We start from the raw sequence: 57671 nt of genomic DNA on the forward strand, positions 1-57671 counted from the left end.
GACATCCAGGTAAGTGTCTTTTAAACCAGTAATTGCTGGTGCGGCGTAGGGGTCGATGATTTCTAAGTCTTGAATTGTCGGCTCTGCGTTGTAGAGCATGGCATTCAGGAAGCTAATCAAAACTTCTTTGTGCTGGGGCGATGCAAAGATTTTTTTGAAGCCAAAATCTGTTTTGGGATTGATGAAGTTCATAATTGGTAACGGGTAATTGGGAATTTGTAAACGGTGCTTAATTGTGGAATATTCATTATAATATTCCTTCCATTTCTAAGTCTTCAATAATCTGCAAACCTCGCGGATCGCCGACTCGCAACAGCGAAGATTTAGCATCGTCGCGCACGCCCATGTCTTCATCTTCTTCTAATGATTCAATTAAAGCGTCGATCGCCCCAGCGTACACTACATTATTCGGTAACTCGCGCGCCAGTTGCCCGATCGCCCAAGCGGAATTACTGCGAACGGCAGATACAGAGTCTCTTCGCAATGCTTGAATCAACGGTGGAATCCCCGCAATCACCACATAGTAACCAACTTTTGCCATTTGACCCAGAGAACTCGCCGCCCACAAACGTACCGCCGAAATATCAGTTCTCAGAGCATCAATTAAGGGCGATAAAGCGCGGTGATCTCTGCAATTTCCCAAGGCCCAAACTACCCCTTTGCGAACGTAACCGTTCCAATCGCGGTTGAGTTGCTCGATCAGCGGTTCCACAGCATCGGGACTTGGATTTCGCCCCAAAGCATAGGCCGCACTCACCCGCACCAAGGGACAACCGTCTCTTAACAAATTAATTAAATGCGAAATCGCGCGATCGTCCTGGAGTTCGCAAAAAGCCCGCGCCGCCATCATCCGGTGCTGAGGTTCCGGCGATTCCAGCAAAGGCAGCATTTCCTCTGGATCTGGTAGCGGGGGTTCGGATTCATCAAAATGATCCAAAGGGCTTTCCAGTTCCGTATCAAGATCGAGGGCGTTGGTGTAGTCGTTATTGTTCATAAAAAAACTTTACCGCAGAGAGGATGCTACGGGCGCAACTGATTCAGCGGTCAATATAAATTAGCATTTCCGGCAATAAAAGCATTCCGATTCAACTCTCAAGTCCTCCTATTGTTCGCAGTCAGGAAGAAGAGCTGGTGCATCTGGTTTTTGAAGAGGGCGAAGCATGACCGCATATAAGTTATTAGTTATAATTTTATATTGACTGCGGTCATGCTTCGCCCCTACAAACATATTTGCCTTGCACAAGCCGCTGCACCCCTGACTGCAAACAAATACCTCTGGTTTTTCAAAGAGATTTGATCATCCAGACAGAATGACTCTCATAGCCTAATTTTTGATAGAGATTCATCGCAGGCTGATTGCTCAGAAAAACTTGCAAACCAATTTGCCGATCGCCTCTTGAACGCGCCCAATTTTCTGCCTGAATAACTAAAGCTGCACCTAGTCCCTGACGGCGGTGTTCCGGTGCTATGTAGAGCAGAAAAATGTGACCGTGGCGTTCTCCAGTGGTTTGGTCGATCGCATTTCCCAACCACAAACATCCGACAACTGATGTGGGATTTGCCGGCTGCGAGGGGATCCCGGAAAAACTTTCTCCCTCGAACGGGCTGTTTTTCAGGCACTCTACCCACCAAAGCGGCGTCTGTTTAGAAAAATACTGCTCGACAGTTTGAGCCAAATGTCCCAATTCGCGATCGGGGTAAAGCTCTCGGTAAGTATGGTGCAGGAACTTTAGCAGTTTTGCGCGATCGAGTCCAGAACCCGATCGCAGCCTGTAGCCCGGTATCAACTGAGCAGACATCAGCGAATTTGGACAGGGAGAGAGGAATAATTGAGCCCCAAGAAAATAGGATTCAGAGATACCGCTTGATGGAGCGGGATCGGTTCCTCAATCGGTGCCGGGGCAGCCATGTCAGCCGGCAAAAAGATGCGAGCGCTGACTGCTACCAGAGCCACGAAAAATACTAATATTGCGATCAATGGAGCAATGTATTGACGAATGATAGTCATAACCGCAAAAAATGATTCTTGAGTAGATATTATCAAGTGTACCATACAAATCTTGTCAGTTATAATGGCTGACAGTGGAAAATTAGCTCAAAACCAGAGCGATCGCAAATACCAACAAACACCAAATAAAATATTATGAGTGCCTCGCCTGCTGTTTATGAAGCTCTGGCTAAGTCAATTGTTTTTTTGAATCAAAAGCCGAACGCGCAAAATCAAGTTTCGCGCTTCCTGGACACTAACGGCTACTATATCGATCGCATATTGGACGACAAAGAAACCGGATTTTACGCGATCGGCTTCGGTTCCTCCGACCCCACCAAACCGCCAGTCCTCGTATTTCGAGGTACCGACTTCATCGACGGCGACGCTATGTTTTCTGCCTCCCGCGACATAGGCTTACCCGAATTTGAAAAAAACAAAGATAGTATCAAAAACTGGCTCGCAGAAATCGGTCAAGATACTGCCAAAAACCCCAGCAAATTATTGCCCGATGTCGTCGGGCACAGTTGGGGCGGAGCGATCGCTCAAATTGTAGCCAGCGAATACACATCTCTGAGCGGCGATATCTTGACTTTCAACTCTCCCGGAGTCTCAGCGAGTATCGCCAGCAATTTTCGGAAAAATCTCAGTAGGGCAGGCAACAAAAATGTCAGTCACTACATTGTCAGCGGAGATATTGTCAGTTTGTTTGGCGAAGCATTTATCCAGGGAAAAATATTTCTCCAAACTTTCACAGACCCGACTATTAATCCCTTAAGTGTTTTAGCCAAACATCGCAGAGAAAATTTGTTAACTGCTCCACCCGCAGATTTTTTCCAGAGGCAATTTTCCCTCGAAAACTTAAACAGTCCCGAATTTACTTATAGTAACAACGACTCAGATTTTAACGAGTTTATTGCTGCACTAAATTTTCCCCTAGCAAATGTGTCAGTGGCAATCAGAAACCGAGCCGGTGCAGAGAGTTTGAGAACAGCCTCAGAATTTTCGTTTGTGGACTTAATCAGACAAATGCAATTCGGTTTAGCTCCCCTGCAAGCAAATTATTTATTAGGCGACGCTCGCAACAATACTGCTAGCGGTGGCCCTGGAGAGGATACAATTATCGGCAACGCCGGTAACGACACTCTCAGAGGCAATCGAGATAATGACAGCCTCAGTGGCGACAGTGGTGACGACTTCTTGTACGGTGGCAGAAACAACGATTTTTTGGATGGTGGCGACGGAAACGACCTCATTTCCGGCGAATTTGGCAACGATTTTTTAATTGGCGGTGCAGGGCGCGATCGCTTTGTATTAGAATCAGGTGGCGGAGCAGATGTGATTGTCGATTTTAAAAAGGGTGAAGATTTAATTGGCCTATCACGGGGTCTAACTTACCCTCAAATTATTGTTACCCCAAGTGCTGACGGAGCTGTAATTACTATCCCGATTACTGGGGAAATTATTGCTACCGTCAGAGGCGTGTCCGCTAACGACCTCACGCGACCGGATTTCGTGCAGATTTAATGGATAAAAATAGTAGTTTGGGTAGCGCAACAACTGCAAGTTATTGCGCGTAAATCTTTTTTTGTGTGTTTTTTGCTATTGCGAAATCCGCTGCCACAAGCCGACTATTGGGTGATTTAGGAACGCGCAATAGGAGAAACAAATATTGTTTATTAACCTAATTTACTGTAAAATGAGTTGACTAGCTTAAAAAGCCAATCCCAATCAAACGACAGGAAATAACAAAAATATGCCATCCTCCCCCGCCGCTTACGAAACTATAGCCAAGCAGCTTGTTTACATAGATAACAACCCCCAGTTACAAACTGTAGTTCAAGCTGGTTTGACGGCTGTCGGCTACCGAATCGATCGCACTTTTGACGATCCCCTAACGGGATTTCACGCGATCGGCTTAATCTCCACCACCCCAGACAAACCGCCAGTTCTAGTATTTCGCGGCACCGACTCCCTCGTAGACGATCTTGCCAACGCAGACAAGCGAAGCGTCGGCTTCAACCAATTTGAAGCCAACAAACAAGCCTTAGGAACTTGGCTGACACAAATCGGTCAAGACACAACAAAAAACCCCCGCCGCTTGCCACCAGACCTTCTCGGGCACAGCTTGGGCGGCGCCATAACGCAACTAGCCGCCACAGAATTCACATCTGCGATCGGAGATATTGTTACCTTTAATTCTCCCGGAATTGCTCAAAGTATAGTCAATACATTTAAGCAGAAAGCGAGTGCAGGCAAAAATGTAACTCACTATATAGTTAGTGGCGATTTTGTTAGTTTGGGAGGAGAAGCTTTTCTTCCCGGAAAAGTAGTTCTTGAAACATTTACTAACCCGATTATTAACCCGCTACTTGTCTTGGACAAGCACACCCAAAGTGGTTTGTTAAGCTCTCCTCCTCCCGGTTTGACCAAGACAGAGATATCTGTAGACCAGTTGAACCGCCCGGATTTCAATTTTACAGATTCAGATTATTTAGAGCTGTTAGCAGGCTTAAACTTTGCGCTGCCACCCTTAGGAAAAGCCCTGGCTTCCCGCAGCAGTTTAGAGCAATTGAGAACCACTCCGGGAACCTCTTTTCTCGGAAACGTTCTTGCAATGAAAACTGCTCTCGACCTCTCCCAAATTAATAATTTAGTAGGCGACGATGCCAACAATACAACCTCAGGTTTGGCCGGGGACGATATTATAACTGGTAATGGGGGAAACGATACTCTCAGCGGCAATAAAGGTAACGATATTATCAGCGGTGGCCTCGGCAATGACCAACTATTCGGGGGCAAAGGAGATGACAATTTGAGCGGGGGAGACGGGGACGATACCCTCGTTGGCGGAGTGGGTGCGGATCTGTTAATTAGTGGTGCTGGACGGGACGTATTTGTGTTAGGAGCAGGGGCCGGTACAGATACACTTCTAGACTTTCAACAGGGTCAAGATTCAATTGGTTTGACCAGAGGTTTGAGCTTCAACCAACTGAGAATTACTCAAGCCGATATTTCAACAACCATCGAAATTGCCAGCAGTGGTGAAGTTCTTGCCAGTTTCTTCGGCGTACTAAGCAGTCCGCTAACAGCCAGGGATTTTATTTCGATTTAGTTGGCGACTATAGCAATCCTAAAGGTACGTAGTTGCGCTTCAGCGCTCTTAGCTTATATTCTGAAGAGCGCACTTTGCCCAACTAAGTACCTAATTTTAGGATTGCTATATGGGGTAGGGATACAACATTGTTGTGTCCTATATTTTGTGGAGTAAATTATAGTATTCCTAAAATATTCATGAAGATTTGTAGGGGTAGTGCCCCGTGCCTACCCCTTATCTATCGGGGCAATCCAGGGTGGAGCAATTGTCAGGATAGGAGATATAAAACTATCAAAAGTATCGATCAAAGGTTGCGTTGCCTCCCTCTAAGGTACGTAGTTGCGCTTCAGCGCTCTTAGCTTATATTCACCAAGAGCGCGCTTTCATCGCAACTACGTACCTAATTACAGATACAATTTAATTAATCTGGATCGTCCAGTCCAGGCCGGGGCATAGATTCTAATTTTTTCTCATCTTCTAGTGGCAAAAAGAAAATCGTCAGCATACCGGGAATCACAGCCAGTGAACTAAACAAGAAATAATTTTGATAGCCCAATGCAGTCTGTAAATAACCGCTAAAAACGCCCGGAATCAGCACTCCTGCGGCCATGAAAGCCGTGGTAATCGCGTAGTGGGATGCTTCGTAATCAGGGCGGACAGTCCGCATTAAGAACACTGTATAGGCAGCTACACCAAGTCCGTAAGTAAATTGCTCGATCGAATTTACAGCATAGGCCCACTCAATCCCCGGTTGATTGATTGCCAACATCCAATACAACACGTTAGTTGAATTTTGCATAATCGCCGTCGGCCACATCCATTTTTTCAGTCCTTGTTTCGCAATCAAATAACCGCCCAGCAACCCTCCGATTAACAGAAAAATTATCCCGACAGTACCTGATAGCAAACCCATATCTGACGTAGAAACTGCTAATCCTCCCTTCTCAACTTTATCCATTAAAAATGGAGGAGCCATTTTAAAAGTCAGGGCATCTCCCAATCTAAAAATCAAGACATAAGTCACAATCCAACCAATTTTATCTTGCTGGAAATAGGTTTTAAATGACTCAAAAAAGCTAATTTTTTGTTGGGGTGCGCCTGTTTCCGCAGCAGAATTTCTAGGATAGGGAAGATACCACCGCTGAAACAGATAAATCAGCACAAAAATCAGCGCGCAAATGCCAAAGGCTGTCGCCCATCCGTAGTTAATCGGAGACACATTATAAGACGAACCGAAAAGTGACAGCGGAATCTCCTGATATGTTTTAGTATCGCCTGCATTTACCGGGATTAAATGCTGTTCTGCTAGTTTACCGGCCAAGAAAACCAAGACACCGCTACCGACAATCACGGCACCTCTATAAGCCGTGTTGCGAACACCGACAAATAGTGCTTGTTTGTCTTTAGTGAGAGTGTTTAAATAAAATCCGTCAATGGCGATGTCGTGAGTAGCTGAAACAAAGGCGATCGCTGTAAACACAACCAGCGATATAATAATAGCCATAGGCGTCAACACACCAAAAGCTAGGAAAGCAAACAGAAAAGCACAAATGATTTCCGTTCTTAAAATCCACTTGCGTTTAGTGGAATACATATCAACAACGGGCCCCCACAAACCTTTTAATACCCAAGGAAAAGATAACAGACTTGTCAATCCGATTAGTTCGTTGCTGGTTCCCATCCCTTTCAAAAAAATCACCGACATTAAATTAACGACGGTGTACGGGAGACCCTGAGCGAAGTATAATACTGATACCCACAATCCATCGATCGGTTTTTTTTCCATTGCAGACATATTTTGCCTAACTACTGATTTGGTTTACTGAGTGCGATCGACAATTTCCGGTCAATTCAACCGCTGGCATCACAGTATATGTTGTGCTGATGCCAGCACCAGCCATACAAACAGCGTATTTTAGCATCATTCTGGCTCACAAATATTTTCATCTTTTGAATAAGCCTGCAACAGATGTTGTCCGTTAAAATGAACGAAGTCAGCGCGGACATTCTGATCCCAGTCGGAAGTGCCGTAAGTTCGCAAAAGTATGTTGACTTTTCATATAGTTCTCTCAAGAGGTAGATAACGATGACAAAAACTCAAACAAAGCATTTTCCGCGTAGCCTTGACTTGTTTTGCGGCATTGGAGGGTTAACTCTGGGTTTTAAACGTGCTGGAATTCAAGCAATCGGCGGCATAGATTACTGTCAAAACGCCAAACAAACTTTTGAACGAAACCTATCTCCACTTCCCTGTTTGCTATCTGACTTAACACAGACAACCGTTTCCGAGATAGAGGAGTTCTTTAAAATTTCGGTAGCAGAAATCGACATCATTACTGGGGGAGTACCGTGCCAAGGATTTAGCACCGTTGGCAAGCGAGAGATTACAGATCCTCGCAATTCTTTATGGTGCAATTTTCGCGACTTGGTGGCTGAAATTCGTCCGGCTTATGTGATTATCGAGAATGTTGAAGGAATGTTGGTAATGCAGGGAGGCAAAGTGCGCGATTCAGTCATCGCTAGCTTTGCTGATATCGGCTATCACATGAAATGTCGCCTTTTAAAAGCGGCTGACTACGGCGTACCACAACTGCGAAAGCGTGCTTTTTTTATAGGTTGGCTTGATGGATTGCTGCCGCCTGAGTTTCCACTGCCAAGTTCTCACTATTATGTCAATGTAGCTGATGCAATTTCAGATTTACCGCCATTAAATGCTGGAGAGATTTGTAAATTTTACCAGATTATGCCGCAAACTGAGTATCAAATAGCTAGGCGGAAAACCGCCAATATATTGCTACATCACGAGGCAGCCAATCATTCACAAAAGTTAATTGAAATTCTGAAGTATATCCCAGATGGTGGCAACAGAAAGTCAATTCCCGAGATCCTTCAACCAGCCAGCGGTTTTCACAATAGCTATGCTCGGCTAGCTAGTGATAAACCAGCTATTGCTGTAACATCTAACATGAGAAAACCTTCGTCTGCACGAGCGACTCATCCAAGTCAGCATCGGGGATTGACTGTCCGCGAAGGATTGAGGCTGCAATCTTTTGACGATGATTTTGAGGTGATTGGTTCGAGAACATCACAGTACCTTCAAGTCGGAAATGCCGTACCGCCACTACTCGGATTTGCGGTAGGAAAGGAAGTTATCAAGGCTTATCAAAGCCATTCAGATGATGAAATTGTTATAGCCCGATCGCAAAAAGTAAAGTCACTCAATTCAGAGTTGAATTTTCCGATTCAGCTTGCTCTTGAAATCACAGTTTAACTTTGATAATAAGTAAGAGAGTTGTGTTGGGGATCTCGATCGCGAATAAATGCCAGCAGTCTGCCAACAGCACTAGGATTCTGTTCAACATGAGCAAGATAGTGAAGCATCTCATGCACGGCTGCATCCTGCTTTTGCCAATCCCAGATCCTCACGGATCTAATTAACTCATCTTGTGCGAAGGAAATGATGCCACTGTCGCTAAGTATAGAACTCGCTTCGCCGTCTATGGAGAGTATAAAAGCCACACCAAGGATTTGATTACCTGTTACTTGTTTCTGGAAACTTCCCAATTGTTGCTTGACGTTTTTCATGGAAATGTGGCAGTCTTTTACTTCTATTGATATTTCTAGATCCAAGCCGTAATAACAATCAATATCTCCAAAACGCCGCTGTCTTGACGAACCTGTGCGTACCTTATCAACTACAAAGCTAAGATGAGGTCGATCTGCTTTGAAATAACCGCAAGCAATGGCTTGAAAAACTAAACCTCCATTTTCATCTGGATCGCTGCGCGGGTAATTGCTTACTATCTCGGCAAATAAGCGAATTCGCAAAGATTCTCTCGTAACAAATATGTTCTTTAGCAATCGTTCGAGACCAAAATCAATAAGTTGTTGACATAGTTGAAATCGTCCAGACTCGGATAGACTAAAACAGAGAATCAGTAGGTCTTGAAATTTTTGCCATTGACCTGTATTGTAAACATAAGCACTGGGATATTTAGAACGATTGAGACTGTGAAAAAATTGAACAATAGACTCTTCTATACGTCGGATACCTACTTGAGTTGATTGACCAAATTTTAAAGTTAGTGTATTTGCCTGTTGTTCTCCCCGTTCAGTGACAACTTGATAACGTTGAAATAATTGTTCAATTGTCAGATTTTCTCTTAATCTTTTGGCAGAGTCATCAACATTAGATAGACGCTGTGCGACGATCGCAAAATCAAGGGCAAGACCCAGGATATATTTCATCCGGGTAAATCGGCTACCTACATACTTCAATACCTGTTCGATGATTGTCTGTTCGCTATTTGTCAGTTCGTCAGGCTCAAAACCAGTTCCAAAGTGTGGCGAGAGTAGTTCTTGAATTGCTTCAATCTCACTATCAGTGCGTTCGTACATTGAAAAAATAAAGCGATTGTATAGAAAATACCAGAATCCAGTATAAGCGATCGCTATTCCAGAACACAGTTTCACGCTATCAGTTTTTTAACTCAAAGATGTGCCAAAATGTCAAGCGGACGCTCACACCAAAAGTCCGTAAAGGACAGTTAAACGCTCTCTCACACATTCCTCATGCGAAATACTAAAACACTCTTTTTGTCAAGCCTGTTCGCGATCGGCTTAACAATCAGTTTTCTGCTGACTCCCGGTTGGTTATCCAACTTGTTCCCGAATCGCGCAATCGCCATTATGCCTCCACTAACCCCAACCAGCGAATTTCGCGCCTTCTGGGTGGACGCATTCAACCCCGGTTTCAAAACGCCTCAAGAAGTAACCAAGTTGATTGCTGACGCACAGAGGGCTAATGCCAACGCGATCGTCGCCCAAGTCCGCCGCCGTGGCGATGCCTTTTACACGAGTGCGATCGAACCCCGCACCACCGATCCGAATGTTCCAGCAGGTTTCGATCCCCTCCAAGATTTGATTGACAAAGCCCACGCCGCAGGTATAGAAGTACACGCTTGGATGGTGACGCTACCAGTAGTTTCCGGTGGTAAACTTCCTGCAAATCATGTTTGGCAACAACATGGGCCCAATGCCCCAGGAAAGGACAATTGGGCGATGCTGATTTCGAGTGGCGAAGCGAAAGGTTTCCTCGATCCCGGTAATCCAGACGCCCTAGATTATACTGTTTCCGTCTATTTGGACTTGCTGAAGCGCTACGATGTGGACGGCGTACAGCTAGATTACGTGCGCTACGGCGGGCCGAATTGGGGCTACAATCCTACTTCGATCGCCCGTTTCAACCAGCAAAACGGTCGATCGGGCAAACCGGCAGCCAGCGATCCTCTGTGGATGCAGTGGCGGCGCGATCAGGTGACAAATTTAGTGCGGAAGCTTTATGTAGAAGCCATGGCGATTAAACCGCGCGTTAAAATTACCGCAGCGACGATCGCCTGGGGAGACGGCCCAGCTAACGATGCAGGCTGGTATAAAACGCAGCCCTACAGAGAAGTATTGCAGGATTGGCGCGCTTGGCTGGAAGAAGGTATTCTCGACATGGCGATGCCGATGACTTACCAGCGCGAGTACAAGCCACAGCAAAAGATGGGTTACGACCATTGGATAGAGTACGCTAAAGACCACCAGTACAACCGCCAAATCGCGATCGGGCCTGGCAACTATCTCAACTACATCGAAGACACTCTAGGGCAGATTCGCCGCGCCGAAGCGCCTTCTGCGAAAGGAAATCGCGTTGCTGGTACGGTGCTTTATTCCTACGCTAGCACCAATATTTACAGTAACGTTGAATTGCGATCGGGCGGTAGTGGTGATTTGCCCCGTCAGCCTTGGAAATTCCTGTCGCAGAGTAATGATTGGTTTTATAATGCGCTGTCGCAGCCTAGTCAATACGTTGATGGTGCAACGGGTAAAACTGTTCAAACTCAGCCTGTGTGGGCCACTCCGGCGGGGATTCCTGATATGCCTTGGAAGTCGCGGCCGACTGCTGGGGCGATCGCCGGAAATTTGCAACAGTGCCAAGGAAGCTGCGACGGCGCGGGCTTGACATTGCAGGCAGTTAATGCTGGTGGCAAGGTGCGCCAACTGCGGGCGGATGGTAAAGGATGGTTTGGTGCGATCGAGCTTTCACCCGGTTCTTATCAGTTGAAAGTTGATGCAAGTCAAATTCAACAAACAGTTAATGTTGTCGCAGGTGAAGTCACAAAAGTGAATTTCGCCGCCTCTTAATCAGTCTGTAGGGTGCACAATGTGCACCTTACTTCGCTAGTTTGTAGCCACTTTTTAGGGTGTGCACTGCACACCTTACTAATTCATGAATTATCTATTTGTAACGATTAATTTATGTAATATAGCCTTTCTCAGAAAGATGAGGTATGACTGACAGCTTATATAACCGCTTAAATCAAGAGGGCCTTCTTCCCAACAACGTCCGCGAATCTTTGTGAGAAAGGCTATAAATTTAATAATTGCAGTCGGTTTTAACCGACTTAAGCTATGAGGCAGGGGTTTAAACCCCTGCCGGACTGGGAGAAAGCGCATTAAGCTGACCGCAGGAAAACAAGTTAAGCTGAAACCCGTGCACCTTACCCAAGCTACAATCAAAACTCGCTCCAAACTAACAGCAGTGCGATCGATCGACACAAAACTAGCTGATTCTGAATTGCGTTGTATCGTTGATATTTAGGTTACTGGGTGCATCTTGAACGATCGCAATCAACTCAAGGGGCTGTAAAAATCCTTTCTTGAAAACTCCCATATCTTGAGCGACACTCCCTCCTCGCAGGGAATTGGTGATGGGTTTGAGCTCATAGCTATTGCGAGGCCCGGACAGTTGAATCAGATCGTCACCGATTCTGAAGTCTATGATGCGAGCAAAATCTCCCGTGCCATCAATGCCATTGAAAAAGTTGAGCGCATCACCATCTGCAATGATGTTGCCATCATTATAGAAATTGTCCAGCACAAAAGTATCTCGACCTGCGCCGCCGATGAGCACATCGATCTCACCCCGTCCCAGATTGCCACTCTCGGCACCTTTAATTAAATCGTTCCCGTTACCCCCAACAATAACGTCATTTCCTCGATCGCCCGATAGCGAGTCGTTGCCGTTACCGCCGTTCAAAACATCATTACCGTTACCACCACTAGAATCGATGTTTGGCGATACACTGGAGTTCGCATTCAGGCGATCGTTGCCATCCCCCCCCGTGAATTGGATAAATCCGACACCGCTTGCCACGCCTAGATTGCTGACAGTCAAAACATCATCGCCACCTAAACCGTTAATTGCATTAAAACTTTCTATGCCTGTGGTTGTTAAGGTTACGGGGACGAGATTGGTGCGCTGCAATACAATGTTCGATCCCGATTGGGTGAGGTTAATATTATCCCCTTGCGCGATCGAACCGTTGAATAACAAATTATCGCTACCGCTGCCGCCTTGAATCAGATCGCTGCCGTCGCCATCCACCCATTGAAAGTTGTCATCGCCACTGCCGCCGATCATCGTATCGTTACCCTTGTCGCCAGCGAGGAAATCTGCCCCATCTCCACCGTCTAGCAAATCCGTATCGTTGCCACCTCGCAGGTTATCGTTGCCTAATTCTCCCCTTAAAGTATCGAATCCGTCTCCACCAATTAGGCGATCGTCCCCTGCCCGGCCCGAGATGTCGTCATTGCTAAAACTACCATCGATCAGATTGTTAAAAGCGTTGCCAGTCAAGACATCTTGATTGTTACCACCAATTAAGTTTTCAATACCGATGAAAGTTCCGCTACCTCCAAAAAAAGTTGCTTTGTTAGTCTCTAAAGACGCAATTATATTATTACCAAATCCTAGATAGGTCGCTGTATCATTTCCGTTTCCACCATCCAGAAGATCGTCCCCAAAGAAACCGCCAAACAGATTATCGTTTCCGTCCAATCCCCGCAGGGTATCGCTAGCAGCAGTACCGTTCAGATTGTCGTTGCCGTTGGTTCCATTAATTAAAGCCATGTTGGTTGCTCCTAGATATTAAGTGAATTATTGAGGCAAATCAAAACTGTTTGCTTTGGTTTGCTATGTCACAATCTTAGGAAATAAACTCGGTTCAACACATCTGAAAAACGTCTCGATCTGACATCAACGAAATGGATATTCTCGATCGCCCGCTTATCTGCCAAAAGTCGCGATCGCCCATTACTGCCGAGTGCGATGTTCGCGCTGCCTCTCCCGATCGGCTATAACTTTAGTCATAGTTCCCAGGGGTAGCATCAGCGAAAGTTAGAAAATTGCCGAGTTTTATAGACATTCAGTCTGACTTGCAGTATTTTTTGGGAATACTGAGAGCCACAACTACTGGAGGCCCCTGCCATGACTGCGATCGCATCCCTACTAAAAACCCAACCTCAACCATTTCGCTTTCTGCTGTACACCGAATGGATCATGTTAGGCAGTTGTGGAGTGATGGCTGCGATCGAAGCGTGGCAGCGTCAAAGCATTCCCGTACAGCACATTCTAATCCTGGTATCCCTGGGCTTGATGGGATGGCTCTTACCCTCTGGCAAAACTTCGTTTCGCTATGTCTATACGGCGATCGAAATGGGTCTGATCTTCTACGGAACAACCTTGGGATACCTGCATATCCTACCGACGCTGTATTTGATCGTGTTAATTCGCAGTTGTTTTTTATTTGAATCTCCCGGTCGGTGGATAGTGGCAGGTCTTTCGCTGGTAATGTATATGTTTCATCAAGTTCAGTATCTTCAAAGAGTGATACCCCTGATGTTGCCTAATGTCGAGCAACAACAAATTTGGATGCACCAGACGGCAGAATTGTTGATGTTTGGATTGGGGCTATTTTTCGTGTCGCAGTTGGTCAGTACCTTACTAGCAGAACGTAGAACTCAGGAACAACTATCGCAAGCCCACGCGCAGCTACGAGAATATGCCCTGCAAATAGAAGATTTAGCAGCGGTTCAGGAACGCAATCGCATTGCTAGAGAGATTCACGATTCGCTGGGTCACGCCTTGACTTCGCTCAACATTCAACTGCAAACCGCCATGAAACTCTGGCAGCATGACCCAACAGAGGCACAACCGTTTTTGGAACAAGCACACCGACTCGGTAAGGTGGCGATGAAAGAAGTTCGACAATCGGTAAATGCGCTGAGGGCTGACGCAGAAGCAGAAGAAACCTTGGAACAGGGGATTTCCTCGCTGATGGAAGACTTTCGCCAGAGTATGGGCATTACTGTTACCAGCAGCATTTGCGTGGAAGTTGTATTACCACCTCAAGTTGTCAAAACGCTGTATCGCATCGTGCAAGAAGCATTGACCAACATTTGCAAATACGCCCAAGCTACCGAGGTTCATCTGCAATTGCACACAACGGGCGATCGAGTGCACCTGACTGTTGAGGATAACGGGCGGGGGTTCAAATTAGAAAGTGGTACTGGCGGGTTTGGATTGCGAGGAATGCAAGAGCGAATTGCTTCTCTCAACGGAGAGTTTCACCTGGAAACATCACCCGCAGCGGGATGTAGAATCGATGTTAGCCTGCCGTTAAGTAGGTAGGCGAAAATAAATTACTTCATGTAACAAAATGTAAAATTAACGTAACCTCTTTTGGCGTTTTTTCTTTGTCTGTGCAATTAAGAACTATTATGGGATAAGAGATTTAGGAATTTCCCCATGATTCGTCTATTGCTAGTTGACGATCAGCAGCTTATCTGCCAAGGGCTCAAGGCTATGTTAAGCCTAGAATCAGATTTAGAAGTGATTGGAATTGCCCACAACGGTAAAGCTGCTCTAGAGCAAGTCGAAGCTCTCCAACCCGATGTTGTATTAATGGATTTAAAAATGCCCGTGATGGATGGTAGAGAAGCAACTCGCCTGATCTGCCAGTCATTTCCAAATACGAGTGTCTTGGTATTAACTACCTTTGATGACGATGGATACATTGTTGATGCGATGCGGGCCGGGGCCAAGGGCTATTTGTTGAAAGATATGCCATCGGAAGAGTTAGCACAGGCAATTCGTTTGGTGCAATCGGGTTATACTCAACTGGCTCCTGGCTTAATGGATAAGCTAATAACAGGATTTTGTGCAGCACCTACTAATTCAGAACCTACTAATCCAGCACCTACCGCTCAACCCTCGAAACTCGCTGCACTGACACAATTAACCCCGCGCGAACAAGAGGTATTGCAGTTGATTGGTAAAGGTTTAACTAACCGAGATATTGCCCAGCAGTTGTTTATTTCTGAGGGAACGGTGAAAACTCATGTTACTCATCTACTGAATCGGTTGAATTTACGAAATCGATCGCAATTGGCAATTTACGCCAATTCGGCGATCGAAACCTGAATCATTTGAATCATTTTATTGTTTTTTTATTAACCGCAGAGGGCGCAGAGGGCGCAGAGAGAGGGAATAGAGAGGCTGCACAATCCCGCTCGGATTACCGCTGCATACTTTACCTAATAAGCTACAATAAAATTATCCTGGATGGAATTGCGATATTTTTGGTGAAGCTATGCTAATAACAGAAGCCCCTTTTACGCTCCGCAAATGGACAGTTAAAGAATATCAGAAGCTGGGAGAGATGGGATTTTTTCACCCAGAGGAACGAGTCGAATTAGTTTCAGGAAATATTATCAGAATGAGTGCAAAAGGAACTGCTCACACCTCCGCTTTAGGGCGTACAGATAGATTGCTGCAAAACCTTTTTGGAAATCTGGCTTGGGTACGAATGCAAGATCCGATCGCCCTCGATGACAATTCCGAACCCGAACCGGATATCGCTGTAGTTAGAATCGATCCCTTTGACTACGCCACTCACCATCCGACGCCATCAGAAGTATATCTAATTATCGAAGTGGCAGACAGCAGCTTAGCTTACGATCGCGAAGTTAAAGCCAACATCTACGCGCGATCGGGAATTGTGGATTATTGGGTATTAAATGTGAATGACAGACAACTGCACGTTTTTCGAGAACCCGCTGATGATGGGTATCAAAGCGAAGTCATTCTTGAGGAAACTGCCAGTATTTCACCGCTGCAATTTCCCGCTTTTAATATTGCAATTGGGGAAATGCTGCCACCTATTATATCAAATTGACAACCGCTATCAAACTAATACAATAATTGCAGTCGGTTTTGATCCAATACGGTTCAGATAAAACGGCGGTTGAAATAACGGAAGACTCAGAATATCGCGTAATTTTAACCGCCTACTCTTCAACCCACGGAGGTGGGTTTTGTCTGTGTAGACGCGGTTTCAACCGCCGTCTTATTTTGAAATAACGGAAGACTCCGAAGATCGCGTAATTTTAACTGCCCACTCTTCAACCCACGGAGGTGGGTTTTGTCTGTGTAGACGCGGTTTCAACCGCCGTCTTAACCGCCGTCTTAACCGCCGTCTTATCTTATTAACCTAATCGCTTTCGAGAATGCTAGCCAGCAAAGCTTGCTGAGCGTGCATCCGATTTTCCGCTTGATCCCAAACGCGCGATCGCGAACCTTCAATCACCGCATCGGTAATCTCTTCATCCCGGTGTGCCGGCAAACAGTGCAGTACGATGGCATTGCGATCGGCCATCCCTACCAGTCGTTCATTTACCTGATAAGGTTCAAACAAAGGAATTCTGAGTTTAGCCTCCTCTTCCTGTCCCATACTTGCCCAAACATCAGTGTAAATCACTTGAGTATTCTTAGCAGCAGCTTCCGCATCAGCCGTCACAGTAACTTCGGTTTTGCCATTAGCAATCGCCTCAGCTTTTGCTACTATTTCAGGATTTGGCAGGAAATCTTTAGGACAAGCAATTCTGACATTCATCCCCATCATTGCACAGCCCAACATCAGCGAATTAGCCATGTTGTTGCCGTCACCAAAATAAGTCAGCGTCAGTCCTTCCAGCTTGCCAAAACACTCTTTGACTGTCATTAAATCCGCCAGCACTTGACATGGATGTTCGTCATCTGTTAGCGCATTAATTACAGGAATTTTGGCATAATTGGCAAAGGTTACTAAATCCTTTTGCTCGAAAGTCCGAATTGCCAAAATATCTAAATATCTGTCTAAAACTCTGGCGGTATCTACCAACGGTTCGCCACGGCTGACTTGTGTTACATTGGGATTGAGGTCGATTACTTGCCCTCCCAATTTATACATTGCCACCGTAAAACTCACCCGCGTTCGTGTCGAAGCTTTGGAAAATAACAAGCCGAGAACTTTGTTGCGTTTCAGCTTGACCATTCCCGATTTTAAACTGGTTGCGAGATCCAGTAAATAATTTAATTCGTCAATGCTTAAATCGGCCAGACTTAATAAATCTCGCCCTTTTAATGAGTCCATGCTTTCCCCTACACACAAATTTTCAACTGTTAATAAAAACGGTTCGTAGTGAGGACTTTAGTCCTCTGAATTAGAGGACTAAAGTCCTCACTACGAACCTTACTTTTTGCCAGCGATTGGACTCGCAACAGCGGGCTTTTGGCGAGTCCCTCTCCCAGGGTTTTAAACTGCTGGCAATTGCTCGATCGCGCGATCGATCGATTCGCAACCTTGCTCAACCGTTTCTACCACAGCCAACACACCCCGCAATTCCGCAGCACCGGGGAAGCCCTTAGCATACCAGGTTAAGTGCTTGCGCGCTTGAGAGACACCGCTTTCACCTTTGTATTCCCACAAAGCCCGTAGATGTTCCTTAGCACATTCAAGGAGTTCAATTGGTGTCGGAGGTATCTTTTCCACACCTGTTTTCAAGAAATAATCGACTTCTCCCACCAAGAATGGATAGCCCAAAGTTCCCCGCGAACACATCACTCCGTCGGCGCCAGTTTCTTCGAGACACCGCACCGCTGCTTCCACTGAAAAAATGTCTCCGTTACCAATGACGGGAATCGATAAAACTTCCTTAACACGGCGAATCCACTCCCATTTTGCCGGGCCGGTGTAACCTTGCGATCGCGTGCGCCCGTGCACGGTAATCATTTTTGCTCCCGCATCTTCCATCCGCTTGGCAAATTCCACAATATTAATTTCTTTGTCAGTCCAACCGATGCGAGTTTTCACTGTCACAGGAACATCTACAGCATCCACAACCGCCCGCACAATTGCCTCTGCTGTTTCGGGATCTCGCAGCAGCGAAGAACCGCCGCCGTTTTTAGTAATTTTGTTAACCGGACAGCCCATATTAATATCAACAGTATCCGCTCCTTCTGCTACAGCTTTTTGTGCCGCTTCCGCCAAAAAATTCGGCCGACAGTCAAACAATTGAATGCTAATCGGGCGCTCGTTTGGATCGATTTCCATAATTCGCGGCAGTTGCTTCACGTAGTGCAAACCCGTAGCATTGACCATTTCGGTGTACATCATCGAATCCGGGGCATAGCGGCGCACCAGGCGGCGAAATACTAAATCGGTTACGCCCGATAATGGCGATTGCAGGACGCGACTTTTGACTTCAAAGTCGCCGATTTTCAGCGGAGTTGCTAATCTTTCTTGTAATTCTGGAGATAGAGTAAGCATAGTCGATCGCACTTTAATTATAATATCTGTATATTCCAATACGTTTCTGTTCGCGCTGTTTATTGCCCGGAGATCCCCCTCGCATCCCTTGATAGTCGGGGGACTTTGAAAATACTCTTGTCTCCCCCTGATAGTCGGGGGGCTAGGGGGAGCATTCTTAAGTGAAGCACTATTGCTGTATATTATACTACAATTTTGGTATTTGACAGTTGTTCATTATATTTTTAGCCGATGATTGAGTGACCGCAAAAAGTATATTTAACCAGACTGCAATGCCTATTTTAAAGGGACTTGCCAAAATTTAACTGTTGTCAAACTAAAATCCCAAGCCGAACCCTGACAACATTTAAATCTATCTGTCGCTTTCACTTTACTTTTGATGTATCTATGGGGCCTTGCCACTAATGGGCGTTCTACCTACTCAGACTGTTGGGCTAGTCACATTTTTATTCTCTAATTCTGCCAGACTCTTCTGCCTGTCGGAGGGTTTCGCCTTCAGACGAGTCATGCTTAAATTTATTGGGATTCTGCAAAAGCCATACATAATACCATTTTTCTTTCCTATGTGCTATGGATGAAGTCTTAGCCCCCTCTTAATAAGGGGGGGTTGGGGGGGTAATATCTAGCACTACTTTATGAAATTGGTATAACATCGTTTTAAACTACAATTGGTTGATTCCCGACTAGCCCGATCGAACATTATAAGAATCGTAGAGAATTATATGGACGCCGCAGCACTCTGGCAACGCTATCAAGACTGGCTTTACTATCACTCTGGATTGGGACTTTATCTCGATATCAGCCGGATGGGATTCGACGACGATGCGGTAGCAGCACTGAAGCCCAAATTTGACAAAGCTTTCAAAGATATGACAGCTTTGGAAGCAGGCGCGATCGCCAATCCCGACGAAAACCGCATGGTGGGCCACTACTGGCTGCGAAACCCCGATTTAGCTCCCACTCCAGAATTAAAACAAGAAATAGTCGAAGGCATATCACAAGTCGAAGAATTTGTCAAAAAAGTTCAAAGTCGCGATATTAAACCGCCATTTGCTCCGCAATTTACCGATATTATCTCGATCGGCATTGGCGGTTCTGCCCTCGGGCCTCAATTCGTCGCCGAAGCCCTATCCCCAGACATTCCACCCCTAGCAATTCATTTTATTGACAACACAGATCCGGCTGGGATCGATCGCATCCTCAACAAAATCAAAGACAAACTCAGCAGCACCTTAGTAATTACTATCTCCAAATCCGGCGGCACCCCCGAACCCCGCAACGGCATGATCGAAGTTCAAAAAGCCTTCGCAGCCCAAAAACTCGACTTCGCCAAACAGGCAATTGCCATCACCGGCACAGACAGCCAACTCGACAAATTAGCCAAATCACAAGGCTGGATTGCCAGCTTCCCCATGTCAGACTGGGTGGGAGGACGCACTTCGGAACTCTCAGCAGTCGGACTTTTGCCAGCAGCTTTGCAAGGCATCGACATTCGAGCGATGCTCGATGGCGCTAAAGTCATGGACGAAGCTACCAGAATTCCCGACATTAAAAACAATCCCGCTGCCCTTTTAGCCCTGTCCTGGTATTTTGCCTGCAACGGACGCGGCGAGAAAGACATGGTAGTTTTGCCTTACAAAGATTCCCTGCTATTGTTCAGCCGCTATTTGCAGCAATTAGTCATGGAATCGATCGGCAAAGAAAAAGATTTAGACGGCAACACAGTTTATCAAGGAATCTCAGTCTACGGCAACAAAGGCAGCACCGACCAACACGCCTACGTCCAGCAACTCCGAGAAGGCGTGCCGAATTTCTTCCTAACATTTATCGAAGTTTTGGAAGACAGGCAAGGAATTTCTCCAGAAGTAGAACCGGGCGTCACCTCGGGAGATTATTTATCTGGTTTGTTGCAGGGAACTCGACAAGCTTTGTACGAAAATCATCGAGATTCAATCACCGTCACAATTACAAAAGTCAACCCTCGGACAGTAGGAGCATTAATCGCCCTCTACGAAAGAGCCGTAGGTTTTTACGGTTCCTTGGTAAATGTCAATGCCTATCACCAGCCAGGGGTTGAAGCCGGTAAAAAAGCGGCCGCTGCTGTGTTGGATTTGCAGCAACTGGTGCTGCAAGTCATCAAAGACGCTCCAACACCTCTGTCTGTATCAGAAATAGCAAAAAAAGCAGGAAGACCAGAGCAAATCGAGACAATTTACAAAACTCTGCGGCATTTGGCAGCCAACGGGCGCGGCGTAGCTTTGCAGGGAACATTAGCGCAACCTGGTACTTTAACTGCAACTTATCAGAGAGATGGGTCTAAAACCCCTTCTTGAGTGGCCGGCTTTTCGCCATTGTTCAGTAAAATAACAAATCCATCTTCACAAATGAATATGGTAAAATAAACACATCAGACAAGATTAAAAAACCAACCCCCTGCCGGTGGGAAAGTCTACGCCCAAAACATTTTGAGGAGACATGACTACGCACTTAAGCGTGTAAACGTAGTCAGCGAAAGGAACCTTAACAAAAGGGATATTTTGACAGAAATGTCTTAAGAATCCCGGTACCTTGATATTCGGGGAGTGTCAACAACAGAATTAAACAGTAGAATTAAAAATTAAAAGTGAAATTAATCACTTTTAATTTTTAATGTTTAATTTTTAATGTCCGCCCATGCCCTTGACGATTCTGGTTGCTGACGACGATTTCGCGACGCGCTTGTCGATTACCGATTATCTGGAAATTACGGGATACTCTGTAATCGCTGCTGAGAACGGCAAAGATGCTTTAGGCTTGGTAGAGGAATTTCAGCCACATTTGATTGTTACCGACATTACAATGCCCGAGATGGATGGCTACGAATTCGTGCGTCGAGTTCGGACTCGTCCCGCCTTCCGATTGCTACCGGTGATTTTTTTGACGGAACGGACGAGTACGCAGGAACGGATTCGCGGCTATCAGATGGGGTGCGACAATTTTCTGGCTAAGCCTTTTGAACTCCCGGAATTGGGCGCGGTAATTCGCTCTTTGCTCGATCGCTACGCTCTAATTGCTCAGGCACCGTCTCGTTCCCCCGAACCCGAACAGATGCCAACAGCGACAGGTATCATCGCCAATGACCAGCCTCAAACTGATTTTTTAACTCAAAAACCAGAAACGCGCGATTCTTTACGGGATAGCTCGTTCGCGCGGGTATATGGCAGTGGCGATGCTCCGAATTTGACGCAACGAGAGCAGGAAGTGCTAGATTTGCTGACAGAAGGTCTTTCTAATATTCAAATCGGCGATCGGCTCCACCTCAGTCCTCGCACCATCGAAAAGCACGTCAGCAGCTTGTTCAGAAAAACTGAAAGCAACAACCGGGCAGAACTGGTTCGCTTTGCGATGGAACACCATTTGGTCGGTAATTGGTAATTGTTCAGTTGACAGTTGACAGTTGACAATTGACAGCGACCTCTACCTAGAAGGAAGAGGATTTGAGTAATGAATAGTCTGATTTTAATTTCTCCCGAAAAAGCTTGGGGCTTTCAACCAATTCTTTCTGGTATGGCGGTTCTCAAGCGTAGTGAGGTATGCCTGCGTGCCCACGGAGCCCAGTGCGTACCTCATAGGGGAGATCGAAATGCTATAATTGGTAATTGTTAATTGGTAATTGGTAATTGGTAATTGTTAATTGTTAATTGTTCCTGACTGATAACGTATTCCAACAAACCCTCCGAAGCGTCCAGCAGTAAATCAATTACCCGATCGAATCCCTCCGGCCCACCGTAGTAAGGATCGGGAACTTCCTTCAAGTCGTGCGATCGGCAAAAATCGCACATCAAGCGCACTTTATCTTTATATTTTCCCGCAGTATCAACAGCAAGAATATTGCGATAATTGTCGCGATCCATCGCCAAAATCAAATCAAAATTTTCAAAATCTTTCCTGTTAAATTGGCGGGCTTCGCCTAACAATTCAATCTTGCGCTTCCTCGCCGCCAACGCCATGCGGTTGTCAGGGGGGCTGCCAATGTGATACCCGCCAGTTCCGGCTGAATCGCAGGTGATGCGATCGCTCAAACCAGCTTGTTTAATTAAGTGATTCATAATATTTTCTGCTGAGGGCGATCGGCAGATATTTCCGAGGCAGACAAACAATAATTTAGTCATTAGTTATTAGTCATTAGTTATTAGTTATTAGTTATTAGTCATTAGTCATTAGCGCTGTCCCCGCTCGCGAACGTTATTAGTCATTAGTCATTTGTTGCTCGCTTGGGGCTGCTAATAACCAATAACCAATAACATTAGTCAACAGTCAACTAATGACTAATGACTGATGACTAATGACTGATGACTAATGACTAGCCGAACCCAGGGAGATTCAGTCCGCCGGTCAGTTCTTCCATTTTCTCCCGCATCGTTGCCGTAGACTTAGTGTAGGCATCCTGCATCGCCACCGTGACGAGTTCAGAAACCACATCAGCACCTTCACCGATCGCATCCGGTGAGATTTCGACGCGGCGGGGTTCTTGGTTGCCGCTGAGAAAAACCTTAACCAAGCCGCCGCCGGCAGTTCCCTCAATTTCCATTACATCCAACTCTTCTTGGAGCTTTTTAGCTCCTTCTTGAACCTGCTGAGCTTTTTTGAAAGCTTCAGTCAGTTCTTTCATTTTGCCCAGGCCGAAGCCAAATCCTTGTCCTGATTTTGTCATAACTACTTTGTGATGATGTGTGCGCTGGCAGTCTGCCGTTTCCGTATTACTTCAATCATGCCTTAGAAGGGGAACTCTCCCAGTATTCTAACTTCTGGCTCCAACAACAGCGACCACCGCTGCTCGACTTGCTGTTGAACGTGGCGGATCACTTGAAAAATATCATTGGCCGTTGCTGACCCGCAGTTAAGAATAAAATTAGCATGGCGCTGAGCTACTTGCGCGCCACCGATCTGGTATCCCTTCAGTCCCGCTTGTTCGATTAACCAGCCTGCTGCCTTGGGGCTGGGGTTGCGGAAAACAGAGCCGCAGCTAGGCAGGTGGTAGGGTTGACTCGTCCGCCGCTGGCTGAAATTGTTATTAGTTTCTGCCATGACTTGCGATCGATCGAATCCCGGCTGCAACTGGAAAGTCGCTTCTGTTACCAGTCGATCGCCCCCTTGCAACACTGAAGTCCGGTAACGATAGCCCAAAGCTTCTGGTGTGAGAATTTCCACCTTACCATTAGGGGATAGCAGGCGAGCGTTGACTAGAATATCAGCAGCACAGCCCCTGTGAGCGCCTGCATTCATCACCACAGCGCCTCCCACAGTGCCCGGTATGCCAACTGCCCATTCCAGGCCTTTCCAGCCCCGCTTAGCCGCCAACCAAGCGAGGCGGGGGATTGACTCCCCCGCCCCGGCTGTAACTTGACCTGTTTCTGCATTAAAGTTTACCTGTTTCAGGTAGCGAGTGGCGACGACCAAACCGGACAAACCCCGATCGCTCACCAACAAATTAGAACCCGCGCCTAGGAGAGTCACCGGTATCCCTTCATCGTGCGCCCAGGCAAAACTCGCTTGCAAAGCCTCCAGACTGCGGGGAGCGACGTACCACTCAGCCGGGCCGCCGACTCGGAAAGAAGTCAGACCCGCCAAAGAAACTTGAGAATTAATTTTACAGTCAGTTCCCCGCAAAGAAATAGGAGAATACACTCGCCGATTTTCCTTCACACAGGAGTCATTCGATATAGTCACCATCTTGAAAATCCTTAAAAATACATTCGCTTGAAGAGGTGGTAGCAAATTCTGTTTGCGTAACTTATGCGACTGTTTTGAGAGAGTCGCCAGACAGCAGTGTCGGTACAACCTGCACCGCCATCATGTCGATCGACTTGGGGCGGGCGAGAGCTAATCCGGGCGATCGGCTTGTTGATAAAAAGCCATCACCTCTGGAATAATCTGATTCAGATTGCCAGCACCCAAAAACAGAGCCAAATCCCCCGGTTGCAGATTTTCGGTTAAAAACTTACTTACCGACTCCAGAGAAGATTGAAACTCAACCTCTCGGCCTTCTTTAGCAATCAAATCAGCAACCTGCTGCCCGCTAATCTCTCCTAAATTCGGTTCCCCAGCACTATAAATATCGCAAGCGACAACCAAATCTGCATCCCCAAAAGATTGAGCAAATTCTGGCAAAAATGTCAGAGTTCGGCTGTAACGGTGCGGTTGAAAAATAGCAACTACTCTTCGGGATTTGGAATTCTTTTCGTTACCTTCGATGCGTAAGCGAGCAGCGGCCAAGGTAACGCGAATTTCGCTGGGATGGTGGGCGTAGTCGTCCACAAACAGGATGTCATTGTGAAAACCCCGCACTTCAAAACGGCGGCGAGCGCCTTCAAAGCCAGCAATCGATGAAGCGATCGCCGAAAACTCCAACCCCAACAATCGACCAACTGCTACGGCTGCTAGTGAATTGCTAAGATTGTGTTTGCCCAACAACTTCAACTCCATTTCCCCCAGGAAAGCTCCTCGCTCCCAAATGCCAGCCTTGGTGCTGGCGGCGCCGTATTCCACATCGGAAACCGTGTAGTCAGCACCGCTGTCCGGATTCAAGCTGTAGCTGACATTCGGTGCAAGGCAGTCTTTGACGATTTCGTCGTCAATGCAGCCCACCAACGTTTGACAGTTTTTGGCAAACACTTTAAATGTGTCTATTACCTGTTCGAGGGTATCGTAATGGTCTGGATGATCCAGTTCCACATTCGTCACTATGCCAATTTTGGCTGCGAGCTTGACGAGGGAACCGTCGGATTCATCAGCCTCGGCGACCAAGTAGGGGCCTTCCCCTAAACGGGCATTCCCTTCCCAAGCATTTACCTCGCCTCCTACCACGATCGTCGGATCCAGACCCGCAGCCATCAGCATAAAGCCGATTAAGCTGCTAGTGGTAGTTTTGCCGTGAGTCCCTGCTACGGCTATGCTTTGGTAATCTTGAATTAACGCTGCCAACACATCCGATCGATGAAAAATCGGACATTCCAAATCTAGGGCAGCTCGATATTCGGCATTTGCCGGGTGAATTGCCGTCGAACATACTACTTGAGGCAATCCCACAATTGCTTGGGGGCCAGAACCCTTGCCGTTCAATTTGAGAGATTCGGCTGTCGCCACGGAAGTCCCTACCGTGCCAGCGACTGCCGAGGATACGGCCTTTTCGGCTGCCCCGCGATCGGGACTGCTACCGTTGAGGGCCGTTTGAAATATTTCAAAATTGCTGGCGTCTTGACGCCAAAAAATGTGAGCTCCCATTTCTTGCAAGCGCTCGGTTATGTGACTCGATTTAATATCGGAGCCGTACACAGGCAACTTGCGTTTCGCTAGAATGTAGGCAAGGGCTGACATCCCAATTCCACCAATGCCGATGAAATGAAATGGTCTCCCGCTGAAATCAACAGAACTCGGCATCTTCGCTCCTCACACACCACACCACGCCAATAACACGCGATATCATATCAAGAATTGTTTTTTCAGGATACAGTTCGCTAGAGATTTTGTACAAAATTCTCTGCGCGTCCCTAGAATTGTGGGACTTGTAGAGATGTTTGTCTTGTATCCTATATGACTTAGTACCGAGTAGTTTTCCGGAACAGTCACAGCTCGAAAATTGCAGGTCAGAGAGAATGGGGTCTGGGGTCGGGGCTAACTGACTAATTGTGGGCGGTTGCATATCTCCTGCATTCTTTCTCTTTCTACCCGCCTGCTGTGCTGGGATACGGCAGCAAAAGCCCCACAACCTTTGTACGAAGATTGAGGGTAAAACCCATCAGGATTTACAAACACTACCACGTATCACAAAAGTTCGCTCATTTTCTAGTTATTTATCTGCGGGTACGGTCATTTTTTCCTGAAAATCAGAGATTGACTCGATCGCCACCACAGTAGTTTCTCACATATTTGTATACATTTTCTCACTTAATAAAGGTACGTTGTTGGGCTTCAGCCCTCTTACGCTCTTTTATACATTACATCAAGGTACAGCCCAACAATTTAAATCACAGTCATACCTCACCTATTTGAGAATGAGTTATATACAAAATATACATTCGATCGCAACCGTCAAACAGTGACTGAGCTTAGTGGTAAAAGCGCACAAACATGAAATTTGGGCGATGTCTGTCTGTATTAATCCTAATTAATCCTAATTTTTGGGAATTATGGGGAAAATAGCGATTTTTGGGGGTACTTTTGACCCGGTGCACTGGGGTCACTTGTTGGTAGCCCAGGCGGCTGCGAGTCAATTTAATCTCGATCGAGTGATTTGGGTACCCGATCGCGCTCCTCCTCACAAGTGGCGATCGGATTTGGCAAGTTTTGATCGGCGGCGCTCCATGCTAGCTCTGGCGCTCGGCGATCGCCCAGACTTCCTACTAGCTCCGTTGGAGGCAAATTCCTCGGGCAGTTCTTTTGCGATCGACACTTTGCTGTATTTGCAAAAAATGTATCCAGGCGATCGGTGGTACTGGATTATTGGCAGCGATGCTTTCAGAACTCTTCCCAAATGGCACCGCTCGGCCGAAATCGGGCGGTTGTGCCACTGGTTGGTGGGCCCGCGTCCGAGTCAGGTAGATCCGCAGACAGCAGAAAGCGGGGAGATAGGGGCAGCATCTGAGTGGGGCGATAGTTTGAGCGATGTGTCCATTGATGCTGACGACAGGATGCAGGTTGAGACAAATGCTGTTTGCTGTAAAGTTGCCGAACAGATGGCTCTGCTAGATGTGGAAATTAGTTGGGAGGTGCTGTCCATGGGCGCGATCGAGATTTCGTCGAGCCACATCCGCCGCTGCTGGGCCCAAAATCGCGAGCTGGGCGACTTAGTACCGGAAGTTGTCGGGAGTTATATTGCGGCCCATCAGCTTTACCAGCAACCAGCAGCCGAAAGCTGAATGCCTTGAGCCTTCGGATTTCTGCCTTCTCAAAAATTTCAGATTTTTTCGATACAGACGAAAAGTTAGAAAGGATCAGCCTTTGCGATATGATCTGGTGTCAGAAGTCAATTATTAAATTTTTCCAAAAATTCAGCCTGAGTTAAGGGCTGCCATCATTAGGAGGTACTAGGTGATTAGAGTCGCGATCAATGGTTTTGGACGTATTGGGCGCAGTTTTACGCGCTGCTTGCTGGGCCGAGAAAATAGCCAGCTTGAGCTGGTAGCAATTAATGACACTTCCGATCCGAAAACTAATGCTCACTTGCTGAGATACGATTCCATGATGGGAACGTTGAAGGGTGTGGACATCAGTACGGATGAAAATTCGATTATTCTCAATGGCAAGACAGTTAAATGCGTGAGCGATCGCAATCCGCTCAACCTGCCTTGGAAAGATTGGGGTATTGATCTGATTATTGAAGCAACCGGCGTCTTCGTTGACCAAGCTGGTGCCTCGAAGCATATCACTGCCGGCGCTAAAAAAGTGCTAATTACTGCTCCCGGTAAGGGGCCAGAAGTTGGCACCTATGTGATGGGAGTCAACCACCACAACTACAAGCACAGTGACTACACTGTCATCAGCAATGCTAGCTGTACTACTAACTGTCTAGCTCCCGTACTGAAAGTGCTTCACGAAAATTTTGGCATCGTCAAAGGCATGATGACCACTACCCACAGCTATACTGGCGACCAGCGCTTGCTGGATGCCAGCCACCGGGATTTGCGACGGGCGCGGGCTGCTGCGATGAATATTGTGCCTACTTCTACTGGTGCTGCTCAAGCTGTGGCTTTGGTGATTCCAGAATTGAAGGGTAAGTTAAATGGCATCGCCATGCGGGTTCCGACTCCTAATGTGTCGGTCGTTGATTTTGTGGCTCAGGTAGAGAAAAAGACTTTTACCGAGCAAGTAAATCAAGTTTTCAAAGAAGCAGCCGAAGGCCCGATGAAGGGGATTTTGGAGTACAACGATTTGCCTCTGGTTTCTTGCGACTATCGCGGAAACGATTCTTCTTCCATCCTGGATTCCAGCTTGACCCTCGTCATGGACGGCGATATGGTAAAGGTGTTGGCTTGGTACGACAACGAGTGGGGCTACAGCCAGCGGGTGGTTGACTTGGCTGAATTGGTCGCCCAACGGTGGGAAGGCTAGTATCTGAAGAAGGCATTGGTCAGTAGGCAAAAGGTAAAAATAACGAATAAAGCAATATTGGTCTACTGTTTGATGCTATAGCCCAGATCCCCCCTAACCCCCCTTAAAAAGGGGGGGACATGAGCCTTCTCTAAAAAAGGGGGGACAAGAGTCTTCTCAAAGTCTCCTTTTTAAGGGGGATTTAGGGGGATCTCGTCTCGGCTATAAGCGAGATTTCAGGACTTACGCACGGGTAGCCAGAAACCGGGTTTTTTCACCCAAATATTTGGTTCAAACCCTTAATATCGGTAAAAAACCCGGTTTCTTTAGTCCTCCGGCGTAAGTCCTGAAATTTGTTTGTAAATCGGACGTACGGTTGAAACCGCGTCTACACTACACAAACGATGTCCGCCGGACGCCGACGGAAAAATAACCGAATTGTAAGTGCCACGTCTTCAACCCACGGAGGTGGGTTTTGTCTGTATAGACGCGGTTTCAACCGCCCGGTCTTCTCTGGTAACTCCTCGAAAAATCCCAAATATTAAAAATAATAAAAATTCTGGCGGTAAAAGTTAAATAACTGGAAAAATAGCAACAGCTACGGTAGTTTTGAAAAAAAATATATGAAAAAAGCGTTAATTTGTGGTATATCAGGTCAGGACGGAGCTTATTTAGCTAAACTGTTGCTCGATCGAGGTTATGAAGTTTGTGGCACCTCCAGGGACGCCCAAATGTCGAGTTTCGGAAACCTTGCCCGTTTGGGCATCCGAGACCAAGTAAAACTAGAATCCATGTCTCTCAACGATTTTCGCAGCGTCTTGCAAGTATTGGCAAAAATTGCACCCGACGAAGTGTACAATCTAGCCGGTCAAAGTTCCGTCGGCCTGTCTTTTGAACAACCCGTAGAAACCCTCGAAAGTATTGCCACAGGTACATTAAATCTGTTAGAAGCAATTCGGTTTACCGGCGGCAAAATTAAACTTTACAATGCCAGTTCGAGCGAATGTTTTGGGGATACCGGAGGTTGTGCAGCGGATGAAAACACGCCCTTTCGCCCCAGAAGTCCTTACGCAGTGGCGAAGGCTACAGCATTTTGGGAAGTAGCAAATTATCGGGAAGCGTACAATTTGTTTGCGTGTTCAGGTATTTTGTTTAATCACGAGTCGCCGCTGCGCCCGGAGAGGTTCGTCACCCAAAAGATTGTATCTGTTGTGTGCCGAATTGCTGCGGGTAGTTCCGAAAAACTGCATTTGGGAAATATTTCAGTGCAGCGGGACTGGGGCTGGGCACCGGAATATGTGGAGGCGATGTATTTGATGTTGCAGCAGGAAGAACCAGATGATTATGTAATTGCTACTGGTGTAAGTTATCCTTTGGAGGAATTTGTGCAGACAGCGTTTGTTGCTGCGGGTTTGGATTGGCGGGAACATTTGGTAACTGATGCGAGTCTCTACAGGCTGACGGATATTGCTCTTGGAATGGGAAATCCGGGTAAGGCAAAAGAAAAGTTGGGATGGGAGGCGAAGTATAAGATGCCGGATGTAGTGCGGATGATGGTGGAGGCGAGGATGGTTTGAGGGAAAATTATGAGGTGAAAATATGGCGGCAGAATATGCAACGGCTAATGAGTGGTATAAGGCCAATCGCCGTGAATTGAAAAAATATCGGGGCCAGTGGATCGCTTATACTAACGAAGGTGTAATTAGTGGCGATGGCGATTATGACAAAATGAAGGACGGGATTCCGGCTGATATACCTAAATTGGGTTTTGCGATCGATCGTATATATGAAAACGAATTTGTTGAACCAGTTCGCTTCCCAGGATTCCACTGTTGTAAATAGAAAGTTGATGATGTTTAAAACTGTGAAACGATGCAAGTAGTTATAGAGTGCGTTTTAGAGCAAGAGCCACTACAGGGTTTGGCTGTGGAATAGCAATTGATGGCTTACCAGTAGGATGGTTTCTTTTTGGTGGCGATCGATATTTACTGTGAGTAAAAATATTTGAACGAACTGTGAGATAATGGTGAGGCTATTTGGAGGGTGTGGGGATGATGGAGGAAGCAAAAAATGGCAATCGCTTTGTTTTGGCTATCCTTGCTGACAAATTAGGAAAGTAGTGCCAAAGTCAAGTGGGATAAGAAGACTGATTTAATTGCGATGGTCGTTGGGATTTTGGATTGTATTTGATAATCCTCAAATCCTGATTATCTGGATAAATGAAATAGGCGATAGGATCAAATGCTTTTGGTTGTAGAGTGACTAAAACAGGAAATAGTAATATATTATTTAAATGAATAACAAACTATTTTTTTAAATTACTGATAAAATCAATAAGCACGCTTTTTTGCGGCAAATACTCTACTATACCTACCTAAAACGAGATCGTAATGACGATAAATGTACTTGTCACAGGTGGCGCTGGCTATTTGGGTTCAGTCCTGTGCGAACACCTACTCGACGCTGGATACCACGTCACAGTCATAGACAGCCTGATGTACGGGCAAAATTCTCTTTTCCACCTTTGCGCCAACCCAGCCTTTGATTTCATAGAGGGAGACGTGCGGAATGAAGACTTGATGCACCGCCTCATCAAAGACGCAGATGTGATCATTCCCCTAGCTGCTATCGTCGGAGCCCCCGCCTGCAAGCGCGACCCGTGGTTGACCACATCAGTAAACTTAGAAGCAGTGCAGCTAATCAACCGTCTGCGGAACCCCCAACAGTTAGTTATATATCCTAACACTAACAGCGGTTACGGTGCTAGTACCGGCGACACTTACTGCACAGAAGATACACCCCTAGAGCCGATTTCTCTATACGGTCAGACAAAAGTCCAAGCAGAATTAGAACTTTTGGAAAGCCCCAACGCTATCACTTTACGCCTAGCTACCGTCTTCGGTACATCTCCCCGGATGCGCCTAGACTTACTGGTAAACCACTTTGTCTACACAGCCATTACAGACGGCTATTTGGTAATCTTTGAAAAAGACTTTAAGCGCAATTACGTCCACATTCGGGACGTAGCTGACTGCATGATTTACTGTATCAAAAATTCTCCGCAAATGGTCGGCCGCCCCTACAACGTCGGACTTGATGAAGCTAACCTATCTAAAGAAGAATTAGCCCTGAAAGTCAAAGAGTATGTGCCGAATTTCTACATTCACTTCGCAGCTATAGGTAGCGACCCCGACAAGCGTAATTACATCGTTTCCAATGAGCGCTTACGGAAAGCTGGCTTTGAAGCCAAGCGCTCCTTAGACGACGGCATCAAAGAACTGCTTAAAGGATACCGTATGATAGGAAGGTCTCCGTTCAAAAATATCTAAGTTTAATGATATTTTGGGTTGAACACTATAGGGCGATCGGGAAAACATGGCAGATTTAGGACAGTGTACAGCAGTCATCCTCGCCGGCGGTCTGGGAACTCGGCTGCGGTCAGTAGTAGCCGATCGCCCCAAAGTCATGGCTGAAGTTAGAGGGCAGCCTTTCCTGACATACCTCTTAGAGCATTTGGCACAGGCTGGATTTAAACATACTGTCTTGTGTACGGGCTACTTGGGTGAACAGGTCAAAGCTACATTTGGTGACACCTACAGTAGCCTGCACCTCCAATATTCCCAAGAATTCTCCCCGCTAGGCACAGCAGGTGCTCTGCGATTAGCCCTACCCCTCTTTCAATCCGAGCAAGTGGTGGCTATCAACGGCGATTCTTTTTGCAATGCTAACTTGAGAGACTTTTGGACGTGGTACCGCGATCGAAAAGATGCAAAGGGAGCATTGCTTTTAACTGAAGTACCCGATACCAAGCGATATGGTCGAGTCCAAGTAGACCCTTCAGGACAAGTGCTGAAATTTGAAGAAAAAGGTGGTACCGAAGGTGCAGGCTGGATCAATGCTGGTATATACTTGCTAGAACGCCGTCTGCTATCAACAATTCCTAAAAGCTGTGCTGTATCTTTAGAAACAGAAATGTTTCCCGCATGGATCGGTCAGGGACTTTACGGCTATTGTAGCCAAGGGCGGTTCCTAGACATTGGTACTCCTGAGTCCTATGCTATAGCAGACAATTTTTTATCTGTCCGATCTCCCAAAATGGAAAATTAATAACAAAAGGAATTCTAAGTATGAGCAGCAAGTACAAAATTTTAACAGCGGACGATAAAAAATTCTTGATGAAAAGAAGTAAGATTGCTTCTTTTCATCAAAACGCAATGGTTTCTTCGGAATGGAAAAAATACCTAGAAATAAAGTCCTTAGACGATTTGTCAGTGACTCGCTTAGATAATTTAGCCAATCCTGAATCTGGTTTAACTTATGGGTTTTATGGAAGAACAACTGATGAAAAAATGCCTTTATCTTACAAGATTTATCACGAGAACCCAATTTATCAAAAAATACTGCAAATAGGAGAGCCAGATGTAGGTAATCCTCCCAAACAATTTGAATGCGACAATCAAATAGTTTCGGGGAACTTTTTGCGACAAGTTTATTTTGCCTTTAAATTGCTCGAAAATACGAAGACAGAGCCTCATGTGATACTAGAGTTTGGAGGTGGCTATGGTTTGTTAGCTTATATCTGGAAAAAATTATTTACTAAATCAAAAATAATAATTGTAGACATACCAGAATGCCTGATGTTACAATACAATTTTTTAAGAAAAGCTCTGCCTGAGATGGAAATAGGGTATTTATCAAATGATGACAGCGAAGGAGTGAATTTAGAAAATAATCATCCCGAAGAATATGCAGATATCACGCTAGTGGAATGCAATGCTATAAATAGTTTATCAGTCACCCCAAATGTAGTTTTGGCCCTGGCCAGCTTTCAGGAAATGACGATAGATGTAGTTGACAATTATGTGCAGTGGACTGAACAACAGATCGATCGGGACGGTTATTTATTCATATACAGTTGTCACGGTTTAGATCCTTTGGGATATCAATCACCTGCTGACGTTAAACTAGACGATAGATGGCAAGTGGCAAGCTGCGAACAGTCCACGCTAGTAGACAATAATTATCATCACCTTCAATTAATTTATCAACGTGCAGATAAAGCAGTGATAGTGGAGAGTGACGAATCCAGAATAACACTGTTAAGAAACTACTATCAAGCTTTGAGCGAAAAAAATATCTCAAAAATGCAGCAGTATCAATCATTGATTGTCAGGAAAAAAAATGACGAAAAAGGTTAGTCAATTCCTTGGTTCGGGTGTGGAACAAAAACGCTTTGTTCTGTTAGACCGCGATGGCACAATTATCAAAGAGTGCCACTACCTCTCAGACCCGGAACAGGTTGAACTACTTCCCGGTGCGGCTGAGGGGTTGCGCCTGATGGCAGAAATGGGACTGGATTTAGTCGCAGTCACAAATCAGTCTGCCGTTGGTCGAGGCTTTTTTGACAAAACGCGGTTATTTGAGATTCACCAGCGCTTGCGGGAACTTCTGGAATTAGAAGGTGTCCATTTAAAAGACATTTATTTTTGTCCCCACCTCCCGGCAGATAACTGTCAGTGTCGCAAACCGCGCACAGGTTTAATAGACATGGCTGCGAAAAAATTTGGGTTTAAACCTCAAGATTGTTTTGTAATCGGCGACAAACCCTGCGATATTGAGTTAGGGCAAAGAGTCGGAGCAAGTACGTTGTTGGTGCGAACAGGTTACGGTGCTGAAGTGGCTGCTCAGAAAACAGTTAATCCTGACTTTGTAGTGGACAATTTGTGGGAGGCAGCGCTGGCAATTCAAGGCAAAATAACTTTAAATAAAATGGAAATAGCAAATGCAGTTAGAGTTTGAACTCTTAAATGACAAGACAGTTGCGCATCACGGACACGCAGGGGTTGCGGTGACTTCAGAACAAGTGCGATCGCCCGACGGACACTCAGTAGCAGCACACTTACTCGCCAGTGCCGAAATTAAGCACCAAATTGCCCAGCAATGCTTAGATTCGATTTTAGCAGCCGCTAATTTGATGTCTAACTCACTGGCTAAGGGCGGCAAGCTACTCCTGTGCGGTAACGGCGGTAGTGCAGCGGATTGCCAGCATATGGCTGGGGAACTTGTCAACTGGTTAAACAAAGATTTTCAGCGCCCAGGACTGGCTGCAATTTCACTGACTACAGATAGTTCCATTCTCAGCGCGATCGCCAACGATTCCGGCTTTGAGAGCATATTCGAGCGACAAGTGCAAGCTCTTGGTAAGCCAGAAGATGTCTTAATCGGTATCAGTACCAGTGGCAATTCGCCCAATGTCGTCCGCGCCGTCATCGCAGCCAAAAAAATCAGGATGAAAGCGATCGCACTTACAGGTGACAGCGGTAAACTAGCGGAGATCGCTGATGTCACCATCGCCGTTCCCAGTAACAACACCCAGTACATTCAAGAAGGTCATCTCAGTATTGAACACATTCTGTGCAGCTTAGTTGAGCAGCAGCTATTCAGCGACGGGGGAACTGTTTCGTGAACTCGATCGTAGACAAAATGTACGCTCAGAAAACAGCCGATGCCAATACCCGCGTCAGGGTGGGCGCCGCGGTAATTGTCCGAGACAATCGCGGGTGGATATTGTTAGAAAAACGGAGCGACTGCGGTTGGTGGGGGCTGCCAGGAGGTAGAATCGAACCCGGAGAATCTGTCACAGAAGCTGCTGTGCGAGAAGTGAAAGAGGAAACCGGACTTAATATTAAAATTACGCGGTTATTGGGCGTTTATTCCGAACCCGAGTGTCGCATTGTAACCTTTTTGGATAACGGCGATGTAGTTCATCTAGTCGATATCATAGTAGAGGCAGAAATAATATCCGGCGAACTAGAAATAAGTAGCGAAAGTGAAGCATTACAGTTTTTTGACCCCGCCACTTTGCCACCAGAAATCGTACCACCAGCTCTGACACCGCTTCAAGATTTCATTCAAGGGCTAACAGGAACTATTCGTTAAAAAAAAGACACAGCATGATAATCAGCAGGACACCGTATCGGATTTCTTTTTTTGGTGGTGGCACAGACTACCCAGGCTGGTATCGCCAACACGGAGGCGCTGTCATAGCAGCTTCTATTAACAAATACTGCTATCTAACCTGTCGCTATCTCCCACCATTCTTTGAACATAGAATTCAGGTAATATGGTCAAAAGTTGAATTACGTCAAACTATTGACGAAATCGATCATCCAGCAGTTCAAGCAGTTCTCAACTATTTGAAAATAGATCGCGGGATTTCAATTCTTCATGATGGCGATTTGCCAGCTCGTAGTGGGATGGGGTCAAGTTCCGCATTTACTGTAGGACTTTTAAACGCATTGTATGCTCTGCAAGGTCAAATGCCCAGCAAGCAACAGCTAGCCAAAGAAAGCATTCACGTGGAGCAGGAAATATTAAAAGAAACAGTAGGCTCTCAAGATCAAGTGCTGGCTGCCTATGGCGGTCTAAATCACGTTACGTTTCTACAAAACGGTGAAATTTCCGTTAGGCCCATGACCCTCAGTCCCGATCGCATCACGGAACTCAACTCTCATCTGATGCTTTTTTACACTGGGATCAAACGTACGGCTTCCGATATTGCCGATAGTTATGTCACGGACATAGATGATAAAAGGCGGCAGTTAAGGATTATGAAAGATTTAGTCGAAGAGAGTATTGCGGTTTTAAACAGCGATCGCGACTTAACGAGCTTTGGAGAACTGCTCCACGAAGCTTGGCAAACAAAACGCTCCTTGAGCAACAAAGTTTCCAATCCTCACGTAGATGAGCTTTACGAAATGGCTCGCTCTGCTGGTGCTGTCGGCGGTAAGTTGACAGGAGCAGGGGGTGGTGGCTTCCTGTTGCTGTTCGTCCCTCCAGAACGCCAACCAGAAGTCCGAGAGAAGCTCAATAAGCTGCTTCACGTACCATTCAAATTTGAATTTTCTGGAAGTCAAATTATCTTTTTCGAGCCCCAAGAAGATTACTCAGCCTTAGAGAAGCTTCGCACCAACCAGCAACTAGAGGCTTTTCGAGAATTAACCCAAACTTCCCCCTAGGAGAGACGCCGTGGACAAAAATGCAAAAATCTACGTGGCAGGGGGTGAAACTCTCATCGGAGCAGCCTTGTTACGTCAACTAGAACGCCAAGGCTACAGTAACTTGATCGGCATTCCCCCAAAAGAGCCGAATTTTGCCGATCGCGAACAGGTGAGCGACTTTTTCGCTCTGCACAAGCCAGAATATGTGTTTCTAGCAGCAGGAAAATCGGGAGGCATTAGCGCTAACCAGAAGTATCCTGCTGAATTGATGCTTGACAATTTGCTAGTTATATGCAATGTCATCGACAGTGCCTATCACAGCGGAGTCAAAAAACTGCTCTATCTAGCTTCTTCTTGTAGCTACCCGAAACACAGCCCGCAGCCAATGCAGGTAGAGTCCCTAATGACAGATACTTTGGAACCGACAAATGAAGCTTACGCAGTGGCAAAAATTGCAGGCATTAAGTTATGTCAGGCCTATTGCCAGCAGTATGGCGCAAATTTCATTAGCGGGATACCAGCTAATGCCTTTGGCATCGGGGATGATTTCAGTTTAGAGGAATCCCACGTCATACCGGCACTAATCCGCAAAATGCACGAGGCAAAAACTGCCAGTGCAGAATTTGTAGAGATTTGGGGAACCGGCACTCCTCGGCGAGAGTTTATTTTTGCAGATGACTTAGCAAACGCCTGTATTTTTATCGCGGACAAATACGATGAACCGACACCGATTAATATTGGTGGGGGGCTAGATTTGTCAATTAAGGAACTTGCAGAGTTGATTAAAGACGCGATCGGCTACCGAGGACAACTACGTTTCGACGCTAGTAAGCCCGATGGAATGCCACTGAAAGCGCTTGATTCAAGTAAACTAAAATCGATGGGCTGGCAGCCACAGATTTCATTTCGGGCGGCTGTAGAGGCAACTTACGAGTGGTTTCTGATAAATTCCCAAGCTAATGTTTTAGCTGGACATAGAGGTTAAACAATAAGATGATCGCAGGAATTGACCAAATAAAATTGCAGTTAGCTGGATTTTCCCAACTTTGGGACACAGAGCAGGACACCCTTGCCGAGCGGGGCGCTTTAGTGCCAGACAATGGAGTAATTGTTGAAATTGGAACCGCTCAGGGCGGTTCTGCTACTATCTTTCAGGCAGTTGCCGGTTGCAGGGGAGCAAAAATTTACTCCTACGACATCGCACCCTCAGCAGAAGCCTACGAACGCCTGAAAAATACAAATGTCACTATATTTGCCAAATCCTCTGTCGAAGGTGCCAAGGCGTGGGAAGAAACAGTCAATCAGCCAGTAGACTTGCTGTTTATAGATGGCAGCCACGCTCTCCAGCACGTTTTTGAAGACTTCAATGCGTGGATAGGATTTCTCAAACCAGGGGGGCAGGTTTTATTCCATGATTTTGACTCGATTGAGCGCGGTGGGCTGATACATTTCGGCGTACAAGTTATGGCGAAAACGCTCCTGCGGCTGAATATTCTGGAGCAACCAGTTCACAAAGATAGAATCCTGTACGGGAAAATTAGTCATCCTGAAAAAGTACGACTTGAAGCGAAAGACTGCTATCAAACTTTTCGTGAAATGGGCAAAGAATTTGTCGAGCTTCGTGATGCTGACTACAGTGGATGGCTGGCAGTTGGAGGCGAACAATTCGGTAAATTGCTCAGTGGCTGTCTGAAAATGAACGGGAGTGATTTGCAGCAATCCCCGCAACAGCTACCCCTCGGAAGTCGCTATCTGGTATTTTCTCGACCTTTGGCACCGGCTCTGGATATTTTGCGATCGCGCGGCATCCCCACAGAGGCGATCGTGGCAATAGACAACTGTCAAGCTTGCTACCTAGTAGGCAGCGCCCTCCAAAACAATCGCAATCACTTGTTAGCTATTACGTCATCTCGTAAAGAGGTGTTTCGCTGGGAAGAGATATTGTTCATGTTCGATCATGCCTTTGGGGAATCGCAGTTTCCCGATCGCACAAACGATTTTGCTGACGAATCGGACATAGTTCGGCTGTCACAATTAGTCGCAAGAGAACAGATATGCCTAACATTCCTGGCTCGTATCCTGGCAACATTTGTAGACTGGAATCCTTAACCCGCACTGTCAGAAAGCATGGATCAATTAATGTACGAAAAATTTTACCGTTCTCTATACCGCATCCGCCGAGTAGAAGAAGAAATTGCCAGGGTTTACCCGACTGACAAAATTAAAAGTCCAGTACACCTTTCTATCGGTCAGGAAGCCGTGGCTGTAGGAGTTTGTGAGGCACTGCGGCCGGATGATGTTGTTTTCGGCACCTACAGAAGTCACGCCGCCTATCTAGCAAAAGGCGGGGATTTAAAGCAAATGATTGCCGAATTGTACGGCAAAGCTACAGGGAGCGGTAAGGGAAAAGGCGGCTCCATGCACTTGATCGATCTGAGTGCTAACGTGATGGGTTCGTCAGCAGTGGTGGGAACAACGATCGCCAATGCTGTGGGATATGCTTTAACTTTAAAAAATCAGCCCCAAGACGCGATTACAGTTAGTTTCTTCGGAGACGGCGCTGTAGATGAAGGGGTTTTCTCGGAAAGCCTAAACTTTGCAGCCCTCAAAGCTGTACCCTTAATTTTTGTCTGTGAGAATAATGGCTATGCAATCCATACGCACCAGCGGCTCCGCCAACGGCTCGATAATATTTGCGATCGCGCCCGCACCTTTGGCATCCCGGCAGAACGGATTGAAAATAACGATATTTTCAACATCTACGAACAAGTTAGCGCGGCGGCTAAAGCGTTAAGAAACGGTGAAAGCGGCCCATTTTTCTTTGAGTGCATGACCTACCGCTGGAAAGAGCACGTCGGCCCCAATGAAGATTTTCACTTAGGCTATCGGACAAAAGAAGAAGCGCAACCTTGGATAGAGAACGACCAAGTAGATCGCTTAGCGGTCTTAGTAGAACCTGAAGCACGCCAGCAAATCGAAACAGAAGTCGAGGCAGAAATTAAAGCAGCTTTTGAGTTTGCCGAAGCTAGTCCTTTTCCAGACGCGACTGAATTATTTACTGATGTATTTAAAGCAGGGAATGCTATATCACAACATCAACCAGTATCCTTTGCTGAAGCTAAATCCCCAGCAATCGATCGCACTCTTACGTATGTAGACGCAGTGCGCGAAGCTACTGACATGGAAATGGAGCGGGATGCTTCTGTAATTATATTCGGATTAGATGTAGACGACCCGAAAGCCATTCAAGGTACGACTAAAGGCTTGCTGGATAAATACGGTTCCGAACGAGTGTTCGGTACTCCCCTGTCAGAAGATGCCATGACTGGGGCGGCAATTGGGATGGCGCTGGCCGGACAGCGGCCGATTCACGTCCACATCCGTATGGATTTCTTGATGCTGGCGATGAACCAGTTGATTAACGTAGCTGCTAAAAGCCACTATATGTACGGCGGACAAGTATCTATGCCGCTGGTAGTGCGATCGATGATTGGGAAAAGTTGGGGACAAGGCGCACAGCATTCTCAAGGTTTGTACTCGTTTTTCATGAACATTCCCGGTTTGAAAGTAGTGGCCCCGACAACTCCCTATGATGCCAAAGGCTGTTTAATTGCCGCAATCCGCGATGAAAACCCGGTGATGTATGTCGAACACCGCATCTTGCACTTTCAAAAAGGCCCTGTGCCAGAGTCAGCCTATACTGTACTTCCCGGCAAGGCGCGAGTCACGGCGATCGGCGAAGATATTACTTTAGTTGGCATTTCCTATATGCAGGTAGAATGCCTGCGGGCAAGGCGCTATCTGGAAGCAGCGGGGATTAGCGCCGAGGTTATCGATCCCATTTGGTTAAGTCCCCTAGACATTGATACCATTGCCGAGTCAGTGCGTAAAACCGGCCGACTGTGTGTAGCAGATAACGGCTGGACGACTTGCGGTGCTAGTGCTGAAATTATTGCTCAAGTGACGGAACGCTTGCAAGGTTCGCGCGATATCCGCGTTCGACGCTTAGGTTTTGCGCCTGTTACTTGCCCCACTGCTCCCAATTTGGAAGCAGATTTCTATCCTAACGGGCGCACGATCGCTGCTGCTGCTTACGAGTTGGTAAAAGGCAAAAATGGCTGGCTACCAGAGGAACGCGAAGACTTGAAAGATATTGAATTTAAGGGGCCTTTTTAACAATGCAGAAAACACCAACTATGTCTGACAAAAATCTGAAAATGCCTTTGATGCAAAACAACATCACAAGGGGAGATTTGGATGCAGCGATCGCATTTCTTCAACAAGATGACCCGATTCTGACCCAATCTAAGCAAGTGCGAGCCTTTGAGCAAGAATGGTCGGAATGGCTCGGAGTCAAGTACAGTGTTTTTGTCAATTCAGGCTCCTCAGCTAACCAGGTGACGATGTGTGCTCTGCGAGAGACTTACGGTGTAGGGGAAGTCATTGTACCGACACTGACGTGGGTATCCGATATCGCCTCAGTAATTCAAGCGGGTTTAAAACCCGTATTTGTTGATATTAATCCCCGCACATTAGGGATGGATATTGACCAGGTAATTGAGAAAATTACCCCGCAGACGAAAGCTGTATTTTCAACCCACGTACTCGGTTACAATGCCCTGGATCAGCGTCTGCTCGATGAGTTGGATTCCCGGAACATTCCGTTGATTGAAGATGTTTGCGAGTCCCACGGGGCAACTTTTCACGGGCGGAAATTGGGAACGTTTGGGCTAATGTCTAATTTCTCCTTTTACTACGCTCATCACATGAGCACGATCGAAGGAGGCATGATTTGTACCAATGACAGCAACTTGTACGAAATGCTGCGGATGTTTCGCTCTCATGGCATGGTACGAGAGTCAACTTCTGATGAGTTGAAGCAATCTTATTACGATCGGCATCCTGACCTCAACCCGGACTTTATTTTTGCTTTTCCTGCCTACAATGTCAGGAGTACAGAAATTAATGCCGTGATTGGGCGATCGCAACTCAAGCGACTGGATGACAACAATAAAATTAGAACTGAGAACCTGTTAGTGTTCCTGCAAAACTTAGACCCTGACAAGTACCAGACTGATTTTGAAACCGAAGGTAGTTGCAATTACGCTTTTACGCTGATATTGAAACAGCCAGACACAGCGCTGCGCGACAAGGTGATGCAGGCACTTCGCGAACACGGCGTTGAGTTTCGCAGGGGAACGTCCGGGGGAGGAAATCAGTTGCGCCAGCCTTATTTGAAAAAGATTTTGGGTGAGGCTGATTTGACTGACTTTACTAAAGTAGATCACGTCCATTTTTACGGCTTTTACATTGGTAATTATCCCGGATTGGAAAAAGAGAAAATTCTGGAATTGTGTTCTCTTTTAAACAAACAGTAGTTTTAGTAAAGCAAAAATTGGAGGAAATAATGAATAGTGAAAATAAGTTAGATTTGGTACTCGTCAACCCTGGAAATAGAGCCAAAATCTACCAATCTCTCAGCTCTACCTTGGCTGCCGTAGAACCCCCTGTTTGGGCTGGTTTAATGGCGACTTTTGTTCGGAATCACGGCTTTTCTGTTAAGATTATCGATGCTACTGCCGAAGAGTTAAGTCCGCAGGAAACGGCAGAAAAAATTGCTGATTTAAATCCAGTTTTGACGGCTGTAGTTGTATATGGTCAGCAACCCTCAGCATCTACTCAAGTAATGCCGGGAGCGAGTGCAGTTTGTACTGCAATTAAGCAAGTTTCACCAAATTTAAAGGTGCTTTTAGTAGGTGGTCACGTCGCTGCTTTGCCAGAGCGATCGCTCCGAGAAGAAGAAGCTAATTTTGTAGCAGCCGGAGAAGGGCTTTATACAATGCTGGAGCTACTAGCAGCCTTAAAATCAGACGCACCAGATTACAGCAAAGTGCGCGGTTTGTTGTATTGGGAAGGCAAGGAAGTTAAAGCAAATCCTCCCGCACCGCTGCTGATGGATGTAGAAGAAAAAATGCCCGGAATTGCCTGGGATTTGCTACCTATGGAGAAGTATCGGGCGCACAATTGGCACTGTTTTGATGGTCTTGTACGGGAGCCTTATGCAGCTATTTATACAACTTTGGGCTGTCCTTTCCATTGTAGTTTCTGCTGTATTCAAGCACCGTTTAAGACGGGCGAGAAAGAGTTGGGATATAGGGATATTACAAATAGCTATCGCTTCTGGAGTCCAGAACACGTAATTTCCCAAATTGACCTACTCGTAAATAAATACGGTGTGCGGAATATCAAGTTTGCAGATGAAATGTTTGTACTCAATCCTAAGCACGTTTTGGGTATCTGCGATTTGATTATTGAGCGAGGTTACGATCTGAATATCTGGGCTTATGCACGCGTGGATACTGTCAGGGATGAAATGCTGGATAAGCTGAAGCGCGCTGGTTTTAATTGGCTGGCTTTTGGGATTGAAGCTGCGAGCGATCGCGTGCGAGATAATGTACAGAAAGGTGTTAGTCAAGAGGATATTTACAGAACGATTAAAAAAGTCAGGGATGCTGGTATCAATGTAATTGGCAATTACATTTTTGGCTTGCCAGAAGATGATTTAGAGACGATGCAAGAAACCCTTGATTTAGCTCTCGCTCTCAACTGCGAGTTTGCTAATTTTTACTCCACAATGGCTTATCCGGGTTCCCAATTGTACGAGATGGCTCTCAAGGAAGGCTGGCAGTTGCCGGATACTTGGAGTGGCTATTCTCAACACTCTGTAGATACGTTGCCGTTACCTACTAAGTATTTGCCTGCTTCTGAGGTTTTGCGCTTCCGCGATCGGGCTTTCCAGGTTTATTTTAATAGTCCGAAGTATCTGGAGATGATTACTCAGAAGTTTGGTTCTGAAACAGCAGCACATATTCGGGAAATGGCTTCTCATCAATTAGAGAGAAAACTGTTAGTTGCGGTTTAGATGAGTTGCTAAGGAATGGAAATTAAATAACTTAAGTGACTTGCTTGTTACCAGGCAAAGCCTGGTAACGCATATCCGGAGGCTCTGCCTCCTTTCACGAACCAGCTTATAATAGAAAAGACTGTAGAAGCTGTTTAAGTTATTAAATTTTCGTTCCTAAATTACCTCATCTTCTTTGGGAGATGAGGTACTTCAATTGCTCTAGAATTTACTGAGGTAATAATTATCTAACACCATGACAAGTAAATTAATGCTAAAACTTGTATTCTCCTAGGCGAATTGTTCTCATGTAACGACAGATTTTAAGCTGTCTATATTTTCACTAATTATTGTTATGATATCTACTGAGTTTCCTAGTACCGATCGAACCTATGATTTCGCCGTGATTGGTGGCGGCATTGTGGGATTATCTACAGCAATGGCTTTAGGTCATCGTTATCCCGATGCCCGAATTTTAGTGATAGAAAAAGAGTCGAGTTGGGCTGCACACCAAACCGGAAATAATAGTGGTGTAATTCACTCGGGCATTTACTACAAACCTGGTAGTTTAAAAGCAAATTTGTGCCGGGATGGAAATCATTTGCTGATTGAATTTTGTCAAAAGCATGGGATTGACTATGAAATCTGCGGCAAGTTAATAGTAGCAACAAATTCGGAAGAATTGCCTCTGTTAGAAAACCTTTACCAGCGCGGCTTAGCTAATGGGTTGAAGGTTGAGAAAGTGAATGCTGAACAAGTTAAGGAAATTGAGCCTCATGTTAGTTGTATAGCAGCTATCCGGGTTCCCAGTACAGGAATTATTAACTACAGGCAAGTTTGTCAAAAGTATGCTGAATTAGTTGCTTCTCAGGGAGGTGAACTTCGCCTATCTACTAAAGTTATGAGAATTACCCCTACTTTGGAGGGTGTGGCGATCGCCACAAATCAAGGTTCTTTTCAGGCTAAGTTTATTGTTAATTGTGCTGGATTGTTTAGCGATCGCGTCGCCAAACTCGCTCATGTCGATCCTGAAGTTCAGATTGTACCTTTCCGAGGAGAGTATTATGAATTAGTCCCAGAAAAACGTTATCTAGTCAAGCAGTTAATTTATCCTGTACCCAATCCCAATTTTCCGTTTTTGGGGGTTCACTTTACCCGGATGATTGATGGGAGTATTCATGCAGGGCCCAATGCTGTCCTCAGTCTCAAGCGAGAAGGCTATCAGAAAACAGACATCAATCTGCGCGACTTGGTTGAAACTTTCACTTACCCTGGTTTCTGGAAACTAGCGGCCAAATATTGGAGTATGGGGATGGAGGAAATGGTGCGATCCTTTAGTAAAGCTGCTTTTGTCAGGAGTCTGCAAAAGTTGATTCCGGAAGTGCAAGCCGAAGATTTGGTTCCTACTCATGCAGGCGTTAGAGCCCAAGCCTTGACAAAGGAGGGTGGCTTAGTGGATGATTTTTTGTTAGTTAGAGGGGAGAAAGCAATTCATGTTTGTAATGCTCCTTCGCCTGCAGCCACTGCTTCTTTAGCGATTGGGGAGGCGATCGCCCAGCAAATCTCGCAAGGGTAGTAATTCTTACTCACAATCCGAGGAAGAATTAGTGCGCTAAAACTATGATTTAACTCAATCTTGGCAAGGAATACCCCAAACCTGTAGCTACAGCGTTAGCCTCAGTCAAAATAACAATTTTTAGCTTTTGTTTGCATAAGTGATTAAATTACCTAATCTTGTTTGTGAAAAGCGGGTTAATTCAATTAAATGAGTCTATTGATTAGACCCGCTTACTCTTTCCTGCTGTAACTGGTTAATGATTTTAATAACTTCATCGTAAATTGCTTTCCAATCACATTCATAGTTCCGCGTAAAACAGATAGATTGATCTCCTTCTACAATGTATTTCTTGAGAATGTTGATTGCTGACACACCATTTTCTCGGGGAGTTAAGCAAATCGAACCTTCCGGAAACCAGCCTGTATTTGAATGAAATACACCTGTTTTATTAGCGATAGTTGTGAAGATAGAACCAGCCCCTATCGGTGCTATAAATAAATCTATAGCATGAACCCAAGCTAAAGTTTCATGAATCAAGCATTCAACACCATTGTATGTATTGATATTTGAGGAGATATTATTTAATATTTTTTCCACGTTAGGTTTTTCTCTAGGATGTCCATCGAAAATTATTCCTAAATTTGGGTAATCTTTGTAGAGTTCATTTATAATGTTGGTAATTCCTTCTACTTCGGATAGCCATCTTCTATGATGACTGCGAAGTGTAATCCACAAAAGAGGGAAGTGTTTTTTCGATTCTTCTATTGTACGCAAAAAGCTGGGAGTCGATTTGAGTCGGGCATAGTCATGTAGCCTATTAGCCAATTTCTCTTGAATACAAGGAGAAGTTATATTAAATGCCATCCAATTATTTTTCAATATAGCCTTAAAAAGAGTATCTTTATCGTTTTCTTGTATAGGTACAAGAGTTTTGTTTATGTTATTGGATATTAATTCGGGGAAATAATCATTGATATCTATGAAACTATTATCGGCAACAGCAACTCCCTTTAATTGATGGTATTCACCACTCTCACATAAATCTTGAAGCCCTGAGAGGTCATTCCAAAAATAGTGACCTACGTTGTAAATGAAACCAGACAGACCAACTACTTCTTTGGGTTCATTGTTGGATACATAATACTTAAAGTCTTGCCAGTTAGCAACTATTTTACTTTTTAAATCATCTATACAAACTTTTAAGTTGACAGGATAGTTCCGGAATTTGACGGCTAATTGTCTTTGTGGTAAATAAATACCTAACTTAATTTGAGGATGGCAGCTAGCCATGATTAAGTAGAATATTTCGCTACCTACGAATCTATAAATAGCTATCTGACAACCAAAATGGATACCAGGCGAGCAAAGATAAAGTGATTGATTTGACCTAAGTATTCTACCAGATATAGGGCAAACAGAATAAATGTAACCTGTTCTTAAGATACTTTGCTGAAAATTAGCAAATCCTAATGAGGCAAGGTGAATTTCATGGTCATCACTAAAATTTTTAATATAAATTTCTTCCAGGATGAGATTGTCCTGTTCCATTAATTTAAAATTTGACTGCGCATAACCAAAAGATTCCAAAGCTTGAGTATCTGCTTCAGTTAATGAGTAGAGGTTGATAATTGTAGGATCGCTATTTTGAGTGAAATATGTATAAGCCGTCGGCCACTGAATTTCTGTTTTGCAATAAGGACTCATCTCATCCATTGGTCCGAATTGATTTAATCCCTTCCATATATACTCGCAAACTTCACCAGTGCTAGGCTGTCTCTGCGGCGTTCTATGAAAAAAAACTAAAGCCTCGTCTATCAAACCTTGCTCAGCCAATTTTATACTCAATTGATGGTAAGCACCCGCATGGCTGGGATTGCGGTTAAACACTCGATCGTAGCAAGCAATCACCTCATCAAGTAAACCTTTCTGAACTAAGAGTGTGGCTAAATTAGAGCCAGCATCTGCTTGTTCTGGTTGAATCTCTAAAGATTTTTGGTAGCATTTGAGCGATTCATCTAGGCGGTGTTGTTGGAGGAAAAGCATTCCCAAATTCAAGTATTCTGGTGCAGTTGGCTTCTGAAGCAGAATCTGGTGAAAAGCTACGATCGCCTCTTCTAGTTTCCCTTGCTGTGCTAGCTGTTCCCCCGCCCAGCGATAGGAGGCGATCGCTTTTTCTATCTCACCACATTGTGTCTGTGCTTCACCTAGTAGATAGTAAGCTCCTGCCAAATCTGGGGAAAGTTCAATCACACGCTGGTAAGCGACAATCGCCTCCTCCCACTTTTCTTCGCCAGCGAGAAGAGATCCCAACTCGTGATAAGCTTGACATAAGCTTGGGTTTAGAGCAACTGCTCGACGATAAGCCACGATCGCTTCCTCAATCTGTTCCTGTCTCACAAAAGCTTGGGCCAACTGCAACCAGGTTTCTGAGCGATCGGGTTGAACCTGCAAAAGATTCTGATAGGCTTCCAGGTTGTCGGGATTGAGTGCTATAGTGTGACGGTACAAGGCAATAGCCTCTGTTAAATCCGACTGAGTTCGTTGTTGCAGTGCATTTGCCAAGGCATGATGAACCCAATCAGCATCAGGATTAAGTTCACTTGCACGACGGTAAGCTGCGATCGCCTCATGGAGTTGACCGAGTTTTGCTAAGCTCTTAGCTAACCCCACGTAAGTCCCATAATGTTCGGGATTTAGTTCAACTCCTTTGCGGAATGCCTCGGTGGCTTCTTCCCACTTTTGCTGTTGAGCTAACGCATCTCCCAAGTGGTGATAACTCCACGAAAAATCCGGTTTGAGTTTTATTGCATGGCGGTAGGCGGTGACGGCTTCATCCAATCGACCCAATTTTGCTAAGGCTTCGCCCATGTGGTGATGTGCCCAGGAATCGCTGCTATTGAGTTCTAGTACCTGACGGTAAAAGGCGATCACTCCCTCGAAGTTTCCTTCTGTGAAGAGTTGCTGACCTTGATTAAGTTCTATTACGGTCGTTTCTGGGTTCATTGGGGAAATTGCTTGTACTGGTGTCTTTCTTAAGCACGATCGCTATAGTAGCCTATAATAATTAGGAATGGCGCAGCAAGTCGTCGGAATCTTTCTAAATTGCTGATTAACTTAGATCCCTTTGCTCCGAGGCGATCGCCCGCGTGCAAAAAGCCATGAGCCTTGACTCTGAAAATTTTCCGTGTTATGGCAATTTAATTAAGGTAAGGTATTGTTAAAAGCGGGTTCTGAGGAACTGTTACCTTCCGGCTCTGGAGTTAGTGGAAGCCGAGGTGTATTATGATTTGGGGGAATCCTTATCGAAAATGAACCGTCTTGAAGAAGCGATTTCCTTTGTTCGTCAAGCGTTGGCATATAATTAATTATTCACAATAACTAGTTGGAAAAAAAATATATCTGTAAATAGAGAGTATGAATAAAAAAACACTACAAACTATTAAAAATGATTTAGAAAGATCGCAAACTAGGCTCAACAAAATGAAAGAGGAACTAGGGCAATTGTCGCCTGCGCCCATGCAAAAAACGATCGACATCGATCGGGCTATAACAATATCTATCGCAGAAAATAATTCATCTAATCAATTACTGTTGTACAACAATGAATTTCCCGCACATAACCATAGAGATAGTGTGGGAGGGATGTGGGATGAAATAGGTAAATTACAGTTGAATTTTATGGTAGATAGGGGATTAAAACCTGATATGAAACTTATTGATATAGGATGTGGATGTTTGAGGGCTGGGGTTCACTTCATTAGTTATCTAAATGATGGTAACTACTATGGCATAGACATGAGTTCTGCTCTGATAAATGCTGGATATCAAAAAGAATTAGATGTGAGCGGCAGAAAAAAAACGCCTAAAAATAATTTTTTAGTTAATTCTCACTTTGAATCATATAGGTTCGGAGTAGAATTTGACTTCGCTGTAGCACAATCAGTGTTCACTCATCTTCCTCTTAATCAGATTCGACGGTGCTTATTTGAACTAGCTAAGTGTGTTAAAGAAGGAGGTCACTTTTATGCTACGTTTTTTGAGTGTTCGCCCGAGTTACTCTATACTTTTATAACACAGCAACCCGGAGAAATAATCACCTCTATGGATTCCGATCCATATCACTATCAATTACAAGACTTTTTATGGTGCATTGAAGGGCTGCCCTGGGAAATAAGTTATATAGGCGATTGGCAGCATCCAAGAGGTCAAAAAATGCTATGTTTTACTAAAATAATTGTCAGAGGAGATAGCAGATAGTAAAATAAGTTACACTTCAGGCCAACAAAATCTATTTAATGAATAGATAGCGCACGGATAAATTATTTTGTTTACAGCGGTTTTGCGACAAATCATAGTTTACTTAGGAGTACAAACCATGAAAAATAATAATATAGATCAATCATCTATCCTGATAATTGTAAGTATGCACCGTTCTGGAAGTTCCTTAACAGCTTCTTTACTGCAAAGTTCAGGCTTGCACATTGGTCGGAATTTAATGAAGGGCGATGAAAAAAATGTCAATGGTTATTATGAAAATATCGATTTTTATGACTTTCATAGAGCTGTTTTGTGTTCCCAAGGAGTCGATGAAAACGGCTGGACATTACAGGAGCAAATCGACGTAGAAGATCGTTTTATAGAAGAAGCGAAACAAATTATTGCTAAAGCTTCAGTTAGTGATATTTGGGGTTGGAAAGAACCGAGAACCACTCTTTTTTTAGACTTTTGGGCTAATTTGCTTCCCCAAGCCAACTTTTTGTTGATTTATCGATCGCCTTGGGAAGTTGTAGAATCCCTCTATCGGCAAAATCATGGCTTGTTTAAAAGTCAACCAGAGTTAGCAGTAAAACTATGGATGCACTACAATAAAAAAATTCTCACATTATACAATCACTCGTCTAACCGCTGCCTTTTGGTCAACACGAAAACCATCATTCAAAACCCCGCTGCATATGTAGATGCAATCAACCAAAAATTCAAGGTTCATTTAGGCGTACCGGATGAAAAAATCTATGACCCATCCTTATTCCGCAGTCAAGGATTAGATAGTTACAGACCGAGTTTAATAGAGTGTCACTTCCCCGAAGCTGTCAACTTGTACCAAGAGCTAGACGCCAGAGCGTGGTTTCCAGAGAATAACCCTGACTTATCCTGGCGGGAACTAATTAAACCATCTCCCTATAGAGTATGGGCTTTTCAAGATTGGGTGAATATCTGTAAGCTGGAAAAAGAAAATAAACAACAGTCCTCTCAATTAGAGCAATATCAAGGAAACGATCGTCAGCCCGGGACAAAATTAGACCAATTACAATCTCAGCTTGATGCCACAGAAGCTCTACTAGAGAAGTCCCAATCTCAGTTGCATCAGGCTGAAACAGTATTGGAGCAATTTCAGTTTCAGTTACATCAGACTCAAGAGGAATTAGAAGAATCACACGCAGAACTCTGTCAGACACAAGCGTTATTAAGCCACTTCCAGTCTCAGTTGCACCAGACAGAGATAGTATTGGAACAGTCCCAACCTCAATTACATCAGTCCCAGTCACAACAGAAAGCCACAGAGGCTTTACTCAGCCAGTCCCAGTCTCAACTTTCCGAAACAGAAATAGTATTGGAGGAGTTCCAGTCCCAATGGCGTCAGGCTCAAGCTGACTTAGGAGAGTCCCAGTCTCAACTTTGCGAAACCGAGCAACAATTACATCAGTCCCAGTCACAACTGCAAGCCACAGAGGCTTTACTCAGCCAGTCCCAGTCTCAACTTTCCGAAACAGAAATAGTATTGGAGCAGTCTCTGTCTCAACTTGATGCCGTTGAGCAAGAATTGGAGTGTTCCCAGTCTCAGATGCACGTGAGCGAACAAGCCTTGGAAAAGTTGCAATCTCAGTGGCATCAGGCTCAGGGAGAGTTACAGCAGTCCCAGTCTCAAATTGACCAGACTCAGGCCCAATTGCAGCAATCTCAGTCTCAGTTGCAGGAAACGGAAGGATTATTGCAGCACTTCCAGTCTCAGTTGCAGGAAACTGAAGGATTATTGCAGCAATCTCAGTCTCAGTTGCAGGAAACGGAAACTTCCATGCAACAGTCGTGTTCTCAGAGGAATCAAATAGAGCGAGAATTGAAACGGACGCAGCATCAATTTATCCAAGCTCAGCTTGAATTGCAAATGTATCAGGGAGAGTTACAGCAGTCCAAGTCTCAAATTGACCAGACTCAGGCTCAATTGCAGGAAACAGAGAGATTATTGCAGGAGTTGCACTCTCAGTTGCACGAAATGGAAACTTCCATGCAACAGTCGTGTTCTCAGAGGAATCAAATAGAGCGAGAATTGCAACTGTATCAGGATAAATTTGTCCAAGGTCAGGAGGAATTGCAATTGTATCAGGGTCAAAGAGATCGCGATCGATCCCAATTAGATCTCGCCGTGGTTGAGTTGCACCAAAGAGAACTACTATTGGAACAATATCAAGATCACGTGCATCAGTTACAGGCAGAGTTGCAGAACAAGATATCTCAACTCGACAGCAAGCAAGCACAGCTAGATGAGTCCCATTCTCAACTTCTGACGGTGCAGGCTCAGCTAGAAAGGTTGCAGTTCCAGCAAGCTATACCCACCCAGCTAAATGGAAACAGCAACAGCGAGTACGACATTTTAGTGTGGGATGCGTGGCGTGCTTACTGCAATGGCAATCTACCTAAGATGTGCCAATACCTCCAGCAATCTTTGAAGTGTTCGTCATTTTTACCGACGATGACAGTTATTGATTGGTTGGAGCGTTTTTCTAAACTATCAGCACAAAAAGGTCATCATTTTGATACTATGACCTTGACTAGCTCAGCAGAATGGCAGAAATTATTACGCCAGATAACTACTATTAAGGCTGTAGCTACTAAAGACTAAAAGACCCATAGTACATAGTTGTAGGAGGTTTAAGAGTGAGTAATTTATCTCTACCATCTAGTGTAGAATTAATATCTGTTCATATCCCAAAAACAGCAGGATCAACATTTGGAGGAGGCATATTACCCTATATTTATGGAGAAGAAAATATACTCTATGACTATGATGGTTTATCTGTAGAAACTCTTATAAAACAAGGGAAGTTGACAAATAAGATCAAAGCAATTCACGGTCACTTTCCAGCAGTCAAATATAAATATCTTTTTGATAAAGTGAAGCTAGTTGTTTGGTTGAGAAACCCAATTTTAATGTTGATATCTTGGTATTATTTTTGGAATTATAAGAGAGATGTATTCTACGACAAATCTCACAAATATGTGGTAGAAAATAGCATAAGTTTTAGAGATTATATTGAGATGGAATACAAGGAAAATAATATCAAGGCATATTTTTTAGAAGGTCTCGAATTAAAAAACTTTAATTTTGTAGGTTTACAAGAATTTTTCAGCGAAGATTTGTTAGAACTCACTAATCTTTTGGGCTGGAGAATGGTTGACATACCAATCTACAATATAAATAAATATCCAGACTATCAAAAACAAGTCATAAAAACATTGGGAGATATAAGTATAAGCAAAAGAATATTAGACATTAAAAAGGACGATATGGATATGTACAAACTAGCATTAAAGATGAGATATGAACGCCAAGGGCTATCAAACCACCTCCAGATGTATGAACAGATTCTGAAAAATTCTAGAGCGATTCTGGAAGGATACCAAGTAAGGAATTTGTAGATCGCAGCGGTTGATGTGTTGTTTTTGACTTTGACTTTGACTGAAATACATTTTTGTTGTAAGTTGTAATATTAATAACTAAGAGAGGGAGTCACAGCCATGAGCCAAACGTTAGTTAAAATCCTAGAGACAGTCAGATTAGAAGGAGAGGATTCGGAAGCATTATGGGCGTTTAATATAGATAACCCAAACGAATCATACACGACAGAGAAGTATGAAGTTATTTGCTCAGGCTGGGTATTGGGGAAAAAGTCTGAGGTAGTAGCAGTAGAAATTATTAGCGACAGCCTGAAAGTTGCAAAAACTCTGGTCAATCAGCCACGCCCTGATGTAGGAGAGGTATACCCGAAAGTCTCTAAGGCGGGAATTTGTGGATTTTATGTTGCAGTAGAATTGGGTGAGATGCTGCCAGAAGGTGAGTTGCGCCTAGATGCCATTTTCTCAGATAAAAGTCGCTTGGCGATCGCTGCCATAAAATTTCAGAAAAAACTTCCCTTCCTAGAGCAGGTAGAGGTAGATTTGCAGCGCTCCCGGCTGAAGTTACAGCAGGCTCAGCAAGAACTAGAAAGGGCTCGCCACAAGTTTGTCAAAACTGAAGCAAGTGCTCCATCTAAAAGTGCTGACATTTCTCTGTTCCAATATGCTCATAAGTTGAGCGATCGAGAATGGTTTGAAGTCCTGGTTAAAAGCATTGACAATCCGGTGATTAACGGTATAGAAATGCCGACTTTTCCACCGGATGAAATGCAAAAGAATTATGTGGGTTCGTCAGGGGAGAGCGCTCTTAAAGAAGCTTTTAAGTTTTATTCTGAAGTTAAGCACTACGCTGTCAACTTGGGGCGATCGCTAACGCCAGAGAGCCGTATTCTCGATTTTGGTTGCGGTTGGGGGCGCTACATTCGATTCTTCCTAAAGGATGTTGTACCTGAAAACCTCTATGGCATAGATGTCGATCCAGAAATGGTTGACATCTGCCAGAAAACAGTGCGGTACGGAAAGTATAGCACTGTCAAGCCCCAACCTCCTGCGGGATTTGCTGACAACACTTTTGACGTTATTTATGCTTACTCAGTCTTCTCTCATTTATCAGAAACAGTGCATATCAAATGGGTGGAAGAGTTCTCAAAAATACTCAAGCCAGGAGGCATCCTTGTCGCTACAACTCAGTCCCGCAACTTCATCGAATTTTGCCGTTCGTTGAGGGGTCAAACTCATAGCTTTGGCTGGTATAATGCACTGGCAAATTCATTTATAGATACAGAAGCAACTTTAACTGATTATGACGAGGGCAAGTTTCTCTATAGCCCCACAGGTGGAGGAAGTACAAGAGATGCCTCTTTTTATGGAGAGGCAATAATTTCTCCAGCTTATGTCAATCGGGAGTGGACTAAATATTTGAATTTCCACGATTTTGTAGATGATCCGCAGCGGTGCAACCAAGCAATAATTTTCATGCAGAAAGGTCTGTAAATAACAGGGGCTTTTTTAGGAAAAGAAGCCCCCTATTATTAGAGCAGTTTATATTTTCCGACTAATCAAAACTTCGATAAGTTCTGCTCGGATTCCCAGGAATGAATTGTCAATATAAACAATTGTAGTATAGAGTCCGCTATATTTCAGGATAAAATCACAGATATCATACCCCCAATACATTGTCACCAGTGACCCTTGGCTATCTACAGGGTTGCCGTGATAGTCATGATTTCCTAAAATGATGACTTTTCCGTCTCGATCTTTTTTAGCGTTAATTATAGAAGCTTGCTCCTTGTTAACTAGAGGGACTGTGAATATATGCGCCCCTCCTTTTTTTAAGGTTCTGGCTATTTCTGAAAACGCCAGACCTGGATTGAAAATGTGTTCCATGACATCTTGTGTAACAACTAAATCAAAACTCTCATCATGAAAAGTCTGATTTTCTAAATCTTCATTTCTCCATCCTAGGGAGTGGATCTGACCGAAAGGAAAGTTTGAGAAATACTGTGTACCGATGTAATTTTTGCAGTTGTTTTTTAGTTTTAAACTGGCTCCTCTACTAGCAGGTGAAGACTCATGTATATTTAATTTTTTCCAATGAGGATAATATTTTTCAATGCAATACATTAAAGCTCTCTCTCTTGGAATAGAACCGCAATTATTACAAAGATAGTGGTCTCTCAGCCAATCATTCTCAGAAAAGAATGTAACATGGCTATCGCATACAACGCAGTGTCCTTGATTGCTAATAACATAGGGCATTTTTAAGAGTCCAGCTAGCGGGGATAAATTTTACTTGTACTTGACTAACACTCGATCGCACGTTGCTTTGTATTATCAATTCGCTCTCAAGATTTTAAGGCTGTGAATTGCCTTATATAAAAGCCTTTAAATGAGGCTGCAAGTCCATGAACAACTCAAAAAAACCAGACCAATTCAATGGAGAAGGAGCAATGGGATTTGGTGTCCAGTCATGTTTTACTTTTGAAAAAAAATTGTTTAGCAAGTTAGCTAATTCCTCCTGACTGATCGTCGGCCCAAAAGACTCGAAAGTATTTTTGCCATGAAAGCGATAGTAATAGAGGTCTTGTTCTAAATAAAATGGTTCAGTATGCACTAGAGATCGCAATATAAAATCCCAATCATGGCAATAGGGATGAGTGCCAAACTCACCTACACGGCTAAACAGCGATCGCGTGAAAGCAAAATTTCCTGTAGAAATAGCTACATTAGCCGACAATAGAGCAAATCCTACCGAAGGGAATTGATTGCTTTTAATATTTCTTTGTAATCGAGAGTAAACTCCTGCCGTTGGGTGAGATTCAGTAACAATATTATCGCTATCATCTACATATTGCACCCTGCTAAATACAAATTCATGACCGCTTTGCTGAATTTTATTTACTATGAGCTTGAGGCGGTGGGTGTGGTACATATCGTCGGAATTCAAGATAGCTATAATATCTCCCTTAGCTTGGCTAATGCCATAATTGATAGCAGCGTGAGCTCCCTGATTTTTCGCAAAGCAGTGAAATTGAGTTGGAAAAGGAAATCTTGACTGCCAATTTTCTCTTTGAATTAACCGCTCTATTTCTATAGCTGACCCGTCTGGAGAGCAGTCATCGACAATGACGACTTCAATATTCTTGTAAGTCTGATCTGCTAACGACTCCAAGGCTCTCTCAATATACTTTTCGTGCTTGTAGCAGGGGATGACAACAGAAACTAACGAACTTTCATCCATCTCATTTACTCCTCAGATTTCTACCTTGACTTTCTACCGAACTAAAAATTGGCTCCTCACCACAGGCTTTAGATGCAAGGATTATCGGTCCGTCTTTGCTTAATGACTTTAGCCATATCTTCTATCAACTGCTCTTTAGCTTCTATCTTCTTTTCCAGCTCATCCAGCAAGCCTCCTTCGGAGACGTTCATATTTTCATCATAAACAATTCTTAGGAGATTAATTATTGTTTGCACGACATCAACCAAGGAATTGGCACCAACCTTTAGCTCCAGCAACATCCCCTGTTTTTGCAAAATATTCAAAGCCGATTCTAATCGCAATTCAGCTAGCGGAAGATAAGTCTCATCTTTCAAAAGCGTTCGGAGCTTTAAATCAACTTCTGATGACAACTGCACTGCTTGTAAATTCAAAGAAAAGCCCGATAGCTGGGCACCAGGGACAGGATGGACTGTGGCCACATCTGCCCGCTCAATATCAACAGAAGTTTGCGAAAGCAACCTCCCCTGACACATAACCTCCACAGCCACAGCAGGAGATTTTTTCGCTACAACCCAGCCTTTGATCGTAAGATCGTCATCATTGAAGGTATCTCGTGATGGTGATTCTAAATGCCACCACAAATCTGATTCGTTGTGGCAGTCAGAGACTTCAGAAACCACCACTGATTCCTGCAAAGATTGGCACATAGTTTCCAATGAACGATTTTTGCCACTCATTCTCCTCTCTAACTCATCCAATAGTTGATGGATGCAATCAATGCTTTTGCCAGGAAGATGCCGCAGCAACTCAAGAGTTGTTCTCCAGTTGTGTGTATCGTGGAGAGCTTTATAAGTGGCACTAAGATAGCCATGTCCATACTTTTGATCCGGCTCTAAGTGAGCGCCCTCAGCCCATTCATTCCAGGCATTTATAAAAACTAATTTTTCATCTCCTGAGTACCTTTGCTTGACCTTTTCTATAGCGCCCCGCAGCCAAATTTCATAAGCATCTGGGTTTGAATCAAGGAATGCATGAGACGTTTTTTTTCTCCTAGCAGTATTATCCCACGAAGTCATAACTGCTGGAAATAGTTTATAGGGTGGCAAATTATGAGATGTGGCGTTAATAGCGGTATATTTGTAGTCATAAAATCTGCCTGAAAAATCTGGTACTGTTGTTAGCGGTGGTGCGACTTCCCTTGTGGGAATTGCGTGTGGCGGAAACTGCACCCCGGAATCAAAGCCTAGTGTAGCGGGGTCTACAACATGATTACCAAAAGTCCCAGCTAGGCTGAGGTGGACTTCTCCCACGCCTCGTCGCCTAAAAACTTTTCTCCATTCTTCGGTGGTGCGGAGGGGGTTGGGCAGAAGGTCGCTACGGTAAATTACTAATAATGGCGCTCCATTGATGCGAATGTAACGCTCATCTAACAAGATGTGAACGATACTTTCAGCAAAAGCTTGATTGTTTTCTAGGGAATGCTCTTGAGCAATTAAAATTTCATGCTCTGCTCCGTCCCACCGCCGCGTCCAGTTTTCATTTGCCCAACAGATACAGAAGGGAAAATCAGGCTTTTTTGTTCGTAAAACTTCATCTATGGGATGGTGCAGCAGACGCTTGCCTGCGAACCAATAATAATAATAGCAAAAGCCATAAATTCCATACTTTTTAGCTAGCGTTGCCTGGGCTTC

At 44.8% G+C, this 57671-nt stretch carries 49 protein-coding genes (1 of these 49 running past the window's edge); 32 read left to right on the forward strand and 17 right to left on the reverse strand.

The genetic code is table 11. From position 1 onward, the window contains the following. The 4 genes from JGK11_RS04470 to JGK11_RS04485 form a co-directional block, all read right to left on the reverse strand. Nucleotides 1-192, reverse strand: a 192-nt coding sequence (locus tag JGK11_RS04470) for a PD-(D/E)XK nuclease family transposase (RefSeq protein WP_293178980.1), incomplete at its 3' end; no start/stop codon positions are given. Between the two features lie 55 nt (nt 193-247). Continuing rightward, nucleotides 248-994: a HEAT repeat domain-containing protein gene (locus JGK11_RS04475; protein ID WP_293150888.1), complete on the reverse strand. Its 747-nt coding sequence runs from the start codon at nt 992-994 to the stop codon at nt 248-250. A 289-nt stretch (nt 995-1283) separates the two neighbouring features. Then, a complete protein-coding gene (locus JGK11_RS04480; protein ID WP_293178977.1) occupies nt 1284-1799 on the reverse strand; it encodes a GNAT family N-acetyltransferase in 516 nt (171 codons plus the stop codon). Further along, nucleotides 1799-2008: a hypothetical protein gene (locus tag JGK11_RS04485; protein WP_293178989.1), complete on the reverse strand. Its 210-nt coding sequence runs from the start codon at nt 2006-2008 to the stop codon at nt 1799-1801. The genes JGK11_RS04480 and JGK11_RS04485 overlap by 1 nt, the downstream gene beginning before the upstream one ends. Before the next feature lie 135 nt (nt 2009-2143). Here JGK11_RS04485 and JGK11_RS04490 point away from each other — a divergent pair, with 135 nt between their 5' ends. Together JGK11_RS04490 and JGK11_RS04495 are read left to right on the forward strand one after the other, a co-directional pair. Then, on the forward strand, nt 2144-3514 hold the full coding sequence (locus JGK11_RS04490) for a calcium-binding protein (protein WP_293210725.1): 1371 nt from the start codon (nt 2144-2146) through the stop codon (nt 3512-3514). 229 nt (nt 3515-3743) lie between these two features. Further along, nucleotides 3744-5102 carry a calcium-binding protein gene (locus JGK11_RS04495; RefSeq protein WP_293178971.1) on the forward strand — a complete coding sequence of 453 codons (1359 nt, stop codon included), beginning with the start codon at nt 3744-3746 and terminating at the stop codon, nt 5100-5102. A 403-nt stretch (nt 5103-5505) separates the two neighbouring features. Here the strand turns inward: JGK11_RS04495 and JGK11_RS04500 are convergent, their stop codons facing one another. Further along, entirely contained in the window at nt 5506-6879 is a 1374-nt protein-coding gene (locus JGK11_RS04500; protein ID WP_293210727.1) for an MFS transporter, read from the reverse strand. A 291-nt stretch (nt 6880-7170) separates the two neighbouring features. Here JGK11_RS04500 and JGK11_RS04505 point away from each other — a divergent pair, with 291 nt between their 5' ends. Continuing rightward, on the forward strand, nt 7171-8355 hold the full coding sequence (locus JGK11_RS04505) for a DNA cytosine methyltransferase (protein WP_293178965.1): 1185 nt from the start codon (nt 7171-7173) through the stop codon (nt 8353-8355). Here the strand turns inward: JGK11_RS04505 and JGK11_RS04510 are convergent. Next, a complete protein-coding gene (locus JGK11_RS04510) occupies nt 8352-9557 on the reverse strand; it encodes a hypothetical protein (protein ID WP_293178959.1) in 1206 nt (401 codons plus the stop codon). The genes JGK11_RS04505 and JGK11_RS04510 overlap by 4 nt on opposite strands. Before the next feature lie 216 nt (nt 9558-9773). Between JGK11_RS04510 and JGK11_RS04515 the strand changes: the two genes are divergently transcribed. Further along, nucleotides 9774-11273: a family 10 glycosylhydrolase gene (locus tag JGK11_RS04515; protein ID WP_293190591.1), complete on the forward strand. Its 1500-nt coding sequence runs from the start codon at nt 9774-9776 to the stop codon at nt 11271-11273. A gap of 418 nt (nt 11274-11691) precedes the next feature. Here JGK11_RS04515 and JGK11_RS04520 read toward each other — a convergent pair whose 3' ends face one another. Further along, nucleotides 11692-13041 (reverse strand): calcium-binding protein, encoded by a 1350-nt coding sequence (locus JGK11_RS04520; RefSeq protein WP_293178953.1) that lies wholly within the window; start codon nt 13039-13041, stop codon nt 11692-11694. A 357-nt stretch (nt 13042-13398) separates the two neighbouring features. On the opposite strand from JGK11_RS04520, the gene JGK11_RS04525 reads away from it, so the two are divergent. From JGK11_RS04525 to JGK11_RS04535, 3 genes are all read left to right on the forward strand, one after another. Further along, nucleotides 13399-14601 carry a sensor histidine kinase gene (locus tag JGK11_RS04525; protein ID WP_293178950.1) on the forward strand — a complete coding sequence of 401 codons (1203 nt, stop codon included), beginning with the start codon at nt 13399-13401 and terminating at the stop codon, nt 14599-14601. Between the two features lie 117 nt (nt 14602-14718). After that, complete coding sequence (locus tag JGK11_RS04530) at nt 14719-15393, forward strand: response regulator transcription factor (RefSeq protein ID WP_293178947.1); 675 nt, start codon at nt 14719-14721, stop codon at nt 15391-15393. Between the two features lie 169 nt (nt 15394-15562). Then, entirely contained in the window at nt 15563-16147 is a 585-nt protein-coding gene (locus tag JGK11_RS04535) for a Uma2 family endonuclease (RefSeq protein ID WP_293206016.1), read from the forward strand. A gap of 315 nt (nt 16148-16462) precedes the next feature. Here the strand turns inward: JGK11_RS04535 and argF are convergent, their stop codons facing one another. Together argF and dusB are read right to left on the reverse strand one after the other, a co-directional pair. Then, a complete protein-coding gene (gene argF / locus JGK11_RS04540) occupies nt 16463-17383 on the reverse strand; it encodes an ornithine carbamoyltransferase (protein WP_293178941.1) in 921 nt (306 codons plus the stop codon). Nucleotides 17384-17545: 162 nt separating this feature from the next. Then, a complete protein-coding gene (dusB, locus tag JGK11_RS04545; protein ID WP_293210797.1) occupies nt 17546-18559 on the reverse strand; it encodes a tRNA dihydrouridine synthase DusB in 1014 nt (337 codons plus the stop codon). 722 nt (nt 18560-19281) lie between these two features. Here dusB and JGK11_RS04550 point away from each other — a divergent pair. The 3 genes from JGK11_RS04550 to JGK11_RS04560 all read left to right on the forward strand — a co-directional run bounded on the left by JGK11_RS04550 (nt 19282) and on the right by JGK11_RS04560 (nt 22204). Then, nucleotides 19282-20892 (forward strand): glucose-6-phosphate isomerase, encoded by a 1611-nt coding sequence (locus JGK11_RS04550; protein WP_293190590.1) that lies wholly within the window; start codon nt 19282-19284, stop codon nt 20890-20892. Nucleotides 20893-21232: 340 nt separating this feature from the next. Beyond that, entirely contained in the window at nt 21233-21973 is a 741-nt protein-coding gene (locus JGK11_RS04555) for a response regulator transcription factor (protein ID WP_293178935.1), read from the forward strand. Nucleotides 21974-22042: 69 nt separating this feature from the next. Beyond that, nucleotides 22043-22204: a hypothetical protein gene (locus tag JGK11_RS04560; protein WP_293190589.1), complete on the forward strand. Its 162-nt coding sequence runs from the start codon at nt 22043-22045 to the stop codon at nt 22202-22204. On the opposite strand, the gene JGK11_RS04565 is transcribed toward JGK11_RS04560, so the two are convergent. From JGK11_RS04565 to murC, 4 genes are all read right to left on the reverse strand, one after another. Then, complete coding sequence (locus JGK11_RS04565; protein WP_293206021.1) at nt 22201-22710, reverse strand: low molecular weight protein-tyrosine-phosphatase; 510 nt, start codon at nt 22708-22710, stop codon at nt 22201-22203. The two genes, JGK11_RS04560 and JGK11_RS04565, sit on opposite strands and share 4 nt — an antisense overlap. Nucleotides 22711-22901: 191 nt before the next feature. Continuing rightward, nucleotides 22902-23252, reverse strand: a complete 351-nt coding sequence (locus JGK11_RS04570) for a YbaB/EbfC family nucleoid-associated protein (RefSeq protein ID WP_293178926.1) — start codon at nt 23250-23252, stop codon at nt 22902-22904. A 62-nt stretch (nt 23253-23314) separates the two neighbouring features. Then, nucleotides 23315-24271 carry a UDP-N-acetylmuramate dehydrogenase gene (gene murB, locus JGK11_RS04575; RefSeq protein ID WP_293178923.1) on the reverse strand — a complete coding sequence of 319 codons (957 nt, stop codon included), beginning with the start codon at nt 24269-24271 and terminating at the stop codon, nt 23315-23317. A 150-nt stretch (nt 24272-24421) separates the two neighbouring features. Next, nucleotides 24422-25978 (reverse strand): UDP-N-acetylmuramate--L-alanine ligase, encoded by a 1557-nt coding sequence (gene murC / locus JGK11_RS04580; protein ID WP_293190588.1) that lies wholly within the window; start codon nt 25976-25978, stop codon nt 24422-24424. Nucleotides 25979-26727: 749 nt separating this feature from the next. Between murC and nadD the strand changes: the two genes are divergently transcribed. The 17 genes from nadD to lhgO all read left to right on the forward strand — a co-directional run bounded on the left by nadD (nt 26728) and on the right by lhgO (nt 45104). Next, nucleotides 26728-27456 (forward strand): nicotinate (nicotinamide) nucleotide adenylyltransferase, encoded by a 729-nt coding sequence (gene nadD / locus JGK11_RS04585; RefSeq protein ID WP_293210729.1) that lies wholly within the window; start codon nt 26728-26730, stop codon nt 27454-27456. 172 nt (nt 27457-27628) lie between these two features. Then, nucleotides 27629-28648, forward strand: coding sequence for a type I glyceraldehyde-3-phosphate dehydrogenase (locus tag JGK11_RS04590; protein ID WP_293178915.1), 1020 nt, complete (start codon nt 27629-27631; stop codon nt 28646-28648). 602 nt (nt 28649-29250) lie between these two features. Beyond that, entirely contained in the window at nt 29251-30204 is a 954-nt protein-coding gene (locus tag JGK11_RS04595) for a GDP-mannose 4,6-dehydratase (RefSeq protein WP_293210731.1), read from the forward strand. 22 nt (nt 30205-30226) lie between these two features. Next, nucleotides 30227-30469 (forward strand): DUF5678 domain-containing protein, encoded by a 243-nt coding sequence (locus JGK11_RS04600; RefSeq protein WP_293210733.1) that lies wholly within the window; start codon nt 30227-30229, stop codon nt 30467-30469. Between the two features lie 548 nt (nt 30470-31017). After that, nucleotides 31018-31956 carry an NAD(P)-dependent oxidoreductase gene (locus JGK11_RS04605; RefSeq protein ID WP_293210735.1) on the forward strand — a complete coding sequence of 313 codons (939 nt, stop codon included), beginning with the start codon at nt 31018-31020 and terminating at the stop codon, nt 31954-31956. A 46-nt stretch (nt 31957-32002) separates the two neighbouring features. Next, nucleotides 32003-32734 (forward strand): nucleotidyltransferase family protein, encoded by a 732-nt coding sequence (locus JGK11_RS04610; RefSeq protein WP_293210738.1) that lies wholly within the window; start codon nt 32003-32005, stop codon nt 32732-32734. 20 nt (nt 32735-32754) lie between these two features. Continuing rightward, nucleotides 32755-33825 carry a putative sugar O-methyltransferase gene (locus JGK11_RS04615; protein ID WP_293210741.1) on the forward strand — a complete coding sequence of 357 codons (1071 nt, stop codon included), beginning with the start codon at nt 32755-32757 and terminating at the stop codon, nt 33823-33825. Further along, complete coding sequence (locus JGK11_RS04620) at nt 33809-34426, forward strand: HAD family hydrolase (RefSeq protein ID WP_293210743.1); 618 nt, start codon at nt 33809-33811, stop codon at nt 34424-34426. The genes JGK11_RS04615 and JGK11_RS04620 overlap by 17 nt, the downstream gene beginning before the upstream one ends. Continuing rightward, nucleotides 34410-35093 (forward strand): D-sedoheptulose 7-phosphate isomerase, encoded by a 684-nt coding sequence (locus JGK11_RS04625; protein ID WP_293210746.1) that lies wholly within the window; start codon nt 34410-34412, stop codon nt 35091-35093. The genes JGK11_RS04620 and JGK11_RS04625 overlap by 17 nt, the downstream gene beginning before the upstream one ends. Then, nucleotides 35090-35566 (forward strand): NUDIX domain-containing protein, encoded by a 477-nt coding sequence (locus JGK11_RS04630; protein ID WP_293210749.1) that lies wholly within the window; start codon nt 35090-35092, stop codon nt 35564-35566. The genes JGK11_RS04625 and JGK11_RS04630 overlap by 4 nt, the downstream gene beginning before the upstream one ends. A gap of 14 nt (nt 35567-35580) precedes the next feature. Beyond that, the gene (locus JGK11_RS04635; RefSeq protein ID WP_293210751.1) at nt 35581-36645 is read left to right on the forward strand and encodes a hypothetical protein; all 1065 of its coding nucleotides are present in this window, start codon (nt 35581-35583) and stop codon (nt 36643-36645) included. A 10-nt stretch (nt 36646-36655) separates the two neighbouring features. After that, nucleotides 36656-37612 (forward strand): GDP-L-fucose synthase, encoded by a 957-nt coding sequence (locus JGK11_RS04640; protein ID WP_293210753.1) that lies wholly within the window; start codon nt 36656-36658, stop codon nt 37610-37612. 8 nt (nt 37613-37620) lie between these two features. After that, nucleotides 37621-38736 (forward strand): class I SAM-dependent methyltransferase, encoded by a 1116-nt coding sequence (locus JGK11_RS04645; protein ID WP_293210755.1) that lies wholly within the window; start codon nt 37621-37623, stop codon nt 38734-38736. Nucleotides 38737-38754: 18 nt separating this feature from the next. Further along, nucleotides 38755-40803: an alpha-ketoacid dehydrogenase subunit alpha/beta gene (locus JGK11_RS04650; RefSeq protein WP_293210758.1), complete on the forward strand. Its 2049-nt coding sequence runs from the start codon at nt 38755-38757 to the stop codon at nt 40801-40803. A gap of 20 nt (nt 40804-40823) precedes the next feature. Further along, complete coding sequence (locus JGK11_RS04655; protein WP_293210761.1) at nt 40824-42005, forward strand: aminotransferase class I/II-fold pyridoxal phosphate-dependent enzyme; 1182 nt, start codon at nt 40824-40826, stop codon at nt 42003-42005. Nucleotides 42006-42034: 29 nt separating this feature from the next. Continuing rightward, complete coding sequence (locus JGK11_RS04660; protein WP_293210764.1) at nt 42035-43549, forward strand: radical SAM protein; 1515 nt, start codon at nt 42035-42037, stop codon at nt 43547-43549. Nucleotides 43550-43883: 334 nt separating this feature from the next. Continuing rightward, nucleotides 43884-45104 carry an L-2-hydroxyglutarate oxidase gene (gene lhgO / locus JGK11_RS04665; protein WP_293210767.1) on the forward strand — a complete coding sequence of 407 codons (1221 nt, stop codon included), beginning with the start codon at nt 43884-43886 and terminating at the stop codon, nt 45102-45104. Nucleotides 45105-45299: 195 nt separating this feature from the next. Here the strand turns inward: lhgO and JGK11_RS04670 are convergent, their stop codons facing one another. Beyond that, nucleotides 45300-48089, reverse strand: a complete 2790-nt coding sequence (locus JGK11_RS04670) for a tetratricopeptide repeat protein (protein WP_293210770.1) — start codon at nt 48087-48089, stop codon at nt 45300-45302. 272 nt (nt 48090-48361) lie between these two features. On the opposite strand from JGK11_RS04670, the gene JGK11_RS32810 reads away from it, so the two are divergent. From JGK11_RS32810 to JGK11_RS04690, 5 genes are all read left to right on the forward strand, one after another. Beyond that, nucleotides 48362-48451 (forward strand): hypothetical protein, encoded by a 90-nt coding sequence (locus JGK11_RS32810; protein ID WP_366053405.1) that lies wholly within the window; start codon nt 48362-48364, stop codon nt 48449-48451. Nucleotides 48452-48500: 49 nt separating this feature from the next. Beyond that, nucleotides 48501-49343, forward strand: a complete 843-nt coding sequence (locus JGK11_RS04675; protein ID WP_293210773.1) for a class I SAM-dependent methyltransferase — start codon at nt 48501-48503, stop codon at nt 49341-49343. A 118-nt stretch (nt 49344-49461) separates the two neighbouring features. After that, on the forward strand, nt 49462-51984 hold the full coding sequence (locus tag JGK11_RS04680; RefSeq protein WP_293210775.1) for a sulfotransferase: 2523 nt from the start codon (nt 49462-49464) through the stop codon (nt 51982-51984). A 35-nt stretch (nt 51985-52019) separates the two neighbouring features. After that, complete coding sequence (locus tag JGK11_RS04685) at nt 52020-52781, forward strand: hypothetical protein (RefSeq protein ID WP_293210777.1); 762 nt, start codon at nt 52020-52022, stop codon at nt 52779-52781. A 99-nt stretch (nt 52782-52880) separates the two neighbouring features. Continuing rightward, nucleotides 52881-54251: a class I SAM-dependent methyltransferase gene (locus JGK11_RS04690; protein ID WP_293210778.1), complete on the forward strand. Its 1371-nt coding sequence runs from the start codon at nt 52881-52883 to the stop codon at nt 54249-54251. A gap of 48 nt (nt 54252-54299) precedes the next feature. Here JGK11_RS04690 and JGK11_RS04695 read toward each other — a convergent pair whose 3' ends face one another. From JGK11_RS04695 to JGK11_RS04705, 3 genes are all read right to left on the reverse strand, one after another. Continuing rightward, a complete protein-coding gene (locus JGK11_RS04695; protein WP_293210780.1) occupies nt 54300-55016 on the reverse strand; it encodes a class I SAM-dependent methyltransferase in 717 nt (238 codons plus the stop codon). Between the two features lie 112 nt (nt 55017-55128). Then, nucleotides 55129-55998: a glycosyltransferase gene (locus JGK11_RS04700; RefSeq protein WP_293210782.1), complete on the reverse strand. Its 870-nt coding sequence runs from the start codon at nt 55996-55998 to the stop codon at nt 55129-55131. A 68-nt stretch (nt 55999-56066) separates the two neighbouring features. Then, nucleotides 56067-57671 carry the 3' end of a glycoside hydrolase family 99-like domain-containing protein gene (locus tag JGK11_RS04705; protein WP_293210784.1) on the reverse strand. 1707 nt of this gene lie beyond the right edge of the window, so 1605 of the gene's 3312 nt are visible here — the last part of the coding sequence; the start codon falls outside the window, past its right edge; the stop codon is at nt 56067-56069.

Source organism: Microcoleus sp. PH2017_34_RAT_O_A (assembly GCF_020737885.1).
Taxonomy (GTDB): domain Bacteria; phylum Cyanobacteriota; class Cyanobacteriia; order Cyanobacteriales; family Microcoleaceae; genus Microcoleus.

Bases quoted from the DNA above. Each gene is read 5' to 3' on its own strand.
- JGK11_RS04475 (WP_293150888.1), bottom strand. From the start codon at position 994: ATGAACAATAACGACTACACCAACGCCCTCGATCTTGATACGGAACTG.
- JGK11_RS04480 (WP_293178977.1), bottom strand. From the start codon at position 1,799: ATGTCTGCTCAGTTGATACCGGGCTACAGGCTGCGATCGGGTTCTGGA.
- JGK11_RS04485 (WP_293178989.1), bottom strand. From the start codon at position 2,008: ATGACTATCATTCGTCAATACATTGCTCCATTGATCGCAATATTAGTA.
- JGK11_RS04490 (WP_293210725.1), top strand. From the start codon at position 2,144: ATGAGTGCCTCGCCTGCTGTTTATGAAGCTCTGGCTAAGTCAATTGTT.
- JGK11_RS04495 (WP_293178971.1), top strand. From the start codon at position 3,744: ATGCCATCCTCCCCCGCCGCTTACGAAACTATAGCCAAGCAGCTTGTT.
- JGK11_RS04500 (WP_293210727.1), bottom strand. From the start codon at position 6,879: ATGTCTGCAATGGAAAAAAAACCGATCGATGGATTGTGGGTATCAGTA.
- JGK11_RS04505 (WP_293178965.1), top strand. From the start codon at position 7,171: ATGACAAAAACTCAAACAAAGCATTTTCCGCGTAGCCTTGACTTGTTT.
- JGK11_RS04515 (WP_293190591.1), top strand. From the start codon at position 9,774: ATGCCTCCACTAACCCCAACCAGCGAATTTCGCGCCTTCTGGGTGGAC.
- JGK11_RS04520 (WP_293178953.1), bottom strand. From the start codon at position 13,041: ATGGCTTTAATTAATGGAACCAACGGCAACGACAATCTGAACGGTACT.
- JGK11_RS04525 (WP_293178950.1), top strand. From the start codon at position 13,399: ATGACTGCGATCGCATCCCTACTAAAAACCCAACCTCAACCATTTCGC.
- JGK11_RS04530 (WP_293178947.1), top strand. From the start codon at position 14,719: ATGATTCGTCTATTGCTAGTTGACGATCAGCAGCTTATCTGCCAAGGG.
- JGK11_RS04535 (WP_293206016.1), top strand. From the start codon at position 15,563: ATGCTAATAACAGAAGCCCCTTTTACGCTCCGCAAATGGACAGTTAAA.
- argF (WP_293178941.1), bottom strand. From the start codon at position 17,383: ATGGACTCATTAAAAGGGCGAGATTTATTAAGTCTGGCCGATTTAAGC.
- dusB (WP_293210797.1), bottom strand. From the start codon at position 18,559: ATGCTTACTCTATCTCCAGAATTACAAGAAAGATTAGCAACTCCGCTG.
- JGK11_RS04550 (WP_293190590.1), top strand. From the start codon at position 19,282: ATGGACGCCGCAGCACTCTGGCAACGCTATCAAGACTGGCTTTACTAT.
- JGK11_RS04555 (WP_293178935.1), top strand. From the start codon at position 21,233: ATGCCCTTGACGATTCTGGTTGCTGACGACGATTTCGCGACGCGCTTG.
- JGK11_RS04560 (WP_293190589.1), top strand. From the start codon at position 22,043: ATGAATAGTCTGATTTTAATTTCTCCCGAAAAAGCTTGGGGCTTTCAA.
- JGK11_RS04565 (WP_293206021.1), bottom strand. From the start codon at position 22,710: ATGACTAAATTATTGTTTGTCTGCCTCGGAAATATCTGCCGATCGCCC.
- JGK11_RS04570 (WP_293178926.1), bottom strand. From the start codon at position 23,252: ATGACAAAATCAGGACAAGGATTTGGCTTCGGCCTGGGCAAAATGAAA.
- murB (WP_293178923.1), bottom strand. From the start codon at position 24,271: ATGGTGACTATATCGAATGACTCCTGTGTGAAGGAAAATCGGCGAGTG.
- murC (WP_293190588.1), bottom strand. From the start codon at position 25,978: ATGCCGAGTTCTGTTGATTTCAGCGGGAGACCATTTCATTTCATCGGC.
- nadD (WP_293210729.1), top strand. From the start codon at position 26,728: ATGGGGAAAATAGCGATTTTTGGGGGTACTTTTGACCCGGTGCACTGG.
- JGK11_RS04595 (WP_293210731.1), top strand. From the start codon at position 29,251: ATGAAAAAAGCGTTAATTTGTGGTATATCAGGTCAGGACGGAGCTTAT.
- JGK11_RS04600 (WP_293210733.1), top strand. From the start codon at position 30,227: ATGGCGGCAGAATATGCAACGGCTAATGAGTGGTATAAGGCCAATCGC.
- JGK11_RS04605 (WP_293210735.1), top strand. From the start codon at position 31,018: ATGACGATAAATGTACTTGTCACAGGTGGCGCTGGCTATTTGGGTTCA.
- JGK11_RS04610 (WP_293210738.1), top strand. From the start codon at position 32,003: ATGGCAGATTTAGGACAGTGTACAGCAGTCATCCTCGCCGGCGGTCTG.
- JGK11_RS04615 (WP_293210741.1), top strand. From the start codon at position 32,755: ATGAGCAGCAAGTACAAAATTTTAACAGCGGACGATAAAAAATTCTTG.
- JGK11_RS04620 (WP_293210743.1), top strand. From the start codon at position 33,809: ATGACGAAAAAGGTTAGTCAATTCCTTGGTTCGGGTGTGGAACAAAAA.
- JGK11_RS04625 (WP_293210746.1), top strand. From the start codon at position 34,410: ATGCAGTTAGAGTTTGAACTCTTAAATGACAAGACAGTTGCGCATCAC.
- JGK11_RS04635 (WP_293210751.1), top strand. From the start codon at position 35,581: ATGATAATCAGCAGGACACCGTATCGGATTTCTTTTTTTGGTGGTGGC.
- JGK11_RS04645 (WP_293210755.1), top strand. From the start codon at position 37,621: ATGATCGCAGGAATTGACCAAATAAAATTGCAGTTAGCTGGATTTTCC.
- JGK11_RS04650 (WP_293210758.1), top strand. From the start codon at position 38,755: ATGGATCAATTAATGTACGAAAAATTTTACCGTTCTCTATACCGCATC.
- JGK11_RS04655 (WP_293210761.1), top strand. From the start codon at position 40,824: ATGTCTGACAAAAATCTGAAAATGCCTTTGATGCAAAACAACATCACA.
- JGK11_RS04660 (WP_293210764.1), top strand. From the start codon at position 42,035: ATGAATAGTGAAAATAAGTTAGATTTGGTACTCGTCAACCCTGGAAAT.
- lhgO (WP_293210767.1), top strand. From the start codon at position 43,884: ATGATATCTACTGAGTTTCCTAGTACCGATCGAACCTATGATTTCGCC.
- JGK11_RS04670 (WP_293210770.1), bottom strand. From the start codon at position 48,089: ATGAACCCAGAAACGACCGTAATAGAACTTAATCAAGGTCAGCAACTC.
- JGK11_RS04675 (WP_293210773.1), top strand. From the start codon at position 48,501: ATGAATAAAAAAACACTACAAACTATTAAAAATGATTTAGAAAGATCG.
- JGK11_RS04680 (WP_293210775.1), top strand. From the start codon at position 49,462: ATGAAAAATAATAATATAGATCAATCATCTATCCTGATAATTGTAAGT.
- JGK11_RS04690 (WP_293210778.1), top strand. From the start codon at position 52,881: ATGAGCCAAACGTTAGTTAAAATCCTAGAGACAGTCAGATTAGAAGGA.
- JGK11_RS04695 (WP_293210780.1), bottom strand. From the start codon at position 55,016: ATGCCCTATGTTATTAGCAATCAAGGACACTGCGTTGTATGCGATAGC.
- JGK11_RS04700 (WP_293210782.1), bottom strand. From the start codon at position 55,998: ATGGATGAAAGTTCGTTAGTTTCTGTTGTCATCCCCTGCTACAAGCAC.